The organism is Azospirillum melinis (genome assembly GCF_013340935.1).
Classification (GTDB): domain Bacteria; phylum Pseudomonadota; class Alphaproteobacteria; order Azospirillales; family Azospirillaceae; genus Azospirillum; species Azospirillum melinis.
Genome location: NZ_WHOS01000048.1, coordinates 1 through 55181 on the forward strand (window position 1 = coordinate 1; position 55181 = coordinate 55181).

Below are 55181 nucleotides of genomic sequence, written 5' to 3' on the forward strand. Positions count from 1 at the left end.
GCAACGCTGCCATAACTACAGTAGTTTTTTTTTTTTTTAAACGAGAAACGGGCATAGGATATCAAGAAGGGTCTCGTGGCCTGGGTGTGGTGTAAAGGATCCACCCTCCCAGCAGTCGCGGCTCTCCTTCTCACCCTCGCCCTCATCACGCCCACCCTTGCCGCCGGCATTCCACAGCCGGACGGCTACCGCCTGTCAGACTACCGCTCCCCCACGCCGGACGGGGTCCTCGGGGCGGAGACGGTCGACACCCCTGCGGTGCAGGCGTTGCTGTCGCAAGGCCGTCTTATTCCTGTCTTCGTCCAGCGCCTGGAGCGCAGCACATTGCCCGGCGGCCCCTGGTTGCAATCGAAGCCCTACCGGCAAATACCCGGCAGCGTCTGGCTGCCCAATGTGGGGGTGGGCGCCCCCGATCCGGCGACGCTGGCATGGTTCGAGTCCGAGTTGGACCGTCTGACCGGCGGCGACCGCTCCCGCGATCTTTTGTTCTACTGCCTGTCCGATTGCTGGCTGTCATGGAACGCGGCCAAGCGGGCGGTGTTGCTTGGGTATGCCCGTGTCCATTGGTACCCGACAGGCATCGACGGCTGGATGGAAGCCGGTCTGCCGACGGAGGAGGCGCATCCGCTGCCGCCTCCCACTGCTCCCACTCCCTGATATCGGGGGCGGGTCGGCACCGAAGGAGATGGCGGATTACACCATGGTAGCATGGCGGCCCTCCGCCCCGGACCGCTACTCTTCATCTTGCCAACCATCCTGGTAAGCAACAGTCAGCAAGCAGGAGTATCACGCGATGAAGACCTGGCGCAAACCGAAGACCACCGAAATCGCCGTCGGCACCGAGATCAACGCCTACGCCTGCGCCGGCCTGTAAGCCGGACGAACCGGGGCCGGGGAAGCACGGCGTGACAGCACTTCCCCGGACCTGCCTTCCATAGGGCCTTTTTCTCAAGGACCGCGCCCAAGACGCGCTCAAGACGGTGGCCATGAAGATTCTCGTACTCGGTTCGGCAGCCGGCGGGGGCTTCCCGCAATGGAACTGCGCCTGCGAGGGTTGCCGCCGTGCCCGTTCCGGTGACCCGGCGGCCAAGCCCCGCACCCAATCGTCGCTGGCGGTGACCGCCGACGGCGAACGCTGGCTGTTGCTGAACGCCTCGCCCGATCTCGGCGCGCAGCTGCTCGCCAACCCGCAGCTGCATCCCCGGAATGGTCTGCGCGGCAATCCGATCGGCGCGGTGCTGCTGACCAATGCAGACATCGACCATGTGGCGGGCCTGCTGACCCTTCGCGAATCTCATCCCTTCGCCGTTTATGCCACCCCGCGCGTCCATGGCGTGCTGGCCGGCAACAGCGTGTTCAACGTGTTGAATCCCGAACTGGTCGCGCGCCGCCCGATGGCGCTGGGCGAACCCTTCCAGCCCGCCGGCGCCGACGGTCGGCCGCTGGGACTGGAGGTCGAGGTGTTCGCGGTGCCGGGCAAGGTGGCGCTCTATCTGGAGGATGCGTCGGCCGGTCCCGGCTTCGGCTCCGTCGCCGAGGACACGGTGGCGCTGCGCATCCGCCCAAGCGACGGGTCCAGCGACGGCTTCTTCTACATCCCCGGCTGCGCCGCCATGCCGGGCTGGCTGGCCGACCGGCTGCATGGGGCGCCGCTCGTGCTGTTCGACGGCACAACCTGGACCGACGATGAGATGATCCGTAGCGGCACCGGGGTGAAGACGGCGGCACGCATGGGCCACATGCCGATGTCGGGACCGGCCGGCAGCATGGCCGCCTTCGCGCCGCTGAGCGTCGCCCGCAAGTTCTACATCCACATCAACAACACGAACCCCGCCCTGCTGGAGGATTCGCCCGAACGGGCGGAGGCCGAGGCGGCCGGCTGGCGCATCGCCCATGACGGGCTGGAGCTGACCCTATGACTGAGCTGATGTCCCGCGAGGAGTTCCGCGCCGCGCTCTATGCCATCGGCGAGCGGCAGTATCACGACCTCCACCCGTTCCATCAGCTGCTGCACGGCGGCAAGCTGCAAAAGGGGCAGATCCAGGCCTGGGCGCTGAACCGCTTCTATTATCAGGTATCGATCCCGCGCAAGGATCTGACCATCATGTCGCGCATGGACGATCCGGCGTTGCGCCGCGCCTGGTTGCAGCGCGTGCTGGACCATGACGGGCTGACCCAGACCGGCGAACTGGACGAGACCAAGGTCGGCGGCATCGAACGCTGGTTGCGGCTGACCGACGGGTTGGGGCTGGATCGCGACTATGTAAAGTCGCTGGAAGGTCTTCTGCCCGCCACCCGCTTCGCCGTGGATGCCTATGTCAACTTCGTGCGCGACCATTCGCTGCTTGAAGCGGTGGCGTCCTCGCTGACCGAGCTGTTCGCGCCGTCGATCCACCGCGAACGCATCGCCGGGTTCGAGCGCAACTACGCCTTCGCCAACGACAGCACGCTGTCCTATTTCCGCAAGCGGCTGGATGAGGCACCGCGCGACGTGGAATTCGGTCTGGACTATGTGCTGACCAATGCCCATACAGCGGAACAGCAGCAGCAATGCCTGCGCGCCCTGCGCTTCAAGACCGAGCTGCTGTGGGCGCAGCTGGATGCCCTGCACCATGCCTATGTCACCCCCAACCTGATTCCGCCCGGCGCCTTCGTGCCGGTGGACATGGAACCGACACGGTACAGCCGGTGAACGCCGTCGCTCCCCACATTGCCGAGACCGACCGGTTGAGGCTGGCCCCCGGAGTCATGCTGCGCAACGACCGCCGCCGCGGCCAGTGGATGCTGATGGGGCCGGAGCGGCTTCTGGTGCTGGACGAGATGGCGCTGGCGGTGGTGCGCGCCTGCGTCGGTGCGGAGATCGCCGATGTGGCCGCCGGCATCGACCGGCTGACCGTGGAATACGACGCGCCGCGCACGGAGGTCGCCGCCGATGTCCTGGAGATGCTGACCGACCTGCGCAACAAGGGTTATGTCGTCACATGAGATGCCCCGGGAGGTGTGTCTCCAGGAGGTGTGTTCAATGAGCTGCGCCCTGCCCACCTTCGCGGCATCCCCGGCCGCCGAACCGGCCCCGCCCTTCGCGGTGCTGATGGAGTTGACGCACCGCTGCCCGCTGCGCTGCCCCTATTGCTCCAACCCGGTGGCGCTCGAGTCCGCCAGCGCGGAACTGGACACCGCCACCTGGAAGCGCGTGCTGGACGAAGCGGCGGACGTCGGTGCGCTCCAGGTGCATTTCTCCGGCGGAGAGCCCTGCGTCCGCAAGGATCTGGAGGAGCTGGTCGCCCACGCGACGGAGATCGGCCTCTACAGCAACCTCATCACCTCCGCCGTGCTGCTCGACCGGGCCCGGTTGGAGCGGTTGCAGCGCGCCGGGCTTCAGCACGTGCAGATCAGCCTTCAGGATGCCGAAGCGACCGGCGCCGACCGCGTCGGCGGCTTCAAGGGCGGTCACGTGAAGAAGCTGGAGGTGGCACGGGCGGTGGTCCGGCAGGGTATGGCGCTGACCATCAACGCGGTTCTGCACCGCCACAACATCGACCGGGTGAATGACGTCATCGATCTGGCGATGGATCTCGGTGCCGGACGGATCGAAATCGCCAACGTGCAGTATTACGGCTGGGCGCTCGCCAACCGCGCGGCCCTGATGCCGTCGCGTGAGCAGTTGCTGGCGATGGACGCTGCGGTGCGCGGCCGGCTGCCAGAACTGGCGGGTCGGATCGTGGTCGATTACGTCGTGCCGGATTATTACGCCCGCCGGCCGAAGAGCTGCATGGGCGGCTGGGCGCGCCGCTTCATGAACGTCACCCCGCGCGGCCGGGTTCTGCCCTGCCATGCGGCGGAGACGATTCCGGGGATGGCGTTCGAGACGGTGCACGACCGCAGCCTGTCCGACATCTGGCGCGATGGCCCAGCCTTCGCCCGCTACCGCGGCACCGACTGGATGCCGGAGCCCTGCCAGTCCTGCGACCACAAGGAGGAGGATTGGGGCGGCTGCCGCTGTCAGGCTCTGGCACTGGCGGGCAGCGCCGATGCGACCGACCCGGTTTGCGAAGTGTCGCCGGCCCATGCGGAGGTCGCCGTGCTGCGCGACCGCGACGCCGCGGCACTGGGGACGGAGTGGACCTATAGGGGTCTCTAGAGAAGTTTTGTGTCGGGGGGAGTATCGGCCGCGATCTCCCCCTGCCTTTCCGCCGCCCTCACTTGTCGTGTCCCGACCCGCCCTTCTTGCCGCCGCCATCCTGCTTGTTGACCGTCGCCCAGGCGCGGCTTTCTGCCTCATCTTTGGACACGCCGCGCTTCTCGTAACTTTCTTCGATATGCTCGGCCTTGCGCTTCTGCTTGTCGGTGTATTTGTCCTTGTCGCCCTGGGACATCGGATCCTCCTGTTGGGCTATGGGGGTTTCCCCGCTCAACAGTTTCACTGGATGGGAAGTTCCTCAGGGAAATAGGCGAAAACTCATATCCGGGACAGGACAGACGAAAAGCGCGGCTTGCCGTAAGCGCAGCCGTCACCCATCCTTTTCCCAATGCTTTCAGGGGGAGGTTCCGGGGTGTTCACGATCTTCAACAAGAGCCGCGCCTTCATGGGTGCGGCCATGGGTGCGGCAATTCTGGCGGTCGGTCTTGCCGCCGGCACGGCACAGGCGGCGGATGCGGTCCGCGTCGGCTCGAAGCTGGATGCCGAAAGCGGGCTGCTCGGCACCATGATCCTGCAGGTCTTGCAGGCAGGCGGCATCCCGACGGAGAACAAGATTCAGCTGGGCCCGACCAAGATCGTGCGCGGCGCCCTGCTGTCCGGCGAGATCGACATCTATCCCGAATATACCGGCAACGGCGCCTTCTTCTTCAACGTCGACAGCGATCCGGTCTGGAAGAATGCCGGGGCCGGCTACGACAAGGTCCGGCAGCTCGACCAGGAGAAGAACAGCATCGTCTGGCTGAAGCCGGCCCCGGCCAACAACACCTGGGCGCTGGCCGTGCGGCGCGACGTGGCCGACGCCAACAAGCTGAAGACCATGGAGGATTTCGCCAAGTGGGTTGGCGGCGGCGGCAAGGCCAAGGTCGCCGCATCGGCGGAGTTCGTGGAAAGCCCGGCCGCCCTGCCCTCCTTCCAGCAGACCTACGGCTTCGCGCTCAAGCCCGACCAGATGCTGATCCTGGCCGGCGGCGACACCGCGGCCACCATCCGTGCGGCGGCCGAACAGACGTCCGGCGTCAACACCGCCATGGTCTACGGCACCGACGGCGCCATCGCGGCACTCGACCTCGTCGTGCTGGCCGACACCAAGGGCGCGCAGATGGTGTATGAGCCGGCGCCGACCGTCCGCGCCACCGTGCTGACCGCCAACCCGAAGATCGCCGATCTGCTGAACCCGGTCTTCTCCAGCCTGGATGCCGAGACCCTGCGCGGGCTGAACGCCAAGATCTCGGTGGACGGCCAGGACCAGAAGCAGGTCGCCACCGACTACCTGAAGTCCAAGGGCTTCCTGAAATAAGCCGGCGACGTGACCAGCCGACTTCTCGTGCACAACCGCGTCGCCCTGCTGATGGTTCTGGCCGCGGCGGTCGCCGCCATGGCCTTGCCCTTTCTCGGCTTCGCACCCAACCGTCTGCTGTCGGGACGGCCGGTGCCGCTGTGGGCGGCGGTGCAGGGGCTGGGCGGGGCGGCGGCGCTGCTGCCGGGGTTGGTGCTGCTGGCGACGCCGTTCCTGCGGCCCACCCGTGCCGGGATTGGCCTGACCGTCGCGGCGGGCGGACTGTTCACCGCCGGGCTGGTCTGGCTGGCGGGCGCGCAGGCGGCGGCACTGGCCCAGGGAGCGTCCGCAGCGGCGCGGACCTCCTTCGCCTCCGGCTTCTGGGTGATGGCGGCAGCGGGTCTGCTGACCGCCATCGACGCGGCGCGCCGGCTGGGGCTGGGCGCCATCGGCCGGATGGCGGTCGGCGGAGCGGTCGCCGCGCTGGTGGCGCTGCAACTGGCATCCGGTCATCTCGACGCGCTGTCGATCCTCAAGGAATACGCCAACCGGCGCGAGATTTTCGCCGACGCCGTACTGCGCCACGCCACGCTGGTGGTGGCGGCGCTGGTCCCGACCCTGCTGATCGGCATTCCTCTCGGCGTCGCGGCCCACCGGGTGCAGGCGGTCGGGCGTGCGGTGTTCCCGGTGCTGAACGTGGTGCAGACAGTGCCGTCCATCGCCCTGTTCGGTCTGCTGATGGCTCCGCTGGCGGCGCTGGGCGCGATGCTGCCGGGGACGGGGATCAGCGGGGTCGGCCCCCTGCCGGCGGTGATCGCCCTGACGCTCTATTCGCTGCTGCCCATCGTCCGCAACACGGCGGTCGGGCTGGACGGCGTTCCCGCCCCGGTGCGGGAGGCCGCCCGAGGCATGGGACTGACGCCGCGCCAGATCTTCCTGCGCGTCGACCTGCCGCTGGCGCTGCCGGTCTTCCTGTCGGGACTGCGCATCACCGTGGTCCAGGCGGTCGGGCTGGCGGCGGTGGCGGCACTGATCGGTGCGGGCGGGCTGGGTGCCATCATGTTCCAGGGGCTTTTCGCCAACGCGCTGGACCTTGTGCTGCTGGGCGCCGTTCCCGTCATTCTGCTGGCAGTGGCGGCCGACGCCCTGCTTTCCATCGGCATTGCCGCCGCCACCCACAGCATCGGCGTCCTGCCGGGAAAGAGTGCGCCATGATCGAATTCGAGCAGGTGACCAAGCGCTTCGGCTCCTGGACGGCGGTGGATGCCGTGTCCTTCACCGTGGCGGAAGGGGAGTTCCGCGTGCTGATCGGGCCGTCCGGCTCCGGCAAATCGACGGTGCTACGGATGATCAACCGGCTGATCCCCGCCGACGAGGGCGCCATCCGCATCGATGGCGAGGACATCGCGTCCCTGAAGCCGGAGGAACTGCGCCGCCGCATGGGTTACGTCATCCAGTCGGTCGGTCTGTTCCCGCACTGGACGGTGGAACGCAACATCGCCACCGTCCCCGGCCTGCTCGGCTGGCCCAAGGCGCGCATCCGCGACCGGGTGACGGAACTGCTGGAATTGCTGAACCTCGACCCCCGCCGGTACCGCGGCGCCTATCCGCACCAGTTGTCAGGCGGACAGCAGCAGCGCGTCGGCGTCGCCCGCGCCCTGGCGGCGGAACCGCGCATCCTGCTGATGGACGAACCGTTCAGCGCGCTCGACCCGATCACCCGCGCCAGCTTGCAAACGGAACTGTCGGCCATCCACCGCCGTACCGGCACCACCGTGGTCTTCGTCACCCACGACATGGACGAGGCGCTGCGGCTTGGCGACCGCATCGCGGTGATGGACCATGGCCGGCTGATCCAATGCGCCACGCCGCTGGACATCCTGACCCGTCCGGCCAGCCCGCTGGTGCGCGACCTTGTCGGGCGCGAGGAATGGGGGCTGAAACGGCTGGCGGTGGAGACGGTCGGCGACCGCGCCCGCCGGCAGGAGAGCGTGACCGGCGAACCGCTGGCTGCGGAGACCCCGCTGCACCGCGCCCTGTCGGAGATGGTCGCCCGCGGCACCGAGCGGCTGCCGGTGGTGGACGGCGACGGCCGGCCGGCCGGCGTGCTGCACCTCTCCGACCTCGTCCGTCCCACCTCCGGCGGTGTGGTCCCCGGCGGCACCGCATGACCGGCGCCGGCATGGCCCCACGGGATTTCCTGACCGACCGGCTGATGCTGGGTCTGGTGGTGCTGGTGGCGCTGGTGCTGGGCATGCCGTCGCTGAAGCCGCTGTTCGCGACTCTGTTCCCCCGCCTGGACCGGCCGCTGTACGAGGCGGAGAGCTTCGTCAGCCTGACGCTCGACCATATGGCGCTGGTCGGCGCCTCCAGCCTCGCCGCGATCATGCTGGGCGGTGGTGCCGGCATCGCCGTCACCCGTCCCTGGGGGCGGGAATTCCGCGGCCTGCTGGAAACCGTCGCCACCATGGGCCAGACCTTCCCACCGGTGGCAGTGCTGGCGCTGGCGGTTCCGGTGATGGGCTTCGGCCCCGAACCGGCGCTGATCGCCCTGACGCTCTACGCCCTGTTACCGGTGGTGGAGAACACGGTCGCCGGGTTGGACGGCGTCCCGGCCCCGGTGCTGGACTCGGCCCGCGGCCTGGGCATGGGGCCGGCGGAGGTGCTGTTCCGCGTCGAGCTGCCCCTGGCCGCCCCGGTGATCCTGGCGGGCATCCGCACCGCCGTCATCATCAATGTCGGCACCGCCGCCATCGCCTCCACCGTCGGCGCCAAGACCCTGGGTCTGCCGATCATCGTCGGGCTGAACGGGTCCAACCAGGCCTATGTCATCCAAGGTGCGCTGATCGTCGCCGCACTCGCCGTGGTGATCGATGCCGGGTTCGACCGGCTCGCCGGCTGGCTGACCCGATGGTCGCAACGCTGAAGACAGGCCGGGCACGACTATATTTGCGAATGACTTGCATTCGCATTTTGAGCATCCTACTCTCCGCTGATCCACCCCAAGCGGAGTCCGCCATGTCCAGCATGCAGTTTCATCGCCGCGCCGCCCCTCGCCGCGAGCGCTTCCAGGATCTGTGCGATGCAGAGACGCTGGTCGTCTCGGTGCTGCGGCTGTGGGCGGAGCCTCTGCGCGAACCGGAGCGGCAGCATCCGCATTGGCAGGATGGAATGACCGCCGCCGGGCTGTCGAACGACGCGGCGGTGGCGTTCGACACGCTGATGCGGATTGTACTCGCCGCCACCAACCGCCCGCTTGACCTCCACCGTCCGCCCTGCCCGGCCTTGGGCACCGACGAGGCGCTGCTGCTCGACATGTTGCGGCTGGCCCAGCAAGGGTTGCATGGCGAGGCCGGGGTGCTGATGAACGACTGGCTGTCGCTGACCGCCGTGCGCATGGCGATGGCGCCGCTCTGCGTATTGGCTGCGTCCCTCGCCCGTGCCGGCCTGACGCTGCCGGACCCTGCGCAGGCGTCGCCGATGCCGAGCCGGCCGACCGCCTCTCCCATCGACAGGCCGCGGGCCGGGCCGAGCCCCACCGCCGACCGCGGCGCCACCCTGCTGCACTGAGGCGGCTCCGTGCGTGCAGCCTAGCGCCGCAATCCCGCGGCGATGCGATCCGCCAGCTGGCCGACCGCCTGGCTCATCGTCCGAACCTGCGCATCGGCCTCCGCACCGCCGGACGGCACCTCGACGGTTTCGCGCGCCGGCGCGATCCTGCGTCCACCGGACCCGCTGCCGGATGACAGGGTCCATTGCGCATCCAGAACCACACGCCCGGTGGCGTCGGCATCGAAACGCAGCACGGTGACGGCCAGCACCGGCGTCCCCTCGGCCAGCCCGCTGCCGGCAACCGGCAGCACCGTCGTCCCCGGCAACCGTGCCGCGAGGTCGCCGGCCAGGGTGGAGCGCAGGCCGTCGGCCAGCGGCTCCGCCCAGCGGTCATACTCCAACGTCTCCACCCGGTTGCCGTCGATGCGGCGGACGATCTGCGGCCGATCGATCAGCATGGGCAGGTCGAGCGAGCCCAAGGCCAGGGTCCGGAACGTTGTCGCCGCCGGCTGCGCCGAAGCGGCCGGCGGAATCATCGCCAGCGTGTAGAGCCGGCTGTCCGGCGTCGACTGGCAGGCCGCCAGCACGAAAAGCGGCAGCGCCAGCGCAGCATTCCGGAATCCGCGCATCACATTCATCCCCTCTGCTCCCCGTCCCATTATTTCTTGCCTCGCAGCAGCGCTTCAGGGTGACGTTCCAGATAGTCGGCCAGCACACGGAAGGACCGCGCGGCATCGTTCAACTGCCGCATCACACCCGGCAGGTCCGCCTGCCCGCTCCCACCGCCCAGCAGCCCGTTGGCGTTCTTCAGCGTTCCCTCAGCCGCGGTCGCCACCCCGCGCAGGCTCTTCACCAGTTGCGGCAGCTGCCGGTCGGCGTCGCGCATCAGCGCATCGGCGCTGCCCAATGCCTTGGCAAGCGCGGCCAGCGACCGCGCGAGGTCCGGCGACCCCGCGAGGCCGCCCACCGACTGCAAGGTGCCGCGCAGGTCGGCGATCAGCCCGTCCAGCGGCAGGGCGGAGATCTTCTCCATCACCACCCCGGCCGAGGCCATGATCGAATCGAGGTCGCTGGAGGCCACCGTCGGCAACTCCGACCGCTCCGGCCCCGACGAGGGTGGCACCTCGGGAGCGTAATCGAAGGACACCAGCTTCTGCCCGGTGATCAGGTTGCCCGAGGCCAGCCGGGCCCGCAGCCCCTTCTGCACCTGCATGGCCACCAGCTTGCGCACCGCCGCCTCGTCCATCGGCTTGCCGTCGATCACGGCATAGGTCCGGGCGACCAGATCGGGTTCGAAATCGATCTCGACGGGGATGTGCAGTTCCTCCTTGGCCTCGTCATACTCCAGCCGCACGGCGGCGACATGGCCCACCGTCAAGCCGCGCATCAGCACCGGCGCTCCGGCCTGCAACCCCTGCACCGAACCGGGGAACTCCAGCCGGTAGCGCACGCGCAGCCGGTCGCGTGCCGCCGCGGCGGACGCCTGATCCTCATAAAGCGTGAAGCTGGCCCAATCGAGCGCCTGTGCCCCGGCCTCCGGATCGGGAGGGGTCTCCAGCACCACGCCGCCCAGCGCCAGCGACTTCAGCGATTCCGTCTGGAACTTGATGCCATCGGCCCCGGCGGAGAACTGGATGCCCGACGAGCGCCAGAAGCGGCTTCCCTCATGCACCAAGCCCTCATAGGGGGCACGGACGAAAATCGCCACCGACACGCTGCGGTCCTGTGGCGACAGGTTGTAGCCCATCACCTCGCCCACCTGGACACCGCGGAAATAGACGGGAGAGCCCTGGGCCAGCGACCCCAGCTGCTCGGTCTTCAGGTTGAAGCTGCGGCCCGGCACGTCGGCGCGGACCACCGGCGGCTCGTCCAGCGCGTCGAACTCCCGTCGGTCATCGCCGCCGCCGGGCTCCATCTCCACATAGGTGCCGGACACCACGGTGCTGAGCCCCGATACCCCGCCGAGACCGAGGCGCGGCGCCACCACCCAGAAGCGGGTGCCGTCCTTCAGGTGACGGGCTGCGGTGCGGTCCATGCGCGCAGTGGCGATCACCTGCGACAGGTCGTCGGACAGCCGCACCGATTCGATCACGCCCAGATCGACGTTCTTGTGCTTGATGCGTGTCCGCCCGGCCTCAAGCCCGTCGCCGGACTGGAAGGTGATGACGATCTGCGGCCCGCGCTCCTCGAACCAGCGCCAGCCGAGCCAGCCGGCGATCAGCGCCGCCACCAGCGGCAGCAGCCACAGGGGCGACAGCCGCCGGCGCGGCGGTGTCGCGACCTCCGGCGGGTGGTTCGCCGGAGGTTGGTTGTTCCGGGTCTCTTCAGCCATGCCGGGTCATTCCACCCTGTTCGTTCTGCACCGCATCGGGTGCACCCTCTTCGGCGCGGTCCCACATAACCCGCGGGTCGAAGATGTGGCTTGCGATCATGGTCAGCACGACCACGCCGGCGAAGGCGATGGCACCGGGATCGGCGCGGACGGAGGCGACGGCACCGAACTGCACCAGTGCCGTGAGGATGGCGATCATGAACACGTCGATGTTGGACCAGCGCCCGATGGCGTCGATGATGCGGTACAGCCGCGTCCGGGCATGCAGCCTCGCGGCCGAACGCCGCCACGCGGCCAGGAGGAACCAGCCGAGCCCCGCCAGCTTCAACACCGGCACGGCGACGCTGGCGACGAAGACCAGCAGGGCCAGCGGCCATAGCCCGGCCTCGGCCAGTTCATGCACGCCGCTGAGGATCGTGCTGGGGGCGCCCTGGCCGAAATTGACGACGGTCATCACCGGCAGCAGGTTGGCGGGTATGTAGAGCACGGCACCTGCGGACACCAGCGCCGCGGTGCGCTCCAGGCTGTTCGGTTCGCGCGGGTGCAGGCGGCTGTGGCAGCGGGTGCAGCGGTCCGGTGCCGGCCCATGGTCGCAGCCATGGACCCTCTGGCACACGGTGCAGGCGACCCAGCGCCTGGGCGCCGGCGCATCGCTGGGCGGCACATGGTCGATCGCCTGCCAGACCCGGCGGCTGTCGAGCGCCAGATCCATCAGCGTGCCGGCCAGCACGAAGCCGCCCAGCGCCAGCCCGCCGGCCAGGAACTCCGCGTTGGCGAAGCCCTTCAGCCGCGAATAGCCGACCAGCAGTCCGAGCAGGAAGACGTCCAGCATTGCCCATGGCCGCAGTTTCTCGGCCCAGGCGAAGAGACGCGCGGTCTCCCGCACGTGGGTGGGCGGGCGACCGTCATGCACCCGTTGCAGCACGGCGATCACCGCCATGATGCGGGCGAAGGGGGCGGCCAGCACCAGCGCGCCGACCAGCAGCGACAGCGGCCACATGCCCTGGTCGGCCAGAATCTCGACCCCGGTGGTGACCAGGCTTGTGCGGTCGTTGCCCTGGATGTTCACGCCCATCAGCGGGTTGGCGGCGATCAGCAGCAGCATCAGGGCGCTGGCGACCGCCATCGGCAGCGCGTGGCGGACGCCGCCGCGCCCATTCCGGAACAGGACCGCGCCACAGCGCGTGCATTCGGCCCGGCGCCCCGGCGCTGGCAGGCGGACGCGGTGCAGGCGGCCGCAGTCGGGGCAGGCGACGAGATCGTCACGACTCTCCACCGCCGGCACCCTCAACCCTTCCTTGCCCGTTCCAACCGACATGCACGCACGCAAACCTTCCAGCCGACGAAACCCGCTCTCCAATTGGCTTTTATCAGCGTTGGCGCAAGCCCCTGCGAAGCGGATAGGCGGAATTCCGCCGCATTGCAACATGGCCGGTGTCACGCTCGGGAATTCGCGATTGACCGAAAGATTATGTACATACATTATCGCCGAAACGTCACATCGCAACGCGGCGCGGAGAGCGGGGTGCAGGGGTTGGCACGGCAAGGCCTGACCGGACAGAACCGCGGTAACGGACCGGCGTCCCCGCCGGACCATCCGTTGCAAGCCTGTCCGGCGCAGACCGGCCTCGCTCCGGGCAGCGCCCCGAAAGACAGCACGCCGAAAGACAGTTCCCTCGACGGCCGCGGCCCCCTGTTCGACCAGATCAAGCGCGCCGTCGCCGGCCAGATCCTGCGCGGACGCTGGCAGGCGGGCCAGCGCCTTCCCAACGAGGCGGAACTGTCCAGCCTCTACGGCGTCTCCCGCCAGACCGTGCACAAGGCCATCGCCCTGCTGGCGCGGGAGGGCTTCCTGGTCCGCCGCCGCCGCGCCGGCACCTTCGTCGCCACCGGCCGCCGCGACCGCTTCGCCCTGCCCATCGAGGACATCGGCGACGTGGTGGCGCGGGATGGGCGTGTCTACGAATTCCGCATCCGCGACCGCAGGATTTTTCGCAACGGCGAGGGCATCCGGTGGCCCGACCTGCCCGACGGAACGCCGATCCTGACGCTGGAATGCCTGCATTTCAGCGACGGCACGCCGATCCAGCACGAACGCCGGCTGGTCAATCTCGACGTCGTGCCGGAGGTGGTTGACGAATCCTTCGATGTCGTGGCACCCAGCCGATGGCTGGTCGACCGGGTTCCCTGGTCCTCGGCCGACCACACCGTGCGCGCGGTCAACGCGACGGCGGAGATGGCGGCCCTGCTGGGGGTGGAAGCCGGTGCGGCCTGCCTGTCGATCCGGCGGCAGACCATGCATCTCAGCCGGCCGGTGACGCTGGTTCATTTCCTCTCGGTCGGTGACCGCTTCAGCCTCAGCGGATCGTCGATCACCGACAGTGCGACCGAGTTGAATTTGTAAACACAAAAGGACCGGCGACAGGCGCCGGCCGCAACAGGGGTGACCTCACGATGGAGAGCAAGGCTATGGTTCGGACGATGTTCAAGACAGCGCTGCTGGGCGCCACCCTGCTGGTCGCCGGTGCCGCCGCCGGGACGGCGATGGCCGACACGCTGGCCGACGTGAAGAAGGCGGGCGTCTTCACCGTCGCCACCGAGATGCAGTTCCCGCCCTTCGATTTCCTTGAGAACAACGAGTACAAGGGTGTCGACAAGGACCTGTTCGACGAGGTGGCGAAGGAACTGGGCGTCAAGGCCAAGTACATGGACCTGCCCTGGACCAGCGTGCTGCCGGGCCTGGAAGCCAAGAAGTTCGATCTGGTCATCGCCCCGGTCACCATCACGAAGGAGCGCATGAAGCGCTACTCCTTCACCGTTCCGATTTCCGAGGCGACCGCCGCCCTGATGAAGCGCGCCGACGACAAGACCATCAACAAGCCGGAAGACATCGCCGGCAAGAAGGTCGGCGGCGGCAAGGGCACCTCGCAGCTGGCCCAGGTGAAGGAATTCGGCCAGACGCTGCCGACCCCGCCGGACGTGCGCGAATATGTCGACAGCAACCAGTCCTATGCCGATCTGGCCGCCGGCCGCGTCGACGCCTCGGTCAACTCGCTGCCGAACCTGAACTTCGCCGCCGCCCAGCGCAAGGAGACCTTTGCCGTCGTCCTGCCGCCCTTCGGCAAGCCCTCCTACTTCTCCTGGGTCGGCCGTCCCAGCGACGACGACAAGAGCCTGATCGAGGCGGTCAACGCCGCCCTGGTCAAGATCCAGAAGGACGGCCGCATGGCCGCCATCCAGAAGAAGTGGTTCGGCGTCTCGCAGGAGCTGCCGACCACTGTTCCGGAACCGCAGCTCTAAGGAAAACCTGGGTATTCCCTCTCCCCAGCCATCACGACAGGCGGCTCCAAGGCTTCGCCGAAGACAGGGAGAGGGAAACAGGCTCCGGCACCGCCGACGAAGGCCCACACGATGAAGTTCAGCGTCATCATCGACGCCTTTCCCTATCTGCTGGGAGCGGCTGTCACGACCATCTGGGTCTCTCTGCTCGGCGTGCTGCTGGGGCAGGTGATCGGCGTTGTCGTCTGCGTGGCGCGCCAGTCGGGCGGCCGGGTGGCCGACATGGCTGGCGGTGTCTATGTCAGCTTCTTCCGCGGCGTTCCCCTGCTGATCCAGTTGCTGCTGATCTACTACATGCTGCCGCTGATCGGCATCGACGTGCCGCCGCTGGTCGCCTCCATCGCGGCACTCGGCCTCGCGTCCGGCGCCTATGTGTCGGAGATCTACCGGGGCGCGCTGAACGCCGTCCCGCACGGCCAGTCGGAGGCGGCGCTGGCGCTGGGCTTCCCCGGATCGTCGATCTGGACGCGCATCCTGCTGCCGCAGGCTTTCCGCATCTCGGTCCCTGCACTGGTCAACGAGCTGATCCTGCTGCTGAAGGCATCCTCGCTGATCTCCGTCGTCGGGGTGGCGGAGCTGACGCGGACCAGCCAGACCATCTCGGCCAGCAACTACCGCCCGCTCGAGATTTATCTGGCGGCCGGCCTCATCTATCTGGCGATCAACGGCGCGCTGGCCCTGTTCGGCACGCTGGTCGAACGCCGCCTGCAACAGGCCTGATCCGATGTTGGACCTTTCCCTCCTCGTCCAGTACGGCCCGGCGCTGCTGCGCGGCTTCGGCGTCACCATCCTGTGCTGGGGCGCCGGCTGCCTCATCGGCATGGTGCTGGGCTTCGCGCTCATGCTGCTGCGGCAATTGCCGGTGAAGCCGCTGCGCTGGGTCATCCGCGCCTATATCGAGGTGATCCGCGGCACGCCCTTCCTGATCCAGCTGTTCCTGCTCTACAGCGGCGGCCCGGCCATCGGCTTGCGGCTGGAGGCGACGACCGCCGGCATCCTCGGCCTCGGCATCTACGGCAGCGCCTATTTCGCCGAGATTTTCCGCGCCGGCTATCAGGCGGTGCCGAAGGGGCAGGTTGAGGCGGCTCTCAGCCTCGGCATGTCCTACGGTGCCATCCTGCGCCGGGTGATCGTGCCGGCGATGCTGGTGTCGACCATCCCGCCCATCGTCAACATGATGGCGATCCTGACCAAGGAGACGGTGGTGCTGTCGATCATCACCGTGCCGGAACTGATGTACGAGATGCAGACGATGGCGGCGGAGACCTTCGCCACCTTCGAGACCATCCTGGGGATGGCGCTGTTCTACTGGCTGCTGGTGGAGGCGGTGTCGCGCCTGGGCCGCCGGCTGGAGGCGCGCGTCACCCGTTTCCTGACCCACGCCTCGCCGCAAGGGTCGTCCAAGACTGCAACCGCGAGGGCGTGATGACCGCCGTTTCCCGAACCGCCACCCCGTCGCGTGCCGCAGGCCAGGGCGATACAGTCCAGGGCGATGCCGTGCCGATGGTCTCCATCCGCGGCGTCGGCAAGAGCTTCGGCACCAACGAGGTGCTGCGCGACATCGACCTGACCGTCAACAAGTCGGAGGTCGTCTGCCTGATCGGCCCCAGCGGATCGGGCAAGAGCACGCTCCTGCGCTGCATCAACTTCCTGGAGGTCTACGACCGCGGCGAGATCCGCATCGAAGGCAAGCTGGTCGGCTATAGCGAGGACACGCCGCGCCGCCGCCTGTCCAACCGCGACCTGCGCGATCTGCGCCGCAACGTCGGCATGGTGTTCCAGCAGTTCAACCTGTGGCCCCACATGACCGCGCTGGAGAATGTGGCCGAAGCCCTGGTGCAGGTCCGCGGCATGGACAAGGTCGCCGCAACATCCCACGCCCGCCGGATGCTTGACCGGGTCGGTCTGGCCGCCAAGGCCGACAGCTACCCCGCCCGCCTGTCAGGCGGCCAGCAGCAGCGCGTCGCCATCGCCCGCGTCATCGCGATGGAACCCCACCTGATGCTGTTCGACGAGCCGACATCGGCGCTCGACCCCGAACTGGTGGGCGAGGTGTTGCAGGTGATGCGCGATCTGGCGGCCGACGGCATGACCATGGTCGTGGTGACCCACGAGATGGGCTTCGCCGCCAACGTCGCCGACAAGGTGGCCTTCCTCGACCGCGGCCGCATCGCCGCCTTCGGAACCCCACGCGAGGTCTTCCACGAATCGACGGAGCCGCGGGTGCAACAGTTCTTGCAGACCTATCACGAGCGCAACAGCTTCTGAGCTCCTACAGTGCACCATTTGGTTTTGCCCTCTCCCTTGCCATGCTGATGCATGGGGCGGGAGAGGGCGGAAGTTGCAAATTTGGCAACTTCTCCCCTGGCACGCGCTTCGTAGACTCGCTAAGAACCTTTCGCACGCGCAACAGAACTGCAACGCGAAAGCCCTGGCTCCGTCGATGATCGAACTCCGGTCCGTCACCCACGCCTATGGCGACCGCCCCGTCCTGCACGACCTGTCGCTGCGGCTGGCCGAGCGGCGCATCGCCATTCTCGGTGGCAACGGCTCAGGCAAGAGCACGCTGGCCCGCCTGCTGAACGGGCTGATCGTGCCGGCAGCCGGGACCGTCACGGTTGATGGCCTAGATACCCGCAGCGACGGCCGTGCCGTGCGCCAGCGGGTCGGTTTCGTCTTCCAGAACCCCGATACCCAGATCGTCTACCCGACGGTGGAGGAGGACCTCGCCTTCGGGCTGAAGGCGCGCAAGCTGCCGAAGGACGAAATCGCCCGCCGCGTCGCCGGGGCGCTCGAGCGCTACGGCCTCGACCGCTACCGGCACCAGCCGGCCCACCAGATGAGCGGCGGCGAGAAACAGCTGCTCGCCATCGCTGGGGTGCTGGTTCTGGAGCCGGCCTATGTGATCTTCGACGAGCCGACCACCCTGCTCGACCTGCGTAACCGCCGCAAGGTGATCGACCTGCTGCGCGGCCTGCCGCAGACGGTGATCGTCGTCACCCACGATCTCGACATGGTGAAGGATTTCGACCGGGCACTGGTGCTGGAGGATGGCCGCATCGTCGCAGACGGCCCGCCGGCGGAAACCGTGCCGGCCTACATCGAGCGGCTCGGCTGATGCTGGGCCTCTACCTGCATCGGGAGTCGGTCGTTCACCGCCTGCCGGCAGGGGCGAAGCTCGGCGGCCTGCTGCTGGTGACCATCCTGGTGCTGGCCCTGCCCGGTGGCTGGGGAGCGCTGGCCGCCGGATCGATCGGCGCCGCGCTGCTCGTGGCGGCAAGGCTGCCGGCCGGGCGGGTGCTGGCGGAGCTGCGGGCGCCGGTGCTGATGCTGACCCTGCTGTTCGGTTTCCAGGCGCTGCTGGCCGGCAGCGGGTGGGAGGAGACGGCGGTCGCCGTCGCCCGCTTCACCGCCCTGATCCTGCTGGCGACCCTGGTCACGCTGACCACCCGGGTCATGGACATGGTCGATCTGTTCGAGCGGCTGTTCGGCCTGCTGCGGCCGGTTGGGGTCAACCCGGCGAAGATGGCGCTGATGCTGGCCCTGACCATCCGTTTCATCCCGCTGCTGGGCGAACAGGTGCGCGAGGTGAGGATGGCCCAGCGCGCCCGCGGCGTGGAACGTAACATAGCCGCCCTGTTCGTTCCGCTGCTGGTCAAGATCCTCACCATGGCCGATGATCTGACCGCCGCGCTGGAAGCGCGCGGTTACGACCCGGTGGATGCCGGGACGAACGACAGCAAAACCAAGAACAGCACTCAACGATAACGTCACCAGCCGAAGGAAGCGTCCGCCATGTTGTCCACCCGCGACCTCGTCCTCTGCGCCCTGTTCGCCGCCCTGCTGGGCGGGCTCGGCATGGCGCCGCCGATTCCGCTCGGCTTCCTGCCGGTACCGGTCACAGCGCAGACGCTGGGCGTCATGCTGGCCGGCACCATCCTGGGCGCCAAGCGCGGAGGCATCGCAGCGCTGCTGTTCGTTCTGCTGGTCGCGGCCGGTCTGCCGCTGCTGGCCGGCGGTCGCGGCGGCATCGGCGTCCTGATGGGGCCGACCGGCGGCTTCGTGCTGTCCTGGCCGGTCGGCGCGTTCGTGACCGGCTGGCTGGCGGAACGGTTCGCCACCACCGCCAACCCGATCCGCCTGTTCGCAGTGAGCGTGCTTGGCGGCATCCTGGTCGTCTATGCCGGCGGCATTCCCTGGCTGTGGCTGGTCGCCGGCCTGCCGGTAGACAAGGCGGTGTTCGGCACGCTGGCCTTCGTCCCGGGCGATCTGATCAAGGCTGGCATTGCCGCCGTCGCCGCCTCGGGCGTCCGCCGCGCCGGCATCCTGCCGATCCATGCCTGAGAGAATGGTTCCTGAACAGTCATTGCTGACCGACAGCTATATGGGCGCGGACAACCTCGTCCGCCCCTTTGTACTCGCCGCCGAACGGGCGCCTGACCATCCGGCGCTGATCCTCGGCGACGAGTGGCTGTCCTATGGCGCGCTGCTGGAGCAGGTGCGGCGCGCCGGTGCCGGTGTGGCTGCCCTGCACCGGGATGGAACGCCTCCGCGCGTGGCGCTCAGCCTGGGCAACCGGCCGGACCTGCTGGCGCTGTTCTTCGGCATCGTCGCGGCCGGCGGCATCGTCGGCCTGCTCGACCCGAAATGGAGCGCCGCGCAGACCGCCGCTGCCATCGAGACCTTCCGCCCCGATCTGCATCTGACGACCGGGACCGCCGCCACTTGGATCGCAGCGCAGCCGGCTGGCTGGACCATCCCCGCGGTCGATCCGAAGACGCCGTTCCTGGTCGGCTTCACCTCCGGCACCACCGGCCGGCCCAAGGCCTTCATCCGCAACCAGGGCTCCTGGCTGGCGACGCTGGAGGCGAGCCGGGTGGAATTCGGCATCGGTACCGAGGATGTCATTCTCGTGCCGGGGCCGCTGGTCCATGGCCTGGGCCTCTATGGCGCGGTGGAGGGACTGTCGGCCGGCGCCACGGTGCGGGTGCAGCCAAAATTCGACGGAGCCAACGCGGCGGCGCAGTTGGCCGAGTGCGGCGTCACCACACTGGTGCTGGTGCCGACGATGCTGGTCGGCATCCTCGACGCTGCGGAGCGCGACGGCCGACGCTTCCCCACCCTTCGCCGGGTGGTCTGTTCCGGTGCCAAGCTGGCGCCCGCCGTTCATGACCGGCTGGCCGCCCTCTGTCCCGACGCCGCCGTGCTGGAATATTACGGCGCGTCCGAGCTGAGCTTCGTCAGCCTGCGCTCCTCCCGCGAAGGCGCCCCCGCCGACAGTGTCGGCCGCCCCTTCCATGGGGTGGAACTGAGCCTGCGCGACGATGACGGTCGTCCGGTGGAGCGCGGCCGGCCCGGCACCGTCTGGGTACGCAGCGGCATGCTGAGCGAGGGCTATCTCGGCGTCACCGACGGCGCCGGCTACCGCGAGCGGGACGGCTGGGGCACGGTCGGCGATTACGGCTGGATCGATGGCGAAGGCTGGCTGCGGCTGGTCGGGCGGGCCGGCGACATGGTCATCACCGGCGGCCTGAACGTCTACCCGGCGGAGGTCGAAGCGGTCCTGCGCGCCCACCCCGCGGTGGCGGAGGCGGTGGTTTTCGGCCTGCCCGATTCCTATTGGGGAGATGCCCTGTCCGCTGTCGTGTGGTGGCGCGGGAGCGCGCGCGCCTCGCTCGTCGAACTGCGCGGCTGGTGCCATGACCGGCTGGAGGGCTACAAGGCGCCGCGGCGGGTCTTCGCCGCGTCCGACATGCCCCTGACCGGCAGCGGCAAGATCGCCCGCGCCGATGTGCGCGAGCAGGCGAAGCTCAGCGGGCAGGACGGCGGGCTGGAGGTGGTCGAGTGAGTTGCCGTCCCATCATCGTCGCCGCCCGGCGGACCCCGGTCGGGCGCATCGGCGGCAGCTTGCGCGAACTTCCCGTCGAGGATCTCGCCGCCCCGGTCATTCGTGCCGTGCTGGCCGACGCCGGCCTCGACCCTGCGGAGGTGGATGAGGTTCTGCTGGGCAACGCGGTCGGCCCCGGGGGCAATGTTGCGCGGCTGTCGGCTCTGGCGGCCGGGCTGCCGGTGTCGGTACCCGGCGTCACGGTGGACCGGCAGTGCGGATCAGGGCTGGAGGCGGTCAATCTCGCCGCCCGGCTGGTGCAATCCGGCGCCTGCGACGTCGTCCTGGCCGGCGGGGTCGAGAGCACCAGCACCGCCCCGTGGCGCGTCGCCAAGCCGTCAAGCCTCTACCGCAGCCCGACCTTCTATGACCGTGCCCGCTTCGCCCCCGACGAGGTCGGCGATCCGTCGATGATCGAGGCGGCGGAGACTGTCGCCACGGCTTACGGCATCGACCGCTCCCGCCAAGACCGCTACGCGCTGGACAGCCACCGCAAGGCCGTGGCCGCGCAGGCCGCCGGGCGCTTCGACCGCGAGATCGTTCCGCTGCGTCTCCGCGACGGCCGCGTCGTCGCCCTCGATGAGTGCCCGCGCGCCGATACCAGCCTCGAAAAGCTGGCGGCGCTGCGGCCGATTCTCCGGTCGGACGGCACGGTCACGGCGGGCAACGCCTGCCCGGTCAATGACGGCGCCGCAATGGTGGCGGTGGTTTCGGAGCGGAAGTTCCGCGCGCTCCGCCTCACCCATGGGCTGGCGGTGGTCGACAGCGCCGCGGCGGGCGTGGATCCGCAACTCCTCGGCACAGGTCCGATCCCGGCGGTGACCAAGCTGCTGGCCCGCAATCCCGGCCTGACCGTCACCGACATCGACCTCGTCGAGTTCAACGAGGCCTTCGCCGCCCAGGTGCTGGCCAGCCTCGACGCGCTTGGCATCGACCAGTCGCGCGTGTCGGTCGGCGGCGGAGCCTTGGCGCTCGGCCATCCCTACGGCGCATCCGGGGCGATCCTGGTGACGCGCCTGTTCAGCGAAATGCTGTTCCCGGCGGCAGGCCATGCGCCCCGCCGGGGCCTCGCCACGCTCGGCATCGGTGGCGGGCTGGGGCTTGCCACACTTCTGGAGCCAGTTTGAATGACCAGCGCCCCTGCGGCCGGGGACAGTTTCCGGTCGGCCTTCCGTCACCGCGCCTTCGCCCTGTTCTGGAGCGCGCGGGTCTGTTCGATGCTGGCGATCCAGATGCAGGTGGTGGCGGTCGGCTGGCAGGTCTATGCCATGACCGGCGACCCGCTCGACCTCGGGCTGGTCGGGCTGTTCCAGTTCCTTCCCTCGCTGGCGCTGGTTCTGGTGGCCGGCCATGTGGTCGACAACAACGACCGCAAGACGGTCCTGTTCGGCGCCCTGTCGGTCGAGATGATCGCGGTCGCCGCCCTGTTCCTGCTGACCATGGCCGGCGCCCTGTCGCCCCACGCCATCTTCGCCGTGGTGGCGCTGATCGGCCTCGCCAAGTCCTTCGAGGGGCCGGCCAACCAGGCGATCCTGTCCGCGACCGTTCCGGTGGAGGATTTGCCCAACGCCGTCGCTTGGCAATCGTCGGGCGTGCAGGTGGCGCAGATCTCCGGCCCGGCACTGGGCGGACTGCTCTACATCGCCGGTCCGGCCGCAGTCTATGGCGTCAGCACGGCGATGCTGCTGCTGTCGGTCCTGCTGATCGCCGCCTGCCGGCCGCGCCCCGTCACCATGACCAGGCGAGCCATGAGCCTGACCAGCATGCTGGCCGGCGCTGCCTTCATCCGCAGCCGGCCGGAGATTCTGGGCGCCATCTCGCTCGACCTGTTCGCGGTGCTGCTGGGCGGGGCGACGGCGCTGCTGCCGATCTATGCGCGGGACGTGCTGCATGTCGGGCCGTGGGGGCTCGGCCTGCTGCGCTCCGCCCCGGCGCTGGGGGCGCTCGCCATGGCGATGGTCATCACCCGCTGGGGCGTGAAGCGCCATGCCGGGCGCTGGATGCTGATCGCGGTGGCTGGATTCGGCGTCGCGACCATAGCCTTCGGCCTGTCTGCCGATCCGGTGCTGTCCTTCATCGCCCTGTTGGCGGTCGGCGCCACCGATCAGGTCAGCATGTTCGTTCGCCAGACGCTGGTCCAGTTGTCCACCCCCGACGAGATGCGCGGCCGGGTCGGCGCCGTCACCTCGCTGTTCATCGGCGCGTCCAACCAGTTGGGCGAGTTCGAATCCGGCAGCGTCGCGGCAATGATCGGTGCGGTGCCGGCAGTGGTGCTGGGCGGTGTCGGAGCTGTCGGGCTCGCCGGACTGTGGGCGGCGATGTTCCCGGCGCTGCGGCGGGTGGACCGGCTGCTCCGACGGTAGCGTGAGGCGAGCCCGCCACACATCGCTGCATATGTCCAGAAGCCGATGGGCTCAACTCTAGACTTTTTAGAGATGCCTGCATACACTTATAGGTGCATTCAGGCTGTTAAATCCTCTGTTCTGCATGATGACTGGAAATAAGAGCAACATTCCTCTGGGGGAGATTTTGGTCGTTCTCTTGCGGAATGCGGAATGCGGAAATGAATGCCGACCACGCAATGGAATCAGAAGGCAGAAAGAGAGATTGATATGAGCATCGTCGTTGCAAGCGTACCCCTGCATTTATGGGATGGTGGAAGCGGTACCGGTATCGATTATGACAACTCTTTCCTGTATTCGATAACTCCATCGCAGATCGTTGCCAGATTTACAAAAAACGGCGCGACCGTGATGGACGCCACAGTGAATGGTAATATCAATATAACCGGAACTAACATATCAGGAAGAATTACATCCCTTACAGCGACGCAACCCAGTGGGAATATACTGCTGTCAATCAGCAATGCAAATCTGAGCTTCTCAAGCGCATATGAATTTTCTAATGCATTGACGGTCCCGTCGTTGCTGTCAGGTGACGACCAAATATTTGGCTCATCCCAGACCGACTATTTACAGGGATACGCGGGAAACGATTACATCAGCGGCGGTGGAGGTGACGATCAGATCTACACCAGCCCTGGTTTCGATACCATCGATGGCGGAGAAGGTATCGACACCGTCATCAATCTCCAATATACGAGCACCGCGAGGCTGGTCGCTTTCAATGGACAGGTTGCCATTCTCGATCGCAGCAATGGCAGCGACGTTCTGATGAATGTCGAATACGTCAGATATTACGACGGGATGGTGCCGACTTCGAGTGCCGCTGGTTTCGATGCCCTGGGGTACCTGGCGGCCAACCGGGATCTGGCCGCCGTTTTCGGCACCAATCAGGCCGCTGCCTTCACTCACTACATTCGGAGCGGCTATACCGAGAGCCGCGCGACCAGTTTCGACGCCGCCGGGTATCTGGCCGCCAACGCGGATCTGGCCGCGGCCTTCGGGGCGGACACCGCCACAGCGACCCGGCATTACATCACCAACGGTCGGTTGGAGGGACGAAACACCTCCTTCGATGCGACGGGTTATCTGGCGGCCAACCCGGATCTGATCCAGGCCTTCGGCTCCAGCACCACCGCGGCGGCCCTTCATTATGCAACCACGGGACGGCTCGAAGGACGGACGACGACGTTCAACGCGGCCGCCTATCTGGCACGGAATCCCGATCTTCAGCGTCGGTTTGGCAACAGCGAAGCGTCGGCGGCAGCCCATTACGTGAACTTCGGCTACCGCGAAGGGCGCTCCACCACCCCGCTGGCGGCGACCGGCCGGGCGGCACCGATGCTCGAGCCGGATCTCTCGGCCGGCATGCTCGCCGCCGCCGTCTGAAGCCACCGTCTGACAAGGCTCCTGCAGGCGGGTCATCCCCGCCTGCAGGATCGAAATCAACGGCTCACAGATACCGGATCATCACCTTGTCCGCCGCCTGCTTGGCCCGTGCCCGTGCGTCGTCGGTGTCGGTGCCGGTGGCCAGCGCCACGCCCATGCGGCGGTTCCTGCGGGTGGTCGGCTTCCCGAACAGGCGGACGTCGACCTCCTGCTCGGCCGAACCCAGGCGCAGCGCGTCCGCCAGCCCTTCGATGCGAAAACTCTCCGCCTCACGGTCGGCCAGGATGACGGCGGAGGCCGACGGGGCGCGGCACAGGATGTTCAGGATCGGCAGGCCCAGGATGGCGCGGGCGTGCAGTTCGAACTCCGACAGGTTCTGCGACAGCAGCGTGACCATGCCGGTGTCGTGTGGCCGCGGCGACAGTTCGGAGAAGATCACCTCGTCGGCGGTGACGAAGAACTCGACGCCGAAGATGCCGTAGCCGCCGAGATTGTCGACGACGCGCGCCGCCATCGCCTTGGCATCGTCCAGCATCGCCTGCGGCATGGCGACCGGCTGCCAGGATTCCTGATAGTCGCCGCGCTCCTGCCTGTGGCCGATCGGCTCGCAATAGAGGATGCCGTCGCGGGTGCGGACGGTCAGCAGCGTGATCTCGTATTCGAAGGGAACGAACTCCTCGACGATCACCTTGCGGCGGTCGCCGCGCATGTTCGCCACCGCATAGTCCCAGGCCGCCTCCAGCCCGGCAGCGTCCTGCACCGTGCTCTGCCCCTTGCCGGACGACGACATCACCGGCTTGACGACGCAAGGGAAGCCGGTGTGCTCCGCCCCGGCGCGCACTTCCTCCAGGCTCTCGGCATAGCGGTAGCGCGAGGTGCGCAGGCCGAGTTCCGTCGCCGCGACCTCACGGATGCGGTCACGGTTCATCGTCATGGTCGCGGCACGGGCCGACGGCACGACAATGGTGCCGGCATCCTCGAATTCGTGCAGCACCTCGGTGCGGATCGCCTCCACCTCCGGCACGATGTAGTCCGGGCGGTGCTTGGCGATGGCGGCGCGCAGGTCGTCGGCGTCCAGCATGGAGAACACCTCCGCCTGGTCGGCGACCTGCATCGCCGGCGCGTTGGCGTAGCTGTCGCAGGCGATGACCTCGCAGCCCAGCCGCTTGGCGGCAATGACGAATTCCTTGCCCAGCTCTCCGGAGCCAAGCAGCAGGATCCTGGCGGTGAACATCGACGCACTCCCAATATTGGCGACAGCTGGCGATATTGGCGACAGCTGGCCGACCATAGGGCTTCCGGCCAGCCGGGCCAAGCCCCGCCGTAAGCCTCCCGTATGCAGCCGCCAAGCGGAAGCGAGGCTGCATAAATATTTCTAAAAAGAAATTATAATGGTAGCGGATGAAAAACTCCGCTCATGTGTTCGTGCATAAATGAACCCCTGTTTCGGGAGGCGACAATGGCAATGACCACACAAGCGGCGGCAAGGCGCGGGTTCTTCGGCGGCAGGACCTTGATGGCCGTCTGTCTGGCCGGCTCGCTGGCATTGCCGGGATGCGCCGGCAACGGCAACGACGACATGGCGGGCGCCCTGCTGATCGGCGCCGCGGTGGTCGGGCTGGGCGTGCTGGCCGCCACCGCCGGCGGCGATGACGACGATGGCGACCGCAACCGCGGACGGCATCAGCGCCATCGCGGCGGCTACGACAACAGCGGCTATTATGGCAATGGTTATGCGAGCGGCTATGAAGGCCGGGGCCGCGGCGGCTACAGCCGGTATGCCGGCAACGGCCAATGCGACGATTCCCGCTACCGCACCTCCAATGGCGGGCGGGCCGAAGCCGGGACCGACGAATGGGACTGCCGCCGCTTCGGTGACGGCCGCAAGTAAAAAGCGGCCGTCCGGACGCGGTTCAGCGCCGCCGCCCCTCCAGGTTCTTGCGGACGATGGCGCCGATGATCAGCAGGAAGGCCAGCAGGCGCAGCACATAGACCCAGCTCTGCTCTTCGCGTTCCAGCCCGCCGAGCGCCAGCACGATCTGGTTCAGCGCCAGCAGCAGGAAGGCGAGCGCGAAGCTGACGAACAGCGCGTCCCTCGTCCGTTTCCAGAAGCCGAGGAAGAACAGTCCGGCCACCGCATAGAGCGCCGCAAGCACGCCGGTGAAGAAGCTGGAGGTGGTGGGCAGCATCACTCGGCATCCCAGATGAAGCCGTACAGCAGCACGCCCACGCCGGCCATGGCGGAGAACTGGCGCAGCGGCAGCAGGTCGACCTGCGTCGGCAGGACGACGACATCGATGAACAGCAGCAGATTGTTCACGGCCAGCCCGACGAAGCACAGCGTGCTCCACAGCAGAAGCCGGCTGCGGGAGCGCAGCCAGCTGCGCAGCAGCAGGACCATGCACAGCAGGCTGGCGGCAAAGCACAGCAGATAGACCGCCGACTTCACGACATCCATGTCGTCGCTCCCACCCCGCTCTCCTCCCGCAGAGGACGGCACGCATTCCTGACTAGGTAGTCCGCAGTCATTTCATTCACTGAGGTCAATCGTTGAGGCGGAAGCGGAAGGAGTCAGCAAAGATCTGCACCTTGTTGCCGGGAGCAGCGAAGATCTCCCGGATGATGGCGGACGGACGGGTAGCGTAGGCCTGCTCGATCTCCTCCACCCACTGGTCCAGAAGCGGGGAAGCCGGGCGGTAACGGTGGCGGCCGTCGGTCTGTGCCACCAGCAGGCCAGCGCCGAGGAACCCGGCAAGCGCCTCCTGCACCACCACCTCGCTGCCACGCAACTCGCTGACCAGATCGCCGTTCGACCAGTCCCGGTCGGGAGTCCGCCGCAGAAGAAGAAGAAGCTCCAACGCCCAGACAGACCGGATCGAACCTCGCAACAGGGTAAGCGCATCATCGGACAAAACCATGAACCAGAACCTGACCTGATATGCACAACCGGCGGCGTGGGGTAACGCCGCCCTCGATCCCCCTCATCGCCCCCGGACGGCCTCCGCCGGGGCGAGAGGGGCCTGCGGATCCAGCGCGCGCCGAAGGGCACGGGCCAGATCGCCGTCACGGTATGGCTTGGACAGCGTTTCCGCCCGGCTCAGCACAGCCCCCAGAACAGCGCCGGGATCGGCGGCGCCGCCGGCGTCGGTGGACGCGCCGGCCTCCGGTCCCGGCGCAGAGGTTCCGTTGGCATAGCCCGAGGCGAACAGCACCCGCAAAGAGGGATGGCGGCGCAACCCCTCCAACGCCAGTTCGCGCCCGTTCAGACCGCCGGGCATGACGATGTCGGTGAACAGAAGGTCGACCGGCTGCCGGTCCAGCAATGTCAGCGCCGCCTCCGCGCCATCGGCCTCCAGCACGCGGTAACCCAGAGCCGCGACCGCCTGCACCGCGACCGACCGTACGTCAGCGTCATCATCGACCACCAGCACGGTCTCGCCACGGCCTGCAAAGGCTTCATGGCCGTCATCCTCGTCAATCGACACGCCATGGGCGCTGTCCATCGCCGCCCGCGGCAGGTAGAGGCGGAAAACGGTGCCGCTGCCGGGCTTGCTGTCGATGCCGATCAGACCGCCCGACTGCTTGACGAAGCCATGGATCATGGCAAGGCCCAGACCGGTACCCTTCCCCGTCTCCTTGGTGGTGAAGAAGGGCTCGAAGGCGCGCTCCAGCACGTCTGGCGGCATGCCGCATCCGCTGTCGGCCACCGACAGCAGGATATAGTCGCCGGCCGGCACCGACATGCCGTTTCCGGTCTGCGGCTCCGTGAACCGGGTGTTCGCCGTCCTGATCCGCAGAGTGCCCCCGCCGGGCATGGCGTCGCGGGCATTGATGACGAGGTTCAGCAGGGCCGATTCCGCCTGGGAGCGGTCGACCGAGGCGATCCACAGCGGCTCGGCATCGGCCGGCGGCGCTTCGATGGCGATGGCGACACCGCCGCCCAGCGTGCGCTCCATCAGTTCGCTCATGCCGGCGACAAGATCGCCGAGATCCACCGGTTCCGGGTGAAGCTGCTGGCGCCGGGCGAAGGTCAGCAGCCGCCGCGTCATGTCGGAGCAGCGCAGCGCCGCCTGAAGCGCCATCTCCGCCCGCCGCGCCGCCTTGGGATCGTCGGCAAGGCCGGGGACCAGCCGCTCCAGGCTGCCGATCACCACCATCAGCATGTTGTTGAAATCGTGGGCGATGCCGCCGGTCAGCTGGCCGACCATCTCCATCTTCTGCGCGTGGGCGAGCTGCTGCTGGGCCTGGCGCGTCTCGGTCACGTCCATGATGGTGCCGAACAGTTCTGCCGGGTGGCCGTCCTCGTCGCGAACCACCACAGCCTGGTCCAGCAGATGGCGCTCGCCGCCGTCCGGCCCGCGCCAGCGATATTCCACCGTGGTCAGCCCGGCATCGTGGATCGACGCCAGCTGGCGCAGCACGCGGCTGCGGTCGTCCGGATGCAGACCGGATTCCCAGAAATTCGGGTCCTCGATGAAGCTGGCGGCGGGGCAGCCCAGCACCGTCTGCGTCGTGTCGGACAGGTAGCGGAACGGAATGCCCGGCGTCAGGTCGGCGGTGTAAAGCACGATGGGAAGCTGGCCCAGGATCAGAGCCTGCCGCTCCTCCGACCGGCGGAGCGCCTGTTCGGCCTGCCGCATCTCGCGGCGCACCCGCTCGTTCTCGTCCAGCAGGCGCTGCTTCGCCTCGACCTCGCGCTTCACCTCCTCCGTCTTGCGGTAGAGGTCGACGAAGACCGACACCTTGCATTTCAGGATCTGCGGGTCGACCGGCTTGAACATGTAATCCACTGCGCCGGTGGCATAGCCGCGGAAGATGTGCGTCTCGTCCTTGTTGATGGCGGTCAGGAAGATGATCGGGATGTGGCGCGACTTCTCGCGCAGGCGGATCAGACCCGCCGTCTCGTAGCCGTCCATCCCCGGCATGTGCACGTCCAGCAGGATCAGGGCGAAGTCCTGGCGCAGCAGATGCTTCAGCGCCTCCTCCCCCGACCGGGCGAGCACCAGCTGCGCCCCCAGATCCTCCAGCGTCTCCCGCACGGCGAACAGGTTCCGCGGGTCGTCGTCGACGATCAGGATCGCGACGTCCGCCTTGTCGGGCTGCGGGTGTGAGTCGGTGGTCATGGTTCCGCTTTCGCATCCCGCGGGAACGGCGGCCGGCGGTGGCGTCACAGTGGCGGGAGGAGGGGCCGCGGGGGCAGCCGGCGCCGCTTCCACCGCAGCTGCGGCCGGCGGCAGAGGTGGCTTACGGACGGCGTCGCCGCCGGCCGGCTGGGCGCTGGCGGTGCCGAGCAGGCGCGACCGGCGGGCCGCCGGCACCGGGCTGGCGGCCGGGGGAACGAACGGCGCGCGCCGCACCGCGCGAACAGGCTGCAGCTTGCGCCGGGTCATGCCTGCACCCCACCGCGCTGTTGCTGCCGGTTGTTCTTGGCGGTCCAGATCCGCAGAAGCGACAGGAGATGGTCAATGTCCACCGGTTTGGCGATGTAGTCGGTCGCGCCGGCTTCGATGCACTTGTCGCGGTCGCCCTTCATCGCCTTGGCGGTGACGGCGATCATCGGCAGCGCCCGGAACTCGTCGATGCTGCGGATCGTGCGCATGGTCTCATAGCCGTCCATTTCCGGCATCATGATGTCGACCAGCACCACGTCCACGCCGGGGTCGGCACGCAGCCGCTCGATGCCCTCGCGTCCGCTTTCGGCATGCAGAACCTCGATCTTGTGAGCCTCCATCACGCTGGCCAGCGAGAAGATGTTGCGGATGTCGTCGTCGATCACCAGCACCCGCTTGCCGGCCAGCGATGGGTCGTGCTGGCGCAGGTCCAGGATGCTGCGTCGTTTCTCGTCGGGCAGCCGGTCGACGGCGCGGTGCAGGAACAGCGCGGTTTCGTCCAGCAGCCCGGCCGGCGACCGGGCGCTCTTCAGCACCACGGTTTCGGCCAGCCGGCGCAGCCGCGCCTCGTCCTCCGCCGCGATGTCGGCGGCGACATAGATCACCACCGGCATCCAGGCGAGCGTGTCGCGGGTGCGCAGCCATTCGATCAGCTCGAAATCCACCGTCACCGGACCGGCCAGGGTCGGGCTCGACAGATCCAGCACCATGCAATCGAAATGATCGGCGCTCAGCGCCGCCATCGCGGCCTCGATCGAGGTGACGGTGTGCGTCTCCACATCGCCGTTGCCGATCAGGGCGGCGACGCCGCCCGGCTGCGGGCTGTCCTTCTCCACCACCAGAAGCCTGCGGTGGTCGCGCTCCCGGAAGCTCTTGACCCGGTTCAGGGCGTCGAAGATCGCCTCGCGCTCCACCGGCTTTTCCGAATAATCGAAGGCGCCCATCGCCAGACCGCGCCGCCGCTCGTCCTTGGCGGAGATGACGTGGACCGGGATGTGCCGGGTCTGCGGGTCGCGCTTCAGCAGGTCGAGCAGCGCCCAGCCATCCATGTCCGGCAGCCCGATGTCGAGCAGGACGGCATCCGGCCGGTATTTGCGCGCCAACGGCAACGCCGCAGATCCACCGCTGGACAGGATGGTGCGGAAGCCCTTCTCCCGCGCCAGATCGATCAGGATGGAGGCGAAGGTGTTATCGTCCTCCACGATCAGCACCACCGGCTCACCGGGACGCAGGCGCTCACGGTCGTCGCCGGCCGGCTGCTGCATGTCCAGCAGCGCCAACCCCTCCTGCGGGCCGGAGGCCACCACTGGACGCGTCGCCGTCTCGGTCCGCTTGGGCAGCAGCGCAGTGGGCGGCATGGCGGCGCTGGCCGCGGCGATGACGGGCGTGCCGAGCTGCGCGACCGGTTCCGCAACGATGTCGTAGCTGCGGGGGACGAACAGCGTGAAGGCGCTGCCCCTGCCCGGCGTGCTGGCGACGCGGATCTCGCCGCCCAGCAGACGGGCGATCTCGCGGCTGATCGACAGGCCGAGGCCGGTGCCGCCATATTTGCGGCTGGTGGTGCCATCAGCCTGCTGGAACGCCTCGAAGATGATGCGCTGCTTGTCCTCGGGGATGCCGATGCCGGTGTCGATGACGGTGAAGGCCAGCACCGAGGATGCGGCGTCCAGCGTCGGGTGGGCGGCACTCCACCCTTCCGTCGCCGGGGCGACGCGGAAGGTGATGCCGCCGCTTTCGGTGAATTTGAAGGCGTTGGACAGCAGGTTGTTCAGCACCTGGGCCAGCCGCTTCTCGTCGGTCTGGATACTGGCGGGCAGCGCCTCGTCCATCTCGATGGCGAAGTCCAGCTTCTTCTCCTGCGCCAGCTGCGAGAAGGTTCGCTCCACATGGTTGCGCAGGTCGCCCAGCACGACCTCGCCGATCTCCAGCGTCACCGTGCCGGATTCGATCTTCGACAGATCGAGGATGTCGTTGATCAGGCCGAGCAGGTCGGAGCCGGCGGAATGGATGGTCCGGGCGAACTCCACCTGACGGTCGGACAGGTTGGTGTCAGGGTTGTCGGCCAGCAGCTTCGACAGGATCAGCAGGCTGTTCAGCGGCGTGCGCAGCTCATGGCTCATGTTCGCCAGGAACTGCGACTTGTATTTGGAGGTCAGGGCAAGCTGTTCGGCCTTCTCTTCCAGGGCCGCCTTGGCGAACACGACCTCGCGGTTCTTGCGCTCCACCTCGATGTTCTGCTTCTCGAGCTGCTCGGCCTTCTCCTCCAGCGCTTCGTTGGTGGTGGTCAGCTTTTCCTGCTGGGCCTTCAGCAGCTCTTCGGACTTGCGCAGCGAGGCGGCCTGCTGCTCCAGACGCTCGTTGGTGGTCTTCAGCTCCTCCTGCTGGCTCTGCAGCTCGGTGGTCAGGCGCTGCGACTGCTTCAGCAGACCTTCGGTGCGCATGTTGGCGGCGATCGTGTTCAACACGATGCCGATGCTCTCGGTCAGCTGCTCCAGGAAGCTCTGGTGCGTCTCGCTGAAGCGGCCGAAGCTCGCCAGCTCGATCACCGCCTTCACGTCGTCCTCGAAGAGCACCGGCAGGACGATGATGTTCAGCGGCGGCGCCTCGCCCAGACCGGAGCTGATGGAGACATAGTCGCGCGGCACGTTGGTCAGCAGGATGCGCTTCTTCTCGTAGGCGCACTGCCCGACCAGACCTTCCTTCAGGTGGAAGCGGTTGGACAGGTTCTTGCGCTCCTTCAGCGCGTAGCTGGCGACCAGTTCCAGCAGCGGCTCGTCGCGGTCGCGGGTGGCGACATAGAAGACGCCGTGCTGGGCGTTCACCAGCGGCGCGATCTCCGACAGGATCATGTTGGAGACGGTGACCAGATCGCGTTCGCCCTGCAGCATGCGGGTGAATTTGGCGAGGTTGGTCTTCAGCCAATCCTGTTCCGCATTCTTCAGCGTCGTGTCGCGAAGGTTGCGGATCATCTCGTTGATGTTGTCCTTCAGCGCAGCAACCTCGCCCATCGCCTCCACGGTGATGGAACGGGTCAGGTCGCCCTTGGTCACCGCGGTGGCGACCTCGGCGATGGCGCGCACCTGGGTGGTCAGGTTGGCGGCCAGCTGGTTCACATTCTCGGTCAGGTCCTTCCACAGGCCGGCGGCACCCGGCACGCGGGCCTGACCGCCCAGCTTGCCTTCGATGCCCACCTCGCGCGCCACGTTGGTGACCTGATCGGCGAAGGTCGCCAGCGTGTCGATCATGCCGTTGATGGTGTTGGCCAGCGCCGCGATCTCACCCTTGGCGTCCACCGCCAGCTTGCGCTTCAGGTCGCCGTCGGCGACCGCGGTGACGACGCTGGCGATGCCGCGCACCTGACCGGTCAGGTTGGCAGCCATCATGTTCACATTGTCGGTCAGATCCTTCCAGGTGCCACCGACACCCTCGACCTTCGCCTGACCGCCCAGCTTGCCTTCCGAGCCCACCTCGCGCGCAACGCGCGTCACTTCCGAAGCGAAGCTGTTCAGCTGGTCCACCATCGTGTTGATGGTCGATTTCAGCTCGAAGATTTCGCCCTTCACATCGACGGTGATCTTCTTCGACAGATCGCCCTTGGCGACCGCGGTGGTGACTTCGGCGATGTTGCGGACCTGACCGGTCAGGTTGGCCGCCATCATGTTCACGTTGTCGGTCAAATCCTTCCAGGTGCCGGCAACCCCCTTCACCTGGGCCTGACCGCCCAGTTTGCCCTCAATGCCGACCTCGCGCGCAACGCGGGCGACTTCCGAGGCGAAGCTGTTCAGCTGGTCCACCATCGTGTTGATGGTCGATTTCAGTTCGAGGATCTCGCCCTTCACATCGACGGTGATCTTCTTCGACAGGTCGCCATTCGCGACCGCGGTGGTGACTTCGGCGATGTTGCGGACCTGCCCCGTCAGGTTGGTCGCCATCGCGTTCACATTGTCGGTCAGGTCTTTCCAAGTGCCGCCGACACCCTTCACCTGGGCCTGACCGCCCAGCTTGCCTTCCGAACCCACCTCGCGCGCCACGCGCGTCACCTCGGATGCGAAGCTGTTCAGCTGGTCCACCATCGTGTTGATGGTCGATTTCAGTTCGAGGATCTCGCCCTTCACATCGACGGTGATCTTCTTCGACAGGTCGCCATTCGCGACCGCCGTCGTCACCTCGGCGATGTTGCGCACCTGCCCCGTCAGGTTGGTCGCCATCGCGTTCACGCTGTCGGTCAGGTCTTTCCAAGTGCCGCCGACACCCTTCACCTGGGCCTGACCGCCGAGCTTGCCTTCCGAGCCCACCTCGCGCGCAACGCGCGTCACTTCCGAGGCGAAGCTGTTCAGCTGGTCCACCATCGTGTTGATGGTGTTCTTCAACTCAAGGATCTCGCCCTTCACCGGCACGGTGATCTTTTTCGACAGGTCGCCGTTGGCGACGGCGGTCGTCACGTCGGCGATGTTGCGGACCTGACCGGTCAGGTTCGCCGCCATCAGATTCACGCTGTCGGTCAGATCCTTCCAGGTGCCACCGACGCCTTCGACCCGCGCCTGACCTCCCAGCTTGCCTTCGGACCCCACCTCGCGCGCGACGCGCGTCACCTCCGAGGCAAAGCTGTTCAGCTGGTCCACCATCGTGTTGATGGTCGATTTCAGCTCAAGAATCTCACCCTTCACGTCGACGGTGATCTTCTTCGACAAGTCACCTGTCGCGACGGCGGTGGTCACGTCGGCGATGTTGCGGACCTGACCGGTCAGGTTGGCCGCCATCATGTTCACGCTGTCGGTCAGGTCCTTCCAAGTCCCGCCGACGCCCTCGACCTTCGCCTGACCGCCCAGCTTGCCTTCCGAGCCCACCTCGCGCGCAACGCGCGTCACCTCCGACGCGAAGCTGTTCAGCTGGTCCACCATCGTGTTGATGGTCGATTTCAGCTCGAGGATCTCGCCCTTCACATCGACGGTGATCTTCTTCGATAGATCGCCCTTGGCGACCGCGGTGGTGACTTCGGCGATGTTGCGGACCTGGCCGGTCAGGTTTTCCGCCATCATGTTCACATTGTCGGTCAGATCCTTCCAGGTGCCGCCGACACCCTCAACCTTGGCCTGACCGCCCAGCTTGCCTTCCGAGCCCACCTCGCGCGCAACGCGCGTCACTTCCGACGCGAAGCTGTTCAGCTGGTCCACCATCGTGTTGATGGTCGATTTCAGCTCAAGGATCTCGCCCTTCACATCCACGGTGATCTTCTTCGACAGATCGCCCTTGGCGACCGCCGTCGTCACCTCCGCGATGTTGCGGACCTGACCGGTCAGGTTCGCCGCCATCACATTGACGTTCTCGGTCAGGTCCTTCCAGCTGCCGGCAACGCCCTTCACCTGGGCCTGACCGCCCAGCTTGCCTTCGATCCCCACCTCGCGCGCCACACGCGTCAGCTCGGTGGTGACGGTGACGAGCTGGTCCACCATGGTGTTGACGTTGCGGGCAGTGCGCAGGAATTCACCCTGCAACGGCCGGCCTTCGATCTCCAGCGCCATGGTCTTCGACAGGTCGCCCTTGGCGACCGCGCCGATGACGCGAGCAATTTCCGTTGTCGGCTGGATCATGTCGCCGACCAGCGTGTTGATGCTGTCGACGCAGGTTTCCCACCCGCCGGACGCATTGTTCAGCTTGGCGCGCTGGCTGATGCGGCCTTCCTTGCCGATGGCGACGCTGAGTCGGCTGACCTCGGCGGTCAGGTTCTGGTTCAGTTCGACCACGTCGTTGAAGGCGGCGGCGATTTCGCCGTCGATTCCCGTGAGGTCCAGCGGCAGCCGCACCGAGAATTCACCCTTGCGCAATTGCCGCAGGGCCATCAGCAGAACCTTCGGATCCAACGCGTCCGCCGTCTCGACCATCGCCGTCATGCCGTTCCCCAATCCGCGCGCCGTGCCCACCATGGACCGCGCTCCGCCCATCCCCAGAACCGCTCCAAGGATCGCTCCACTGCGCGGTCGAAGAAAACGTAGGCCAACACAACCGGGATTCTGAACGTCCGCACCGACAGTGTGCGCACTCCATCCTCATCCGGAGCGTGACTGCGCAGTCCTACAGCCCCGCACGATGAAGTAAAGGCTATTCGGGTCAACTTGGCCTTTCGTAGGAACCCCGCCTTCCAGCGTAAGGGCTATGCCTATAACTTAGGATGAGGATAGTATTTTCTTGAGCTTAGCCGGCCTTGTCACCGGCTTAACTCAGCTTTCTGTCCTTTATGCGAAGCTCTGGCTTCGGAACGATTCGATCGCGGATGTAGTTATAGATCCAGCCATGGCGGGACATTTCGGCGCCGGCCGCCTTCCGCAGGGCAAGACGACCCGACACATCACAGCCTGGGGCTTGGCGATGAATCTTTGGACGTTTTCCATGCAGGCTTCGATGTGCTGCATGCTCTCTTGGATGCGCGCCTGCCAGCAGGGGGCTGCCCTTGCCCATTCCTTCAGCGGAATGCCGCTCCTGCCCTCGCCGCGCCCGCCGGCCGACGTGCTGCCCTTTCGCACACGGCGCACGGCGCGTGGCGGCGGTTTTGGCGGTCCGGCCGTGGTGATCCCGCTCGGCCGGCGCTGATCGCCCCACGCTGATCGTGCGGCGCGCAGATCCGTTCACGCAGCAGATCCGTTCACGCAATTGTGTAGACCCTGTGATTTGCCGACGGCCGGCCGCAGCCCTATGGTTAGTGGCAGGAATGGTCCGTTCGGGAGAGGGTCGATGCTGTTCAAGTTTCCCACCGCGTCGCAGGCACGCGAAGACGAGGTGACGCCGCGGGAGCTGTTCCTGTCGCGCCGCAGCCTGATCGCCGGTGGTGCCGCCGCCATGGCGCTGGGCAGCCTGCCGGTATGGAGCGGCAGCGCGCTGGCAGGCCCCTTCCAGGCGGCGACCACGATCAAGCCGGCCGATCCGAAGTTCGATCCGACGACGCCGATGAAGTCGGCCACCACCTACAACAACTTCTATGAGTTCGGCACCGGCAAGAGCGATCCGGCCGAAAATGCCGGCACGCTGAAGACCCGCCCCTGGGAAATCGCCATCGGCGGCGAGGTCGGCAAACCGATGACCATCGGCATCGAGGATCTGCTCAAGTTCCCAATGGAAGAACGCGTCTACCGCCTGCGTTGCGTCGAGGGCTGGTCGATGGTGATTCCCTGGGTCGGCTTCCCGCTGGCGGAGTTGCTGAAGCGGGTTGAACCGACCGGCAACGCAAAATACGTCGCCTTCCAGACCTTGAACGATTCGAAGCAGATGCCGGGCCTGCGCTCCTGGGTGTTGGACTGGCCCTATACCGAAGGGCTGCGGCTGGACGAGGCGATGCATCCCCTGACCATGTTGGCTGTCGGCATGTATGGCGAGGTGCTGCCCAACCAGAACGGTGCCCCGATCCGGCTGGTGGTGCCGTGGAAGTACGGCTTCAAGTCGATCAAATCGATCGTCAAGATCTCTCTGGTTAAGGACCAGCCGGCCACCGCCTGGAACAAGTCGCAGCCGCGTGAGTACGGCTTCTATTCCAACGTCAATCCGGACGTCGACCATCCGCGCTGGAGCCAGGCGACCGAGCGGCGGGTCGGTGAATTCTCGCGCCGCAAGACCTTGCCCTTCAACGGCTATGGCGAAGAGGTCGCGTCGCTCTATGCCGGCATGGACCTGAAGGCGAATTACTGACCATGGCCGCGCCCCTCGCCTCCGCCGGCGGCGTCGATCTGCGCGCCGCCGCGAACGCCGCCCTTACCTCTCGCTGGGCCAAGCCCGTCGTCTTCACCCTCGCCCTGGTTCCGCTGGTCTGGACCGTCTGGCTCGCCTACACCGGCGAACTGGGGGCGGAGCCGGTGCTGGAAAGCGTCAAGGCCAGCGGGCTGTGGGCCTTGCGCTTCCTGCTGATCGCGCTGGCGCTGACACCGCTGCGCATGCTGACGGGGGTGGCAGGGCTGGCGCGGTTCCGGCGGATGCTGGGACTGTTCGCCTTCTTCTATGCAGCCGTCCATTTGTCCACCTACGTTGGGTTGGACCAGTTCTTCGATTGGCCGGCGATCTGGAAGGAGATCGTCAAGCGGCCCTACATCACGGTCGGCATGGGGGCCTTCCTGATCCTGACGGCGCTGGCCGCCACCTCCACCGACGGCATGGTGAAGCGGCTGGGCGGCAAGCGCTGGCGCGCCCTGCACAAGGCCGTCTTCGTCGCCGGGCTGGCCGGCTGCCTGCACTTCATCATGCTGGTGAAGGGCTGGCAGACGGCGCCGCTCGTCTATGCGCTGATCTGTATCGGGCTGCTCGCCTTCCGCCGCTGGCCGATCCGGCTCGGGCAGCGGAAGGACGGTCGACGGAAGGAAGCCCCGGTCAGAACACGGCCCGCAGCAGCCCTACGGTCCGGCGAAGCGCCAGCACCGCACTTTCCGGATGGAAGCTCCCCCGTTCGTCGCAGTTGAATCCGTGGCCGGCCGGATAGATATGCACCGGCACCCACGGATAGCGGGCCTTGACTCCCTCGGCGACCGACAGCGGGATGGCATGGTCCTGCTCGCCGAAATGCAGCAGGGTCGGAACCCGCGGGGCGCTGTCCAGCGTCTTGCCGATCTCGCCACCGTAATAGCCGATGGCGGCGCGCACCGGCAGCGCCGCCGCCGACGCCCAGGCGATGCTGCCGCCCCAGCAATAGCCGACGATGGCCGCAGCACCGTCACCGCCGAGATGGGCCAGCGCCGCAGCGATGTCCTGCAAGGCGTCGGCGGTCGCCACCGCCCCCTTCAGCGCGATGCCCCGCTGAATGCCGGCATCGTCATAAGGCAGCTCGACCCCGCGCTCGGCCCGGTCGAACAGGTCGGGCGCCACGGTGGTGAAGCCCTGCTGGGCGAAGCCGTCGCAGACGCTGCGGATGTGATGGTTGATGCCGAAGATTTCCGGAGCCACGATCAGGCGCCCGATCTCCTCGACCTTGGCCGGCGCGCGATAGGCGCGCATCCGGTGGCCGTCCGCCGCCGTCAGTTCGATCCAGCCGGCAGCCGTTGCGTCACTCATGTCCTGACCCCTCATCTTGGGAGACCGTCCAGGCGGTCATTGCCGATGATCATAAGGGGATGAAGCCTCAGAGCAACTGGCGACAGGGCAGCATGGCGACCCGGTGGTCATATCCGCCACCTCGTTCGCGTTACCTCTCTGACGACAGTCGGACCGCCACCTTCCTCGATGCCGGTTCAGGAACCATCGCAGAAGGCCTGCTGTTGGGCGAACGAGATTTCCCGAAAAGCCTTAAATGCAGCAAGCTCTATATACAGTTCATTTTCGCTAAATATGAAAGACATTCCCTTGCTGCGACATATTCTTTGCTGTAGCGTGACCCGAGCCGTCGAACGCCGGAACCAGTGTCGGCCGCAACGTGCCGAAGACGGCGAACCAACCCAACCCATTTAAGAAACACCGGGCATCAACCGATGAAATGGCTGAAATCGCTTCTCGTCGCCGGCCTTATGCAGGTCGCCGCCGTCTCCGCCGCCCACGCTCAGGCCGACCTTGACCGCATCAAGGCCGATGGCGTGCTGAAGATCGGCACGGAGGGAACTTATGCCCCCTTCACCTACCATGACGCCTCGGGCGCGCTCGTCGGCTTCGATGTGGAGATCGGGCGCGAGATCGCCAAGCGCATCGGCGTGAAGGCAGAGTTCCTGGAAGGCAAGTGGGATGGGCTGATCGCCGGCCTGGACGCACGCCGCTATGACGCCGTCATCAATCAGGTCGGCATCACCGAGGCACGCAAGGCCAAGTACGACTTCTCCGACCCCTACATCACCAGCCGCGCCGTGCTGATCGTTAAGGGCGACAACAGCGCGATCAAGAGCTTTGCCGACCTCAAGGGCAAGAAGTCGGCCCAGTCGCTGACCAGCAACTTCGGCAAGCTGGCCGAGGCGTCCGGAGCGCAGCTGGTCGGCACCGACGGTTTCGACCAGTCGATCCAGCTGGTCCTGAACGGCCGGGCCGATGCGACGGTCAACGACAGCCTGTCCTTCCTGGATTTCAAGAAGCACAAGCCCGATGCCAACGTGAAGATCGCCGCCACCCAGGACAATGCCGACCAGTCCGGCATCATCGTCCGCAAGGGCGAGGCCAAGCTGGTCTCCGCCATCAACGAGGCGCTGACCGCCATGAAGGCCGACGGCACCTATGGGACGATTTCGCAGAAGTATTTCGGCGCCGACGTTTCCAAGTGACGTTTTCAGACTAGTTTCCCGTCTCACGTCAACGCCCGCCACAATGCCCCCAGCCCCATCCGGGCCGGGGGCATTGTCGTTCCATCTTCACGAGAGGCACCTTCCCCGTGCTGCACTGGCTTACCCTGATGGCGGACTCGCTTCCGTCGCTGCTGTGGGCGGCGCTGGTCTTCACCGTTCCGCTGACGCTGGCCTCTTTCGCGCTCGGCCTGGTCGTCGGCCTGGCGGCGGCGGTGGTCCGGCTGTTCGGACCGGCTCCGCTTGCCGCCATCGTCCGCTTCTATGTCTGGATCATCCGCGGCACGCCGCTGCTGGTGCAGCTTTTCCTGATCTTCTACGGCCTGCCCAGCGCCGGCATCGTGCTGGACGCCTTCCCGGCAGCGTTGATCGGCTTCACGCTGAATGTCGGCGCCTACACCTCGGAGATCATCCGTGCCGTCATCGGCTCGGTGCCGAAGGGCCAGTGGGAGGCCGCCTATTCCATCGGCATGAGCTGGTCGCAGGCGATGCGCCGCACCATCCTGCCGCAGGCCGCCCGCGTCGCCGTGCCGCCGCTGTCCAACAGTTTCATCTCGCTGGTGAAGGACACCTCGCTCGCCGCCGCCATCACCGTGCCCGAGCTGTTCCAGGCCGCCCAGCGCATCGTCGCCACCAGCTACGAACCGCTGATCCTCTATGTGGAGGCGGCGCTGATCTATCTCGCGCTCAGTTCCGTTCTGTCGGCGCTGCAGGTCCGCTTGGAAAAGCGGCTCAACCAGTATGGCGGTTTCCTGGAGGCCAAGTCGTGATCCGGCTGTCGAACATCGAAAAGCGCTTCGGCGACCTCACCGTGCTGAAGGGCGTGTCGGTCACCGTGGCCGAAGGCCGTGTCACCGCCCTGATCGGTCCGTCCGGCGGTGGCAAGAGCACGCTGCTCCGCTGCATCAACCTACTGGAAATCCCGACCTCCGGCACCGTGCGCATCGGCGAGGAGGAGCTATCCTTCCAGCCCGGCGGCAAGCCCGGATGGAAGGACATCCAGCGGCTGCGCGGCCAGACCGGCATGGTGTTCCAGAACTTCCAGCTTTTCCCGCACCGCACCGCGGTCGAGAATGTGATGGAAGGGCTGGTGACCGTGCAGAAATGGCCGGCGGAGAAGGCGCGTGACCGTGCCATGGCTCTGCTGCGCAAGGTCGGCATGGACCACAAGGCCGATGCCTGGCCTGCGACCCTGTCGGGCGGGCAGCAGCAGCGTGTCGCCATCGCCCGCGCGCTTGCTCCGTCGCCGCGCGTCCTGCTGTGCGACGAGCCGACCTCGGCGCTCGATCCCGAGCTGTCGGGCGAGGTGGTGGAGGTGCTGGGAACGTTGGCGGCCGAGGGCACCACCATGGTGATGGCGACGCACGACCTGCGTCTCGCATCGCGCATCGCGCATGAGGTGGTGTTCCTCGACGCTGGGCAGGTGGTGGAATCCGGACCGTCGCAAACGCTGTTCAGCCATCCGACCCGCGAACGCACCCAGCGCTTCATCGCCACCCTGACCCAGCAGGGACAGCAAGGGGAAGGCGTTTAAGGGACGTCACCGGGGGGCCAGAGGAGCCGGCGGAAAGCAGCATTCGACAGAGGAAAGCTGCCTCGCTGGCCTCCACCGGATCATCTTTTCAAGAAACCCGACAGACAGCCCTAATTCAATCCACATTGTTGCTCAGAAAAATGATGGCATTCCACCGTCGGCGGGGGCACCACATACTGAATGAGGATAGGTTTATGCGTATTATACCAAAAGATACTTTATCTTTGGTCGCAGGATTGTAACGGATTTTACCCCTTATTCGTCCAATCCATGGAAAATGCCTCACTATTGCCCCAGCCGACTTGACCATCTTGGCGCCGCATCAAAACCGCTAAGGATACGGACCAATGGCCACGACCTCCGGGAACTCGACCATCACGGTGAGCGCGAAGGGCACCCTCGACGCGCATTTCAACCTGCTGGTCGACGGCAAGAAGATCGGTGAGGGCACCACGGATGCCACGGCCAAGGATTTCGTCTTCAAGACGGACATCGTCGAGGGCCAGGGCCACAAGGTGCAGGTCCAGTACGACAATGATGGCATCTTTCACGGGACCGACCGCAACCTGATCGTCAACGAGATCACGATCAACGGCAAGTCGGTCCTGCCGACCGACGACCATGTTACCTACGACAAGGGCACCCTGGACGGCCACGACGTCGCCGACGGTCAGGCCGGAATGTGGTGGAACGGCACGCTGGTCGTCGATGCCGACAAGAGCTATTTCCCCACCTCCGGCGTGACGCCCCCCACCATCCCACCGGTCAGCGAAGCACCGTCGACCGACCCGACGCCGTCCACGCCGGCGCCGACCGTCCCGAAGCCGACCGATCCGGGATTCTACGTCGCCACCAACGGCAACGACAGCTGGTCGGGCAAGCTGGCGGCTCCGAATGCCGACGGGACCGACGGCCCCTTCGCCTCGCTGCAAAAGGCGCAAGCCGCCATGCGCGCCGACCCCAACATCGACACCACCTACATCCGCGGCGGCGACTATCACCAGAACGGGATGTGGCTGGACGGCCAGGATTCCGGCGTGACCTTCACCAGCTACGGCAGTGAGAAGGCGGTGATCCACGGCGGCTCCAACGCCAGCGTGTCCTTCGGTCTCGGCGGCGCCAAGAACGTCACCATCGAAGGCCTGACCTTCGCCGACGGTGTCGTTGGCGGCCACTATGTCTTCGCCGACAATGCGTCCGGCCTGACCTTCGCCAACAATTCGGTCAAGGGCGGCGGTTACGGCATCACGGTGCAGAACAGCGCCGACAGCAAGGTCATCGGCAACCAGTTCGACAGCACCGGTGCGGAGGCCATCTTCGTCAAGGCCGGCTCCAACTCCACGGTCGTCTCCGACAACCACATCACGCACCCGAACGCCGCCGACCGCGGCGACGCCGGCATCTGGATCAATGGCAGCTCCGATGTGCAGGTCACTCACAATCTCGTCGAGGATTCGCCGGAGAAGGCCATCGCCGTCGGCTCGGTCCAGACGGACGGCAGCGATGCTACCCATCGTGTCACCATCGCCAACAACAAGGTTGTCGATGCCAATCTGGAGTCCAACGATGGCGGCGGCATCTACCTGATCAACCGCCAGCAGGATCTGACCGACCACACCGTGGTCAACAACGAGGTGACCGGCACCACCGCGACCAACCCGTCGGGCGACGTCGCCAGCTGGGGCATCTACCTCGACGACTGGACCAGCGGCGCCACGGTGAAGGGCAACATCGTCCACGGCAACATCGGCGGCGTGTTCCTGCATGGCGGCTGGGACAACAAGGTCACCGAGAACGTGATCGCCGACAACAGCGGCGCCCAGATCGGCCTTCAGCAGCCGGTCGCCTGGAGCGGCTGGCAGGGCCATCAGATGAGCGGCAACGACATCTCCGGCAACGTCGTCGATGTCCGTGACGGCACGGCCGTCCACATCTACGGCCCGGCCAATGTCGGCAACATCCACAACAACTTCTACAGCAACCTCGACGCCTCCAAGGATATGTTCGATGTCTGGCCCCAGGTGATGTCGGGCGGCGGCAAGGGCGATCTGGCGGAATGGAAGGCCGCCGGATACGACAGCGGTTCGGTGCAGCTGGACCCGAGCTTCGTCAATCCGGGTGCGCATGATTTCAGCCTGGCATCGGACTCCGCGGTGTACGGGTTGGGCTTCGACCACATCCCCACCCATGACATCGGGCTGCTCGGCTGATTGCAGCCGGTCGCTTCCGATCATAACGATCCGATCAAGCGCGGTCCTTCGGGGCCGCGCTTTTTTCTTGCCGCCTTTGTGGCTGACACCGGGCGGCAATCTGCCGAATTGGCGGAGGCGCTCTTGAATGGCTCGCAAGCGCCATCTATCTACCATCCACACGGATGGTTAATGGATGGCAAAGCGATGGCCGAGACCGAACAGAGCTTGAAACCGAAAACCGGCGACAGCGAGAAGATCACGATCAATCTCGGCTATGTCGACCTCGGCCACATCGACCTGCTGGTCGAGGAAGGGTTCTATTCCAACCGTACCGACTTCATCCGTACCGCCATCCGCAATCAGGTCGACCGGCACGCCGATGTCGTCCGACAGACGGTGGCACGCAAAAGCGTCGATCTCGGACTGCGCCACTTCACTCGGGCGGATCTCGAAGCGGCTCAGGCCGCAGGACAGATGCTGAATATCCGTGTCCTCGGCCTCGCCACCATCGCCCAGGACGTGACCCCCGAGCTGGCCCGCTCCACCATCGCTTCGCTGAGCGTACTGGGCGCGCTGCATGCGCCGACCGCGGTCAAGGCGGCCCTCGCCGACCGCATCCGCTGAAATTCTTTCGGCTCGGGCCACCGCCTGCGCCCGATGCGAACCAGGAAAGTATGGACATGCGCCACACCACCCCACCCGGCATGCTTCCCGGCATGGCCGAAGCCGCCCGCCTGACCCGGGCCGGCAAGCTCGGCGAGGCGACGACCCTCCTCCAGCGTTTGCTGCGGGGAGACGGCAAGGGCGAGCCGGCACCGGCACCCAATACAACCGCACCTGGGACCACCCTGGAAGGGGAGTTCGTAAGGCTCGACCCCACGCCTTCGGCAAAGGACGCCGGCCCGCAGCCCGCCAACGACAGTGGGTGTCGGAGGTCCGGAGCCAAGCCGCGCACCGGACTGGGCGAGACCCTGCGCGGCCTCGCCGCACGCTTCACTCCGAACGGCCTTCATGGCGGCACCCCGCGACCGGCCCCAGACCCATTGCCGGACGGAGCGTCCTTCGCAAGGCTCTCGTACAGCGGGGCGGCCGGAACACGGGCCTACAAGCTCTATGTGCCAGCCGCAGCAGACGACCGACCGCGCCCGCTGGTGGTGATGCTGCACGGTTGCACCCAGTCGCCCGACGATTTCGCCGCCGGAACCCGGATGAACGCTTTCGCCGAGCGGCACGGCATCCTCGTCGCCTACCCTGAACAGCCGGCTTCGGCCAACGCACAGCGCTGCTGGAACTGGTTCAAGCCGGAAGACCAGCGGCGCGACCAGGGCGAACCTTCGCTTCTTGCCGGCATCACGCGACAGATCATGCGTGACCATCGGGTCGATCCGGAACGAGTCTACATCGCCGGACTGTCAGCCGGCGGTGCCGCGGCAGCGAACATGGCGGCGGCGTATCCGGATCTCTACGCCGCGGTCGGCGTGCATTCCGGCTTGCCGGCCGGCGCCGCGCAGGATCTGCCATCCGCCCTCGCCGCGATGCGCCAGGGTGGCAGCCGAAGCCCGCGGGCGGCGATTCGAGGCAACCGCAGGGTGCCCACCATCGTCTTTCACGGCGACCGCGACCATGTCGTCCACCCCAGCAACGGCGACGGCGTTATCGCACAGGCCACCACCGGCTTCAACCTGCGGTCGGAGATGCAGCAGGGTCAAAGCCCGGGCGGCCACGCCTACAACCGCAACATCCTCCATGCCCCCGATGGCCGGACCTTGTGCGAGCACTGGACGATCCACGGCGCCGGGCACGCCTGGGCCGGCGGCAGTCCATCCGGCTCCTACACCGACCCGCAAGGTCCGGACGCGACGGCGGAAATGCTGCGCTTCTTCCTGGACCATCGGCTGGAGACCTCCCCGCGCTGAATGGGGCCGCAACCGAAAGACCCGCCGGCACGACAGGGCTTGGCGAGCGGAATCAGCCCCGGTCCTTCACCGCGCCGATCAGGAACTCCTTGTTCCCTTCCGGCCCGGTGATCGGGCTTTCGGTGATGTCCAGCACCCGCCAGCCCGGCAGAGCGTCCAGCCAACCGCGGATGCGGTCGCAAACCTCCTGATGCAGTTCGGGTTCGCGCACGACGCCGCCCTTGCCGACACGCCCCTTGCCGACCTCGAACTGCGGCTTGATCAGCGCGACCAGCCGCCCGCCCGGCACCACCAGATCGAGCGCAGCCGGCAGCACGATCTCCAGCCCGATGAAGCTGGCGTCACACACCACGAGGTCTATGGGATCCGGGATTTCGGTCGCGGTCAGGTGGCGGGCGTTGGTCTTCTCCAGAACCGCCACGCGTGGGTCGGTGCGCAGCTTCCAGGCCAACTGGCCGTGGCCGACATCGACGGCATAGACCTTGGCGGCCCCACGGGTCAGCAGCACGTCGGTGAAGCCGCCGGTGGAGGCGCCGACATCGACCGCGGTCAGGCCGGTGGGGTCGATGGCGAAGACATCCAGCCCTTTGACCAGTTTCAACCCACCGCGCGACACCCAGGGATGGTCCTGCCCCTTGACCGCCAGCGGGGCCTCCGCCGCGATCTGGTCGCCGGCCTTGTCGATGCGCCTGGTGTCGGAATAGACCAGCCCGGCCAGGATCAGCGCCTGCGCCTTGGCACGGCTCTCCGCCAGCCCACGCTCCACCAGCGCCACATCAACCCTCACCCGTGCCATGCCGCCGCCCTTCGCAATCCCGCAATGGCGCATTCCTGACGCGGAACGGCCGGAAGGGCAAGCCTCGCTTCCTGGGAGCAAACGTCAGGCAAGGGTCAGGCGGGCGGGAACTCCACCACCACACGGGTGCCGTAGGGGCTGCTGTCCGCCGTCAGTTTGCCACGCAGCTGGCCGACAAAGGCACGCACCACCTTCAACCCCAGCGTGGTCGCGCGGGACAGGTCGAGGCCGGGCGGCAGGCCGGCGCCGCGGTCGACCACCTCCAGCCGGATGCTGCCCCCTTCGCCGCGGCCAAGCCGCACGTCGATGGCACCGGGCGTGCCGGAGGGAAAGGCATGGCGCGCCGCGTTGCTGACAAGCTCGCTGACGATCAGGCTGAAGGGAATGACCGCCTCGGTCGGCATTTCGGTGGAGTCGGCGGTGACCTGAACGCGGTGGGCACCGGGCAGCGTCGCCTCAAGCTCCTGGCACAGCTCGCGCAGATGGACCGCCATGTCGATGGTGCCGACGCGCAGGGAGCCGTGGGTGCGCTGATGGGCCTGGGTCACGATGCCGACGCGGCCGCCGGCGCTCTGCAAGGCCCGCCGCACCTCCGGATCCTTGCTCGACAAGGTTTGAAGGGTCAGCAGGCTTGAGACCAGTTGCAAGGTGTTCTTCAGGCGATGGCTGACATCGCGCAGGCGGCGGTCGTGCTCGGCCACCGACTCCGGCGTTTCCTCCGCTGTGACGATCAGGGCGCGGACGACGCCGTTGACGCCCAGCATCGGGGTGACGCGGACATCCCAGAAGCGTTCCCCCTCGGTCGAGCGGTCGCCGGCGGCGCGGTTGCGCTGGGGCTGTGCGGTCCGCCGCGCCTCGGCGAGCAGCGAGGTCGCCAGGGCCGGGAAGCGCTCCGTCAGGCCGGTCCCCGCAACAACCCCCAGCGCCCGGAACGCGGCGTTGGCGAAGGCACAGTGATCAGCATCCCCTTCCACCAGAGCGGTGGGCGTCGGCGTCTGGTCCAGCAGACAGCGCAGCATCGCAGGATCATCGATGCCGGCACCGCCGGCCGCAACATCGGTGCCGACCACCCGTCCCGCTCCCGGATCGGTGCCGAACTCCGCGTTACGGAATGCCGTGACCGCCATGATATGCGCCATCGCCCCTGACCCCGTAGCCATCCTGCCGCTGGCATTTCCCTCCGGTGTCGGCGGGCTACCATTTCAGCCTGGACAGTGTAAGGCGTGGCTCGCGCTCCGCACCAGTCCAACAACCCGAAACCTTGCTAGACAAATGGCATTACGACGTTCGGAAGGCGTAATGCCATTGAGGGTTCAGGCTCGGGCCGCAGCGCTCTCGATCCCCAACGCCTGGAGCGCGGTGTGGACGATGTGCTGGGCACTCAGGCCGGCCGTCTCATACTGCTTGGCCGGCGAATCATGGTCGAGATAGGTGTCCGGCAGAACCATCGGCCGGATTTTCAGCCCGCCGTCGAGCAGCCCGGCCGTCGCCAGGAATTGCAGAACGAAGCTGCCGAAGCCGCCGACCGACCCCTCTTCGATGGTGATCAGCACCTCATGCTCCAGCGCAAGGCGGCGGACCAGATCCTCGTCCAGCGGCTTGGCGAAGCGGGCGTCGGCCAGCGTCGTCGACAGTCCGCGCGCCGCCAGCTCCGCCGCCGCGCGCCGGGCCTCGCCCAGCCGGGTGCCGTAGCTGAGGATGGCGATCTTGGTGCCTTCCTGAAGAATGCGGCCCTTGCCGATGGGCAGGATGCTGCCGCGGTCGGGCAGTTCCAGGCCGACACCCTCGCCGCGCGGATAGCGCAGGGCCGAGGCGCGGTCGTCGATGGCGGCCTGGGTCGCCACCATGTGCATCAGCTCCAACTCGTCCGCCGCCGCCATCAGGACGATGTCGGGCAGGCAGCCGAGATAGGCGGTGTCGAACGACCCGGCATGGGTCGCCCCGTCGGCGCCCACCAGACCGGCGCGATCCAGCGCGAAGCGCACCGGCAGATGCTGCAGCACCACGTCATGGATGACCTGATCGTAGGCGCGCTGGAGGAAGGTGGAATAGATGGCGCAGAAGGGCTTGAACCCCTCCGTCGCCATGCCGGCGGCGAAGGTCACCGCATGCTGTTCGGCGATGCCGACGTCGAAGCAGCGGTCAGGAAAGCGCTCCCCGAACAGGTCCAGCCCGGTGCCGGACGGCATGGCTGCGGTGATGCCGACGATGGTCGGGTCGACGGCCGCCTCGGCGATCAGGCTCTGGGCGAAGACGCGGGTGTAGGTCGGGGCGTTGGACTTCGGCTTGGACTGGGCGCCGGTCACCACGTCGAACTTGGCGACGGCGTGCAGCTTGTCGGCCGACTCCTCCGCCGGGCCGTAGCCCTTGCCCTTCTTGGTGACGACATGGATCAGCACCGGCTTGTCGTCGTCGGCGTCGCGGACGTTCTGAAGCACCGGCAGCAGATGGTCCAGATTGTGCCCGTCGATCGGGCCGATGTAATAGAAGCCCAGCTCTTCGAACAGGGTGCCGCCGGTGACCATGCCGCGGGCATATTCCTCCGCCCGGCGGGCGGCGTTGCGCAGCGGGCGCGGCAGCTGGTCGGCGATCTCCTTCGCCAGATGGCGCAGGGACAGATAGGGCTTGGACGAGATCAGCCGCGACAGATAGGCGCTCATCGCACCGACCGGCGGGGCGATGGACATGTCGTTGTCGTTGAGGATGACGATCAGCCGCGACTTGGTCGAGGCGGCGTTGTTCATCGCCTCGTATGCCATGCCGGCGCTCATCGAGCCGTCGCCGATCACCGCGATGACGTTGCGCCGCTCGCCCTTGATCTTGCTGGCGACCGCCATGCCGAGGCCGGCGGAAATGGAGGTCGAGCTGTGGCCGGCGCCGAACGGATCGTATTCGCTCTCCGACCGCTTGGTGAAGCCGCTCAGGCCCCCACCCATGCGGAGCGTGCGGATGCGGTCGCGGCGCCCGGTCAGGATCTTATGCGGATAGCACTGGTGCCCGACATCCCAGATCAGCCGGTCGTAGGGCGTGTCGAAGACGTAATGCAGCGCCACCGTCAGCTCGACCACCCCCAGACCGGCGCCGAGATGGCCGCCAGTCACCGAAACGGCATCCACCGTCTCGGTGCGCAACTCGTCTGCGAACTGGCGGAGCTGCTCGGGCTTGAGGGCCCGCAGCTTGGCTGGCGTCGGACAAAGGTCGAGCAGCGGGGTCTTGGTGGAGGTCACGTCGTGATGGTCCTCAAAGCTCTGGTCAGGCGCGGCGCGCGACGACGAAGTCGGCGACGGCCTTCAACATATCGGCACGCCCATCGAAAATGTCCAAGTGCTGCGAAGCCTGATTGGCAAGCATTTCCGCCTGGGCACGGGCACGGTCGCGGCCGAGGATCGACACGAAGGTCGCCTTGCCCGCCTGGGCGTCGCGGCCGACGGTCTTGCCGGTCTCCTCCGCCGTGCCTTCCACGTCCAGCAGATCGTCGACGATCTGGAAAGCGAGGCCGAGATCGTGGGCATAGGCGCGCAAGGCGGTGCGCTGCGGCGGGTTCGCCTTGCCCAGGATGCCGCCGGCCTCGCAGGAGAAGGCGATCATCTCGCCGGTCTTCATGCGTTGCAGCCGGGTGGTGGTCCCCAGGTCGAACGTCTCATGTTCGGCGATCAGGTCCAGCATCTGGCCGCCGACCATGCCGTGGCCGCCGGCCGCCTTGGCCAGCGCCGTCACCAGCTGGCAACGGATGTTGGGGTCCTCGTGCGTCGCCGGATCGGCCAGCACCTCGAAAGCGAGCGTCAGCAGGCCGTCGCCGGCCAGGATGGCGGTCGCCTCGTCGAACTGGCGGTGGCAGGTCGGCCGGCCACGCCGCAGTTCGCCATCGTCCATCGCCGGCAGGTCGTCGTGGACCAGCGAATAGCTGTGGACCATCTCCACCGCCGCAGCGGCGCGGATGGCGCAGTCCGGGTTGACCCCGAACAGGGCGGAGGACTGCATCACCAGGAAGGGGCGCAGACGCTTGCCGCCGTTCAGGCAGCCATAGCGCATGGCGTCGAACACACGCGCCTCAGCCAGGTCGGTGGTCGGCAGCAGGGCGCCGATCTTCATCTCGACGGCCTGGGCGATCTCCGCCATGGCGGACTTCAAATCGGATTGGGAAATGGTCTGCACGTCAGTCGATCCGGGCGGGTTCGGTGCCGAGGGAGCCGTCGGCGCTTACGGTGATGCGGTCGATCTTGGCCTGCGCCTCGCGCAGCTTCATCTCGCAATGGCGCTTCAGCGCCGTGCCCCGCTCGTAGGAGGAGATGGCATCGTCGAGCTTGCCGCGGCCTTCCTCAAGCTGGCGGACGATCCGCTCCAGTTCGGCGAGCGCATCCTCGAAACTGAGGGCGGCGACGTCGGGCGGAATGGGAACAGAGGCGGCGGAAGGGGGCATGTCGGGCAGAACCATCGATGGAACCTCAAGCCCGCGAAGGTATGCCCCGCCCTCGTCCGGCGCAAGGCCCGAGGCACTCCCGTACCCCGGCCCTTGCGGACTATGTTCGGCCGCTGGGCGGCCTATGCGTTCGGGCGGAATTACCCCTTTCGGGAGACGAAGGCCGCCGTCCCGCGGGCAAGGCTCCGGTCAGCAGTACATCAGTTCCCGCACATGGGCCGCACTTGCCGAGGCAAGGGCGCGAAGGTTGTATCCACCCTCCAGCACCGAGACGATGCGCGCGCCGCAGTGGGTGCGGGCCAGTTCGCCCAGCTTGCGTGTGGCCCAGACGAAATCGTCGTCGATCAGGTGCAGGCCGGCCAGCGGATCGCGCGAATGGGCATCGAACCCGGCCGAAATGATCAGCAGGTCCGGCTTGAAATGATCGATGGCCGGCAGGATGACGTGCGTCATCGCATGGCGGAACTCGGGCGATCCCGCCATGGCCGGCAGCGGCGCGTTGACGCAGTTGCCGTACTCGCCCTTCTCTCCAGCATCGCCGGTGCCGGGATAAAGCGGCGACTGGTGGGTCGAGCAATAGAGCATGTCGGGGTCGAACTGCAGGATGTCCTGCGTGCCGTTGCCGTGATGGACGTCGAAATCCATCACCGCCACCCGCTGCAACCCATGGGCGGCGCGGGCATGGAAAGCGCCGACGGCGGCGTTGTTGAACAGACAGAAGCCCATCGCCTTTTCCCGCTCCGCATGGTGGCCGGGCGGGCGGACGGCGCAGAAGGCGTTGCGCGACTGGCCGGTCGCCACCGCATCGACCGCGGCGCAGACGGCGCCGGCCGCGCGTAGCGCCGCCTCCCCCGATCCGGGCGAGACGACCGTGTCGGCATCGACGCCCGCATGCTCCACATCGGGGATCAGGGACAGCACGCGGTCTATATGCGACTGCGGATGCGCCCGCAGAAGCTGTTCAACCGTAGCGCGCGGCGCCTCCTGCCGTTCCAGCATGTGGAACTCCTCCGTCTCCAGTGCGGCGAGCACGGCGCGCAGGCGGTCGGAGCATTCTGGATGACCGAGACCCGTGTCGTGCTCCAGGCACGCCGGGTGGGTAAACAGGGTGGTGAACATCGATTTTTCGGTCGTTATCGTTGGTTTTCGGGCGGTAAAGGCGGCGTTTCCGAAAACCATTCTTCCCGCATCGCTAATGAAAGTACAGGCTGAATCCAGGACGATTCGTCACAGCCCACTTTCGGGAGCGGAGGCAATCCGTGACACGGCACGATTGGGTTACGAACGGATGCGATGCCGATGGCGCAGCGGCCGGTCGTTCGGGTCAGGCCGCCCGCTCGATGACGAAACGCAGGATGCCGTCCTCCTCCACGACCGACAGCAGGCGGTTGCCTGTCGCCTCGCAGAAGGCGGGAAAATCCTTGCGGGCGCCGGGATCGGTCGCCTCCACCGTCAAAGTGTCGCCGACGGCGATGGCCTTGATCGCCTTGCGGGCGCGCAGGACGGGGAGCGGGCACTGCAAGCCCTTGGTATTCAACGGATGGTCGGTCATGGCAAAAATGCTACCCGACTCGCCATGCGCTGTCACGATGCATGGTGGGAGGGCTGCAGCGCCCAATGCGGTTGATTATCGATCACAACCGGTGGCTGATACAGCCCCATCGGCTTTGCTTCGCGATGCGAGAAAAAGCCGGAGCACAGTGAGGATCGCGACGCTCAAGCCTACGGTGGCACCAAGCAGCGGCATGTTGCGCATGCTGGATTCCCACAGGTGGACAAATCCCGCAAGGTACGAATATACTAGGATACGAGCATTTTTCTTTGCCAAGCCGCGCAACGACGGCTTGGGCGCAAAACGAATCGGAACGGACAGGGCGACGGTAAAGCGATGAAGATCGAGGATTTGCAGGCCAACGCCCGCCGGGCGAGTGCGCTGTTGAAGGCGATGTGCAACGAGCGGCGCCTGCTCATCCTGTGCCATTTGAGCCAGGGCGAGCGGTCGGTGGGCGAACTGGAGGATCTGGTCGGCCTCAGCCAGTCGGCGCTGTCCCAGCATCTCGCCCGCCTGCGCAACGACAATCTGGTCCGTACGCGGCGCAGCGCCCAGAATATCTACTACTCGTTGAACGGGCATGAGGCACAGACCATCATGACCACGTTGCACGGCCTCTACTGCACGCAGGCCGCCGAGGACGTCGCCGAAACGTCCGATGTGGAGGAACGCGACATCGACCAGACCGCCGACCGTTCCGACCTGCGCGCCGCCGCAGCCGGCTGACCGGCTGAGACCGAACAGGCGCCGCCGATCGAGCGCCCTTGATTGTAAACTACGGGCTTCAGCCGCGCGTCCGCAGCGCCGCGGCCGCCAATGCCACCCAACCCAGCATCAGGCACCATCCGCCGGCCGGGGCCGTCATCGGCACCGGCAGCGGCCCGACCGTCGCCAACGCGTAGAGGGTGCCGCAGAACAGCAGGATCCCGGCGACGAACAGCCAGCCGGCGATCCGTAGAGCCAGACTTCCCGTCCGGCCTCCCCCTATCCGCCCACTGAGCGCCACCAGCAGGACGAGCGCCAGCGCATGGGCCATCTGGTACTGCCCGGCGATGCGGACCCATTCCTGGGCCTGCGGCTGGGCGGCCAACGCATGGCTGGCATAGGCGCCGGTGCCGACCGCCACGGCGCCATTCAGCGCGGCGAAGACGATCCAGATGCGGTCGATCAGTCCCAACGGGTGTCCTTCCTGTCCTCGCTCATCCCGGCCCATGTGCAGGGCCAGGGGGCGGTGCTATCCTGTCGCCTGTCTACACGCAGGCCCTGCGCCCGAGCAAGAAAGCACGATGTCCTCCCCTGCATCCGCCCCCCTGGTCAGCCCCCCCTTGGTCAGCATTGTCACGCCCACTTGGCAGCGGGAGGAGTTTCTGCCCCGCCTGCACGCCTGCATCCGGGCGCAGACCCATGGCGAGATCGAGTGGCTGGTGTTCGACGACAGCCCGCGACCCTCGGCCTATCTGAAGCCATTGGCAAATCCGCGGCTGAAGTATTTCTATTCTCCAAGCCGTTACGCCATCGGCGAGAAGCGCAACATCCTGGCCGAGCATGCCAAGGGATCGGTGATCGTTCACATGGACGACGACGATTTCTATGCGCCGGTCTATGTGGAGCGCATGCTGGGCTGGCTGGAACAGGGATACGATCTCGTCAAGCTGTCGGGCTGGTTTCTCTACAGCGTGCCGCACCGGCGCTTCGGTTACTGGGATACGGCACTCGGCGGATCGCATCATCGCTGGGGCCGGCAGACTTGCGACTATGTCGAAGCGCCGGATGCTCCTTTCTTACCCGACAATCTCGACGGGTATGGCTTCTCCTACGCCTACCGCCGGCCGGTCTGGGAGACTGCACGCTTTCCGGCGGTGAACGCCTGCGAGGACGCGCCTTTCGTGAAGGCAGCGCGCGAGCGCTTCCGCGTCGGCGCCTTTCCGGATGCGGAGGGGCTGTGCCTGCACACGCTGCATTCCCGCAGCACCAGCCTCTGCCTGCCGCAATACGAGCTGCCGCCGCTGCTGGTCGAGCGGCTGTTCGGCCCGGAGGCGACCGCCTACACCTGAACGTCGAGGAACATGCCGCGGCGGTAGTTGCGCGGCAGGGTCAGCACGCCATTCACAACCAGGGCGGCGAGTTCGCGCAAGCTCGGAACCCGCTGTCGCTCCTGCTGGACGACGCCTTCCGCCCGGGCGCGCGCACCGGATGCGGGGACGCGCCCGCCACCGGAGTCGGGGCGGATCGGCTCGTTCGAACGGTCGCCGGTGCGTCGGGTCTCTACCATCCCCGTTCATTTACCATAAATGCAGGGAGCGGAAAAGAGGGGCCACGGTGACATTCGCGCGCCCGCCCCTTATAACCAAAGCAATATGACGAAATCTTTTGCGACCGGGTGGAATGAAAGCGGGAGGGGCGACGTTCATCGGCTCATGAGGGGATAAGATACCCCCGACACCAGGAGGACGCCGGAATGACTGGCCGCATTGGTACTGGATTGAAAGCCGTGGTTCTGGGCGCTCTGCTCGCCGGATCGATGCTGGGTGCTTCCGTCGGCACCGCCGCCGCCCATGATGGCTGGCGTGACGGCTGGCGGGGCGATCGTGGCCGCGAATGGCGGGGTGGCCCGCCGGACTGGCGTGGGGGCGGGGGCCCCCCCCCGCCCCCCCCCCGGGGGGGGGGGGGCGGCCCATTATCCCCCCCCCCCCCCCGCTCTTCGCCCCCCGCGCGTGGGTCGCGGCTGCGCCCCCGGGGCGGACCACCGCGCGCCCCCCCGCCGCCGCCCC

General features: G+C 66.9%; 55 protein-coding genes. 35 read left to right on the forward strand and 20 right to left on the reverse strand.

Going from position 1 to position 55181, the window contains the following annotated elements; translation table 11 throughout:
- The first annotated feature begins 84 nt into the window (after nt 1-84).
- The 6 genes from GBZ48_RS26545 (at nt 85) to pqqE (ending at nt 4141) form a co-directional block, all read left to right on the forward strand.
- A complete protein-coding gene (locus GBZ48_RS26545; protein WP_343049679.1) occupies nt 85-657 on the forward strand; it encodes a rhodanese-like domain-containing protein in 573 nt (190 codons plus the stop codon).
- Between the two features lie 136 nt (nt 658-793).
- Entirely contained in the window at nt 794-874 is an 81-nt protein-coding gene (gene pqqA, locus GBZ48_RS26550) for a pyrroloquinoline quinone precursor peptide PqqA (protein WP_014249839.1), read from the forward strand.
- 112 nt (nt 875-986) lie between these two features.
- Entirely contained in the window at nt 987-1919 is a 933-nt protein-coding gene (gene pqqB, locus GBZ48_RS26555; protein WP_174473773.1) for a pyrroloquinoline quinone biosynthesis protein PqqB, read from the forward strand.
- Entirely contained in the window at nt 1916-2692 is a 777-nt protein-coding gene (pqqC, locus tag GBZ48_RS26560; protein WP_209798530.1) for a pyrroloquinoline-quinone synthase PqqC, read from the forward strand. The genes pqqB and pqqC overlap by 4 nt, the downstream gene beginning before the upstream one ends.
- Complete coding sequence (gene pqqD, locus GBZ48_RS26565; protein ID WP_174473774.1) at nt 2689-2985, forward strand: pyrroloquinoline quinone biosynthesis peptide chaperone PqqD; 297 nt, start codon at nt 2689-2691, stop codon at nt 2983-2985. Before pqqC ends, pqqD begins: the two co-directional genes overlap by 4 nt.
- A gap of 37 nt (nt 2986-3022) precedes the next feature.
- Nucleotides 3023-4141 (forward strand): pyrroloquinoline quinone biosynthesis protein PqqE, encoded by a 1119-nt coding sequence (gene pqqE / locus GBZ48_RS26570; protein ID WP_174473775.1) that lies wholly within the window; start codon nt 3023-3025, stop codon nt 4139-4141.
- 58 nt (nt 4142-4199) lie between these two features.
- Here pqqE and GBZ48_RS26575 read toward each other — a convergent pair whose 3' ends face one another.
- Nucleotides 4200-4376: a hypothetical protein gene (locus GBZ48_RS26575; protein ID WP_174473776.1), complete on the reverse strand. Its 177-nt coding sequence runs from the start codon at nt 4374-4376 to the stop codon at nt 4200-4202.
- Nucleotides 4377-4553: 177 nt separating this feature from the next.
- Between GBZ48_RS26575 and osmF the strand changes: the two genes are divergently transcribed.
- From osmF to GBZ48_RS26600, 5 genes are all read left to right on the forward strand, one after another.
- Nucleotides 4554-5498, forward strand: coding sequence for a glycine betaine ABC transporter substrate-binding protein OsmF (gene osmF / locus GBZ48_RS26580; protein WP_343049680.1), 945 nt, complete (start codon nt 4554-4556; stop codon nt 5496-5498).
- A gap of 9 nt (nt 5499-5507) precedes the next feature.
- Entirely contained in the window at nt 5508-6692 is a 1185-nt protein-coding gene (locus GBZ48_RS26585) for an ABC transporter permease (protein ID WP_343049681.1), read from the forward strand.
- Entirely contained in the window at nt 6689-7648 is a 960-nt protein-coding gene (locus GBZ48_RS26590; protein WP_174473777.1) for an ABC transporter ATP-binding protein, read from the forward strand. The genes GBZ48_RS26585 and GBZ48_RS26590 overlap by 4 nt, the downstream gene beginning before the upstream one ends.
- Nucleotides 7645-8403 carry an ABC transporter permease gene (locus GBZ48_RS26595; RefSeq protein WP_246307469.1) on the forward strand — a complete coding sequence of 253 codons (759 nt, stop codon included), beginning with the start codon at nt 7645-7647 and terminating at the stop codon, nt 8401-8403. Before GBZ48_RS26590 ends, GBZ48_RS26595 begins: the two co-directional genes overlap by 4 nt.
- 92 nt (nt 8404-8495) lie before the next feature.
- Nucleotides 8496-9047 carry a hypothetical protein gene (locus tag GBZ48_RS26600; RefSeq protein ID WP_174473778.1) on the forward strand — a complete coding sequence of 184 codons (552 nt, stop codon included), beginning with the start codon at nt 8496-8498 and terminating at the stop codon, nt 9045-9047.
- 20 nt (nt 9048-9067) lie between these two features.
- Here GBZ48_RS26600 and GBZ48_RS26605 read toward each other — a convergent pair whose 3' ends face one another.
- Genes GBZ48_RS26605 through GBZ48_RS26615 form a run of 3 tightly spaced genes read right to left on the reverse strand, consistent with a single transcriptional unit; the run spans nt 9068 to nt 12679 of the window.
- Nucleotides 9068-9658 (reverse strand): PqiC family protein, encoded by a 591-nt coding sequence (locus GBZ48_RS26605; RefSeq protein ID WP_246307470.1) that lies wholly within the window; start codon nt 9656-9658, stop codon nt 9068-9070.
- A 29-nt stretch (nt 9659-9687) separates the two neighbouring features.
- Nucleotides 9688-11361, reverse strand: coding sequence for a PqiB family protein (locus GBZ48_RS26610; RefSeq protein WP_174473780.1), 1674 nt, complete (start codon nt 11359-11361; stop codon nt 9688-9690).
- The gene (locus GBZ48_RS26615) at nt 11354-12679 is read right to left on the reverse strand and encodes a paraquat-inducible protein A (RefSeq protein ID WP_246307471.1); all 1326 of its coding nucleotides are present in this window, start codon (nt 12677-12679) and stop codon (nt 11354-11356) included. Before GBZ48_RS26615 ends, GBZ48_RS26610 begins: the two co-directional genes overlap by 8 nt.
- 282 nt (nt 12680-12961) lie before the next feature.
- Here GBZ48_RS26615 and GBZ48_RS26620 point away from each other — a divergent pair, with 282 nt between their 5' ends.
- The 12 genes from GBZ48_RS26620 (at nt 12962) to GBZ48_RS26675 (ending at nt 24378) form a co-directional block, all read left to right on the forward strand.
- Complete coding sequence (locus GBZ48_RS26620) at nt 12962-13765, forward strand: histidine utilization transcriptional repressor HutC (RefSeq protein ID WP_246307472.1); 804 nt, start codon at nt 12962-12964, stop codon at nt 13763-13765.
- Nucleotides 13766-13830: 65 nt separating this feature from the next.
- Nucleotides 13831-14661, forward strand: coding sequence for a transporter substrate-binding domain-containing protein (locus GBZ48_RS26625; RefSeq protein WP_246307473.1), 831 nt, complete (start codon nt 13831-13833; stop codon nt 14659-14661).
- 111 nt (nt 14662-14772) lie between these two features.
- Nucleotides 14773-15420 (forward strand): amino acid ABC transporter permease, encoded by a 648-nt coding sequence (locus GBZ48_RS26630; RefSeq protein WP_174473782.1) that lies wholly within the window; start codon nt 14773-14775, stop codon nt 15418-15420.
- A 4-nt stretch (nt 15421-15424) separates the two neighbouring features.
- Nucleotides 15425-16126, forward strand: a complete 702-nt coding sequence (locus GBZ48_RS26635) for an amino acid ABC transporter permease (protein WP_174473783.1) — start codon at nt 15425-15427, stop codon at nt 16124-16126.
- The gene (locus GBZ48_RS26640) at nt 16126-16968 is read left to right on the forward strand and encodes an amino acid ABC transporter ATP-binding protein (protein ID WP_281362498.1); all 843 of its coding nucleotides are present in this window, start codon (nt 16126-16128) and stop codon (nt 16966-16968) included. The genes GBZ48_RS26635 and GBZ48_RS26640 overlap by 1 nt, the downstream gene beginning before the upstream one ends.
- A 175-nt stretch (nt 16969-17143) precedes the next feature.
- Nucleotides 17144-17818, forward strand: a complete 675-nt coding sequence (locus GBZ48_RS26645; protein WP_174473784.1) for an energy-coupling factor ABC transporter ATP-binding protein — start codon at nt 17144-17146, stop codon at nt 17816-17818.
- Complete coding sequence (locus GBZ48_RS26650; RefSeq protein ID WP_174473785.1) at nt 17818-18468, forward strand: energy-coupling factor transporter transmembrane component T family protein; 651 nt, start codon at nt 17818-17820, stop codon at nt 18466-18468. The genes GBZ48_RS26645 and GBZ48_RS26650 overlap by 1 nt, the downstream gene beginning before the upstream one ends.
- A gap of 27 nt (nt 18469-18495) precedes the next feature.
- The gene (locus tag GBZ48_RS26655) at nt 18496-19044 is read left to right on the forward strand and encodes a biotin transporter BioY (RefSeq protein WP_209798531.1); all 549 of its coding nucleotides are present in this window, start codon (nt 18496-18498) and stop codon (nt 19042-19044) included.
- Nucleotides 19045-19048: 4 nt separating this feature from the next.
- Nucleotides 19049-20548 (forward strand): class I adenylate-forming enzyme family protein, encoded by a 1500-nt coding sequence (locus tag GBZ48_RS26660; RefSeq protein ID WP_246307474.1) that lies wholly within the window; start codon nt 19049-19051, stop codon nt 20546-20548.
- Nucleotides 20545-21714: an acetyl-CoA C-acyltransferase gene (locus tag GBZ48_RS26665; protein ID WP_174473786.1), complete on the forward strand. Its 1170-nt coding sequence runs from the start codon at nt 20545-20547 to the stop codon at nt 21712-21714. Before GBZ48_RS26660 ends, GBZ48_RS26665 begins: the two co-directional genes overlap by 4 nt.
- Nucleotides 21715-22950 (forward strand): MFS transporter, encoded by a 1236-nt coding sequence (locus GBZ48_RS26670; RefSeq protein WP_174473787.1) that lies wholly within the window; start codon nt 21715-21717, stop codon nt 22948-22950.
- A 204-nt stretch (nt 22951-23154) separates the two neighbouring features.
- On the forward strand, nt 23155-24378 hold the full coding sequence (locus GBZ48_RS26675; protein WP_246307475.1) for a calcium-binding protein: 1224 nt from the start codon (nt 23155-23157) through the stop codon (nt 24376-24378).
- A gap of 64 nt (nt 24379-24442) precedes the next feature.
- Here GBZ48_RS26675 and purT read toward each other — a convergent pair whose 3' ends face one another.
- Nucleotides 24443-25612, reverse strand: coding sequence for a formate-dependent phosphoribosylglycinamide formyltransferase (gene purT / locus GBZ48_RS26680; RefSeq protein WP_174473788.1), 1170 nt, complete (start codon nt 25610-25612; stop codon nt 24443-24445).
- 231 nt (nt 25613-25843) lie between these two features.
- Here purT and GBZ48_RS26685 point away from each other — a divergent pair, with 231 nt between their 5' ends.
- Nucleotides 25844-26269 carry a hypothetical protein gene (locus GBZ48_RS26685; protein ID WP_174473789.1) on the forward strand — a complete coding sequence of 142 codons (426 nt, stop codon included), beginning with the start codon at nt 25844-25846 and terminating at the stop codon, nt 26267-26269.
- A 22-nt stretch (nt 26270-26291) separates the two neighbouring features.
- Here GBZ48_RS26685 and GBZ48_RS26690 read toward each other — a convergent pair whose 3' ends face one another.
- The 5 genes from GBZ48_RS26690 to GBZ48_RS26710 form a co-directional block, all read right to left on the reverse strand.
- A complete protein-coding gene (locus GBZ48_RS26690; RefSeq protein WP_109048699.1) occupies nt 26292-26567 on the reverse strand; it encodes a DUF5985 family protein in 276 nt (91 codons plus the stop codon).
- Nucleotides 26567-26836, reverse strand: coding sequence for a DUF5985 family protein (locus GBZ48_RS26695; protein WP_174473790.1), 270 nt, complete (start codon nt 26834-26836; stop codon nt 26567-26569). The genes GBZ48_RS26690 and GBZ48_RS26695 overlap by 1 nt, the downstream gene beginning before the upstream one ends.
- A gap of 85 nt (nt 26837-26921) precedes the next feature.
- Complete coding sequence (locus tag GBZ48_RS26700) at nt 26922-27296, reverse strand: hypothetical protein (protein WP_174473791.1); 375 nt, start codon at nt 27294-27296, stop codon at nt 26922-26924.
- Between the two features lie 63 nt (nt 27297-27359).
- A complete protein-coding gene (locus GBZ48_RS26705) occupies nt 27360-29768 on the reverse strand; it encodes a response regulator (RefSeq protein WP_246307476.1) in 2409 nt (802 codons plus the stop codon).
- On the reverse strand, nt 29765-35692 hold the full coding sequence (locus GBZ48_RS26710; protein ID WP_211105904.1) for a HAMP domain-containing protein: 5928 nt from the start codon (nt 35690-35692) through the stop codon (nt 29765-29767). The genes GBZ48_RS26705 and GBZ48_RS26710 overlap by 4 nt, the downstream gene beginning before the upstream one ends.
- A 262-nt stretch (nt 35693-35954) precedes the next feature.
- Here GBZ48_RS26710 and GBZ48_RS26715 point away from each other — a divergent pair, with 262 nt between their 5' ends.
- From GBZ48_RS26715 to GBZ48_RS26725, 3 genes are all read left to right on the forward strand, one after another.
- Nucleotides 35955-36356 (forward strand): hypothetical protein, encoded by a 402-nt coding sequence (locus GBZ48_RS26715; RefSeq protein WP_174473792.1) that lies wholly within the window; start codon nt 35955-35957, stop codon nt 36354-36356.
- Between the two features lie 141 nt (nt 36357-36497).
- A complete protein-coding gene (gene msrP / locus GBZ48_RS26720) occupies nt 36498-37445 on the forward strand; it encodes a protein-methionine-sulfoxide reductase catalytic subunit MsrP (protein ID WP_174473793.1) in 948 nt (315 codons plus the stop codon).
- 2 nt (nt 37446-37447) lie between these two features.
- Nucleotides 37448-38206 carry a protein-methionine-sulfoxide reductase heme-binding subunit MsrQ gene (locus tag GBZ48_RS26725; protein ID WP_174473794.1) on the forward strand — a complete coding sequence of 253 codons (759 nt, stop codon included), beginning with the start codon at nt 37448-37450 and terminating at the stop codon, nt 38204-38206.
- On the opposite strand, the gene GBZ48_RS26730 is transcribed toward GBZ48_RS26725, so the two are convergent.
- Entirely contained in the window at nt 38118-38795 is a 678-nt protein-coding gene (locus tag GBZ48_RS26730; protein WP_174473795.1) for a dienelactone hydrolase family protein, read from the reverse strand. The genes GBZ48_RS26725 and GBZ48_RS26730 overlap by 89 nt on opposite strands.
- Nucleotides 38796-39208: 413 nt before the next feature.
- Between GBZ48_RS26730 and GBZ48_RS26735 the strand changes: the two genes are divergently transcribed.
- The 6 genes from GBZ48_RS26735 (at nt 39209) to GBZ48_RS26760 (ending at nt 45642) form a co-directional block, all read left to right on the forward strand.
- On the forward strand, nt 39209-39982 hold the full coding sequence (locus GBZ48_RS26735) for an amino acid ABC transporter substrate-binding protein (protein ID WP_174473796.1): 774 nt from the start codon (nt 39209-39211) through the stop codon (nt 39980-39982).
- A 107-nt stretch (nt 39983-40089) separates the two neighbouring features.
- Nucleotides 40090-40770, forward strand: a complete 681-nt coding sequence (locus GBZ48_RS26740; RefSeq protein WP_174473797.1) for an ABC transporter permease subunit — start codon at nt 40090-40092, stop codon at nt 40768-40770.
- The gene (locus GBZ48_RS26745; protein WP_174473798.1) at nt 40767-41534 is read left to right on the forward strand and encodes an ATP-binding cassette domain-containing protein; all 768 of its coding nucleotides are present in this window, start codon (nt 40767-40769) and stop codon (nt 41532-41534) included. The genes GBZ48_RS26740 and GBZ48_RS26745 overlap by 4 nt, the downstream gene beginning before the upstream one ends.
- A 347-nt stretch (nt 41535-41881) precedes the next feature.
- Nucleotides 41882-43744: a right-handed parallel beta-helix repeat-containing protein gene (locus GBZ48_RS26750; RefSeq protein WP_174473799.1), complete on the forward strand. Its 1863-nt coding sequence runs from the start codon at nt 41882-41884 to the stop codon at nt 43742-43744.
- The gene (locus tag GBZ48_RS26755; protein WP_246307477.1) at nt 43745-44350 is read left to right on the forward strand and encodes a hypothetical protein; all 606 of its coding nucleotides are present in this window, start codon (nt 43745-43747) and stop codon (nt 44348-44350) included. It begins immediately after the preceding gene.
- A gap of 56 nt (nt 44351-44406) precedes the next feature.
- Nucleotides 44407-45642 (forward strand): extracellular catalytic domain type 1 short-chain-length polyhydroxyalkanoate depolymerase, encoded by a 1236-nt coding sequence (locus tag GBZ48_RS26760; RefSeq protein ID WP_209798267.1) that lies wholly within the window; start codon nt 44407-44409, stop codon nt 45640-45642.
- A gap of 52 nt (nt 45643-45694) precedes the next feature.
- Here the strand turns inward: GBZ48_RS26760 and GBZ48_RS26765 are convergent, their stop codons facing one another.
- The 7 genes from GBZ48_RS26765 to GBZ48_RS26795 form a co-directional block, all read right to left on the reverse strand.
- Entirely contained in the window at nt 45695-46438 is a 744-nt protein-coding gene (locus tag GBZ48_RS26765) for a TlyA family RNA methyltransferase (protein ID WP_174473800.1), read from the reverse strand.
- A 95-nt stretch (nt 46439-46533) separates the two neighbouring features.
- Nucleotides 46534-47565 (reverse strand): sensor histidine kinase, encoded by a 1032-nt coding sequence (locus GBZ48_RS26770; protein ID WP_246307478.1) that lies wholly within the window; start codon nt 47563-47565, stop codon nt 46534-46536.
- 186 nt (nt 47566-47751) lie between these two features.
- Nucleotides 47752-49665 carry a 1-deoxy-D-xylulose-5-phosphate synthase gene (gene dxs / locus GBZ48_RS26775; protein ID WP_174473802.1) on the reverse strand — a complete coding sequence of 638 codons (1914 nt, stop codon included), beginning with the start codon at nt 49663-49665 and terminating at the stop codon, nt 47752-47754.
- 25 nt (nt 49666-49690) lie between these two features.
- Nucleotides 49691-50593: a polyprenyl synthetase family protein gene (locus GBZ48_RS26780; RefSeq protein ID WP_343049683.1), complete on the reverse strand. Its 903-nt coding sequence runs from the start codon at nt 50591-50593 to the stop codon at nt 49691-49693.
- A gap of 1 nt (nt 50594) precedes the next feature.
- Nucleotides 50595-50873 carry an exodeoxyribonuclease VII small subunit gene (locus tag GBZ48_RS26785; RefSeq protein WP_246307479.1) on the reverse strand — a complete coding sequence of 93 codons (279 nt, stop codon included), beginning with the start codon at nt 50871-50873 and terminating at the stop codon, nt 50595-50597.
- A gap of 174 nt (nt 50874-51047) precedes the next feature.
- Nucleotides 51048-51977 carry a histone deacetylase family protein gene (locus GBZ48_RS26790; protein ID WP_109048709.1) on the reverse strand — a complete coding sequence of 310 codons (930 nt, stop codon included), beginning with the start codon at nt 51975-51977 and terminating at the stop codon, nt 51048-51050.
- Nucleotides 51978-52182: 205 nt separating this feature from the next.
- Entirely contained in the window at nt 52183-52410 is a 228-nt protein-coding gene (locus GBZ48_RS26795) for a sulfurtransferase TusA family protein (protein ID WP_174473803.1), read from the reverse strand.
- A gap of 336 nt (nt 52411-52746) precedes the next feature.
- Here GBZ48_RS26795 and GBZ48_RS26800 point away from each other — a divergent pair, with 336 nt between their 5' ends.
- Nucleotides 52747-53136, forward strand: coding sequence for an ArsR/SmtB family transcription factor (locus GBZ48_RS26800; RefSeq protein ID WP_174473804.1), 390 nt, complete (start codon nt 52747-52749; stop codon nt 53134-53136).
- Nucleotides 53137-53194: 58 nt separating this feature from the next.
- Here GBZ48_RS26800 and GBZ48_RS26805 read toward each other — a convergent pair whose 3' ends face one another.
- Nucleotides 53195-53587, reverse strand: coding sequence for a DUF423 domain-containing protein (locus GBZ48_RS26805; protein WP_174473805.1), 393 nt, complete (start codon nt 53585-53587; stop codon nt 53195-53197).
- A gap of 109 nt (nt 53588-53696) precedes the next feature.
- On the opposite strand from GBZ48_RS26805, the gene GBZ48_RS26810 reads away from it, so the two are divergent.
- Nucleotides 53697-54464 (forward strand): glycosyltransferase family 2 protein, encoded by a 768-nt coding sequence (locus GBZ48_RS26810; RefSeq protein WP_174473806.1) that lies wholly within the window; start codon nt 53697-53699, stop codon nt 54462-54464.
- On the opposite strand, the gene GBZ48_RS26815 is transcribed toward GBZ48_RS26810, so the two are convergent.
- Nucleotides 54455-54682: a hypothetical protein gene (locus GBZ48_RS26815; protein ID WP_174473807.1), complete on the reverse strand. Its 228-nt coding sequence runs from the start codon at nt 54680-54682 to the stop codon at nt 54455-54457. The genes GBZ48_RS26810 and GBZ48_RS26815 overlap by 10 nt on opposite strands.
- Nucleotides 54683-55181 lie beyond the last annotated feature (499 nt).

What these genes read in the sequence shown, in the direction of transcription:
- GBZ48_RS26730 (WP_174473795.1), bottom strand. Translation starts at nt 38,795, where the DNA reads ATGAGTGACGCAACGGCTGCCGGCTGGATCGAACTGACGGCGGCGGAC.
- GBZ48_RS26640 (WP_281362498.1), top strand. Translation starts at nt 16,126, where the DNA reads ATGACCGCCGTTTCCCGAACCGCCACCCCGTCGCGTGCCGCAGGCCAG.
- GBZ48_RS26630 (WP_174473782.1), top strand. Translation starts at nt 14,773, where the DNA reads ATGAAGTTCAGCGTCATCATCGACGCCTTTCCCTATCTGCTGGGAGCG.
- GBZ48_RS26610 (WP_174473780.1), bottom strand. Translation starts at nt 11,361, where the DNA reads ATGGCTGAAGAGACCCGGAACAACCAACCTCCGGCGAACCACCCGCCG.
- GBZ48_RS26660 (WP_246307474.1), top strand. Translation starts at nt 19,049, where the DNA reads ATGGTTCCTGAACAGTCATTGCTGACCGACAGCTATATGGGCGCGGAC.
- GBZ48_RS26675 (WP_246307475.1), top strand. Translation starts at nt 23,155, where the DNA reads ATGCCGACCACGCAATGGAATCAGAAGGCAGAAAGAGAGATTGATATG.
- pqqC (WP_209798530.1), top strand. Translation starts at nt 1,916, where the DNA reads ATGACTGAGCTGATGTCCCGCGAGGAGTTCCGCGCCGCGCTCTATGCC.
- GBZ48_RS26795 (WP_174473803.1), bottom strand. Translation starts at nt 52,410, where the DNA reads ATGACCGACCATCCGTTGAATACCAAGGGCTTGCAGTGCCCGCTCCCC.
- GBZ48_RS26750 (WP_174473799.1), top strand. Translation starts at nt 41,882, where the DNA reads ATGGCCACGACCTCCGGGAACTCGACCATCACGGTGAGCGCGAAGGGC.
- pqqB (WP_174473773.1), top strand. Translation starts at nt 987, where the DNA reads ATGAAGATTCTCGTACTCGGTTCGGCAGCCGGCGGGGGCTTCCCGCAA.
- GBZ48_RS26590 (WP_174473777.1), top strand. Translation starts at nt 6,689, where the DNA reads ATGATCGAATTCGAGCAGGTGACCAAGCGCTTCGGCTCCTGGACGGCG.
- GBZ48_RS26770 (WP_246307478.1), bottom strand. Translation starts at nt 47,565, where the DNA reads ATGGCGGTCACGGCATTCCGTAACGCGGAGTTCGGCACCGATCCGGGA.
- pqqA (WP_014249839.1), top strand. Translation starts at nt 794, where the DNA reads ATGAAGACCTGGCGCAAACCGAAGACCACCGAAATCGCCGTCGGCACC.
- GBZ48_RS26810 (WP_174473806.1), top strand. Translation starts at nt 53,697, where the DNA reads ATGTCCTCCCCTGCATCCGCCCCCCTGGTCAGCCCCCCCTTGGTCAGC.
- pqqE (WP_174473775.1), top strand. Translation starts at nt 3,023, where the DNA reads ATGAGCTGCGCCCTGCCCACCTTCGCGGCATCCCCGGCCGCCGAACCG.
- GBZ48_RS26605 (WP_246307470.1), bottom strand. Translation starts at nt 9,658, where the DNA reads ATGCGCGGATTCCGGAATGCTGCGCTGGCGCTGCCGCTTTTCGTGCTG.
- GBZ48_RS26700 (WP_174473791.1), bottom strand. Translation starts at nt 27,296, where the DNA reads ATGGTTTTGTCCGATGATGCGCTTACCCTGTTGCGAGGTTCGATCCGG.
- GBZ48_RS26710 (WP_211105904.1), bottom strand. Translation starts at nt 35,692, where the DNA reads ATGGTGGGCACGGCGCGCGGATTGGGGAACGGCATGACGGCGATGGTC.
- GBZ48_RS26645 (WP_174473784.1), top strand. Translation starts at nt 17,144, where the DNA reads ATGATCGAACTCCGGTCCGTCACCCACGCCTATGGCGACCGCCCCGTC.
- GBZ48_RS26705 (WP_246307476.1), bottom strand. Translation starts at nt 29,768, where the DNA reads ATGACCCGGCGCAAGCTGCAGCCTGTTCGCGCGGTGCGGCGCGCGCCG.
- GBZ48_RS26685 (WP_174473789.1), top strand. Translation starts at nt 25,844, where the DNA reads ATGACCACACAAGCGGCGGCAAGGCGCGGGTTCTTCGGCGGCAGGACC.
- purT (WP_174473788.1), bottom strand. Translation starts at nt 25,612, where the DNA reads ATGTTCACCGCCAGGATCCTGCTGCTTGGCTCCGGAGAGCTGGGCAAG.
- GBZ48_RS26735 (WP_174473796.1), top strand. Translation starts at nt 39,209, where the DNA reads ATGAAATGGCTGAAATCGCTTCTCGTCGCCGGCCTTATGCAGGTCGCC.
- GBZ48_RS26635 (WP_174473783.1), top strand. Translation starts at nt 15,425, where the DNA reads ATGTTGGACCTTTCCCTCCTCGTCCAGTACGGCCCGGCGCTGCTGCGC.
- GBZ48_RS26595 (WP_246307469.1), top strand. Translation starts at nt 7,645, where the DNA reads ATGACCGGCGCCGGCATGGCCCCACGGGATTTCCTGACCGACCGGCTG.
- GBZ48_RS26785 (WP_246307479.1), bottom strand. Translation starts at nt 50,873, where the DNA reads ATGGTTCTGCCCGACATGCCCCCTTCCGCCGCCTCTGTTCCCATTCCG.
- GBZ48_RS26765 (WP_174473800.1), bottom strand. Translation starts at nt 46,438, where the DNA reads ATGGCACGGGTGAGGGTTGATGTGGCGCTGGTGGAGCGTGGGCTGGCG.
- GBZ48_RS26650 (WP_174473785.1), top strand. Translation starts at nt 17,818, where the DNA reads ATGCTGGGCCTCTACCTGCATCGGGAGTCGGTCGTTCACCGCCTGCCG.
- GBZ48_RS26725 (WP_174473794.1), top strand. Translation starts at nt 37,448, where the DNA reads ATGGCCGCGCCCCTCGCCTCCGCCGGCGGCGTCGATCTGCGCGCCGCC.
- GBZ48_RS26790 (WP_109048709.1), bottom strand. Translation starts at nt 51,977, where the DNA reads ATGTTCACCACCCTGTTTACCCACCCGGCGTGCCTGGAGCACGACACG.
- GBZ48_RS26625 (WP_246307473.1), top strand. Translation starts at nt 13,831, where the DNA reads ATGGTTCGGACGATGTTCAAGACAGCGCTGCTGGGCGCCACCCTGCTG.
- msrP (WP_174473793.1), top strand. Translation starts at nt 36,498, where the DNA reads ATGCTGTTCAAGTTTCCCACCGCGTCGCAGGCACGCGAAGACGAGGTG.
- GBZ48_RS26575 (WP_174473776.1), bottom strand. Translation starts at nt 4,376, where the DNA reads ATGTCCCAGGGCGACAAGGACAAATACACCGACAAGCAGAAGCGCAAG.
- GBZ48_RS26655 (WP_209798531.1), top strand. Translation starts at nt 18,496, where the DNA reads ATGTTGTCCACCCGCGACCTCGTCCTCTGCGCCCTGTTCGCCGCCCTG.
- GBZ48_RS26600 (WP_174473778.1), top strand. Translation starts at nt 8,496, where the DNA reads ATGTCCAGCATGCAGTTTCATCGCCGCGCCGCCCCTCGCCGCGAGCGC.
- GBZ48_RS26615 (WP_246307471.1), bottom strand. Translation starts at nt 12,679, where the DNA reads ATGTCGGTTGGAACGGGCAAGGAAGGGTTGAGGGTGCCGGCGGTGGAG.
- GBZ48_RS26760 (WP_209798267.1), top strand. Translation starts at nt 44,407, where the DNA reads ATGCGCCACACCACCCCACCCGGCATGCTTCCCGGCATGGCCGAAGCC.
- GBZ48_RS26800 (WP_174473804.1), top strand. Translation starts at nt 52,747, where the DNA reads ATGAAGATCGAGGATTTGCAGGCCAACGCCCGCCGGGCGAGTGCGCTG.
- GBZ48_RS26690 (WP_109048699.1), bottom strand. Translation starts at nt 26,567, where the DNA reads ATGCTGCCCACCACCTCCAGCTTCTTCACCGGCGTGCTTGCGGCGCTC.
- GBZ48_RS26815 (WP_174473807.1), bottom strand. Translation starts at nt 54,682, where the DNA reads ATGGTAGAGACCCGACGCACCGGCGACCGTTCGAACGAGCCGATCCGC.
- GBZ48_RS26670 (WP_174473787.1), top strand. Translation starts at nt 21,715, where the DNA reads ATGACCAGCGCCCCTGCGGCCGGGGACAGTTTCCGGTCGGCCTTCCGT.
- GBZ48_RS26695 (WP_174473790.1), bottom strand. Translation starts at nt 26,836, where the DNA reads ATGGATGTCGTGAAGTCGGCGGTCTATCTGCTGTGCTTTGCCGCCAGC.